The sequence below is a fragment of the Pontibacter chinhatensis genome (assembly GCF_900113285.1).
In the GTDB taxonomy this organism is placed as follows: Bacteria; Bacteroidota; Bacteroidia; order Cytophagales; family Hymenobacteraceae; genus Pontibacter; species Pontibacter chinhatensis.
The window spans coordinates 1-57,671 of record NZ_FOOT01000002.1 but is presented as its reverse complement, the minus strand read 5'-3'; the positions used below and the strand labels follow the sequence as shown (position 1 = coordinate 57,671).

The window sequence follows — 57,671 nt, the reverse complement described above, 5'->3', positions numbered from 1 at the left end:
CTATGCACTGCAAAACCGTTTTTTACCCACCTAGCTATTAAGTGTGGGTGTCTGACTTTGCACAGGCATATCAGAATGTGACAGGCTTGTGTACTCAGGTATGCTGAAGGGGAAAAGCTGAAACCAGTATTTGAAAGTATCAAAGGCCGGTTAGTAACAAATGTAGAAATAATATATATTACCTATAATATTCAAGTATTATTTTTTCATCCCTCGGCTTTTGCTAAATTCATATCTGTATTTTTCAGTTTAAGCTATGAGCAAACTTCTAGTATCCTGGGTAGCCAAGAATCATGATTTTATACGGAATGAAAAAGGTGGATTTAAGGAAGTGGCAAATCACGGCCCCCACTACCAGTTCTATCAACACTTTTACAACTCTCGCGGCTATGATAAACATATTTTATTGTACTCATCTGCCGATCAGGAGCTTTGGGTTGAGCATCTAAAAAGTGTTGTATACCAGCTAAACTCAAAAGCAAATATTGAGATCAGGTTCCTGGAGCTTAAGAATGTAATTAGTTTAGAAGAGATAAAACCGAAAGTAGAGAGCCTGCTGGTTAGCTTAGCTGAGAATGAGATTGATATTTTTTTCTCGCCGGGTACTTCTATCATGCAGCTTAGTTGGTTCATGTGTCATCAGTCACTTGGCCTTAACACGCATTTGATTCAAACTAGCGAAGGTAAGTTTCATGCTGATAAGAAGCCCAAGCTCGAAGAATTAAGCCTTGAAAGTGGATATGCCCCACTCGCTGCTACCATTAAGCAGGTGCATGCAACAAGAGCAAAAGCAGACAGCCATTTTAAATTAACACCAAGTATAGAGTCTGTTTATAAACGGGCTGAACAGGTAGCACACACCGACCGCGTAACAGTACTTATACGCGGGGAGAGCGGTACAGGCAAGGAGCATCTGGCAAGGCATATTCATAACCAATCTGCTCGCCGCAATGCCCCATTTCTGGCTATAAACTGCTCTGCACTTTCCGATACTCTGCTGGAGTCTCGGCTGTTTGGCCATAAAAAAGGTATGTTTACCGGTGCTGATAAGGACAGTACCGGCTTGTTTGAGCAGGCAGATGGGGGAACGATCTTCCTAGATGAGATTGGTGATATAAGTCCGCAAATGCAGCAGACGCTTTTGCGTGTGTTGCAGGAACGAGAGATTCAGCCAATAGGCGGCGATCTGAAGAAAATAAATGTACGTGTAGTGGCTGCTACTAACGCACCCCTGGAGCAGATGTGTATGGAAGGACGCTTCCGTTGGGACCTGTATTACCGCCTGGCCGTAGCCGAGCTGGAGCTGCCAAGCCTGTGTGATCGAGGACTGTCAGAAGTAAAGCTCTATCTTGAGCACTTTGTGAAAGTAAAGCGTGCAGAGTTTGCTAAACCTAAAGAGCTGAAGTTTACAAAAGAAGCATTGGCAGCAGTCTTAAACTATACCTTCCCCGGCAATGTGCGTGAGCTTGAGAACATGGTAGAGTCGCTGTATGTATTCTGTGATGAGGACGTAAACTACAATGATCTGCCTAAACGCCTGCGGTACCCGGAAGCGGAGCATTCTTTACTACTTGATGATGTGGAGAAGGCTCATGTCATCAGGGTGTATCATTTAAAGAATCGTAATCTTACCCATACAGAACAGGCACTAGGCATTTCTAAAAATACTTTAAAGAAAAAGCTGCGCCTCTATGGCGTGCAAAAAGAAGAAACAGAATTAGAAGAAGGATAAGCAAGTCAGGAGTTGACACATCATTGCTGATGTTGATAGGTTTTACTGGTTTAATTAAGCTGTTTCAGAGCTTTTTTTTGGTAGCAGGTTTGCAGCTGTCGGGCAAAACAATCTTGATGATGGTGCCTGATAAAGAAAGCCTGCTACATCAGGTTCGTTTTATACTTTACGATGCGGGAACGCCGCTCTCACCCTACGAGATAGCTTACCGTCTTCTTACCACCAAGATGCAAAGCTCCGGGTCCGTGGAATTGCTCAGGCAGCAGGTCTGCCGGGTAGTAGCTGCGTCACCGCTACACCTGCTGCAACACCGTGGCCTGATCAGGATCGCAAGTTGGTCCGATAGTATGAAGCAAACGGTAGTGACGGTCCAACGTGCTTATACTGCTGCTCTTACTCCTGATCAAGAAGATCTGCCTGAGTGGTATCAGCCAGTATTGTTAAGCCTGTTATGTTATTAATTCTCTTCAGATATTGACGAAGCAGGTATCGAAGGGCAATGCGGTTTTGAGTTTGTGTTGTTACACAATAGACCGTCTCAATGGCCATTGCGGTTGGCCGAAGCCATACAGCTCATATTGCCTGATCCAAAAGTGCAGGAGCTGTTTATGTGTGCTTCCAGGGTAATGGAAAGTATAAACCCCACTACATTGTGCCATATCGTACAGCAGGTTCAGGCAGCAGCCTAATCATGGCTGAGCCGCTTACTTTTATACCTATTAGCTCAAAGCTGTTTAGTGATCAGATACGTGCTGCAAGACAATGGCTTCGGCATAATACCATACCCAAACAGGAACATAATTGAGAATAATTGTTTTTGTTTGTATATCAATAGTTTATATCTCCCAATGCAATCTATGTTATGTAGTGGTTTTGAATACTCATTAATAATTCACACATTGTAATATCCTAATATTAGGATGAAATTTAACAACAACCACATCAAGCCAACCGAAAACAAATGAGCATACTTTCTCCTGATTCCGCACAGTATTACTACGATAAGATTCTGGCTATTGACGCCGCCGAGGGGCCGAAGAAAACAGATAAGTTCAAAGATCTCCGCGCTGTGTTGGACTCGCTTTTTAAAGAGCTTACCAGCCAGGAAAGCCAGTACTTTAAAAGCACCTTCAGCCGTTCTAACTATATCTTTGATAAATACGATGTGTCGCCTGTGGTGCGCGATGAGGTACATGGCCTGCGGGTACGAGCGAATCATGTGGTGCACAATGCGGGGGCCGACGTATCGGATGATGACCTGCTGACGGGTATGAAAGCTCTGGCGCTGGCTATCAGTCATTTCGGAAACACACCGGAACCAGTTGAGCTGAGTACAAAGTATAGCAACCGGCCTGAGCTTACTTTCAAGCAAAAGCAAAAGCGAAACCACACCCACGTTAGCGAAATGCAGCTGACGGTGGTAGAGGTGCTGCACGAGGAGGCTACTTCTTTTCGCACCACCCTGCGTGGCGATGCCGAAGAATTGGGCGATATAATTATTAACCTGTTTAACCCAAAAGAGCAGAAAGATTTCTGGCGCAGCTGCTTTGCCGAAGTGGGCAAGCGACTGAGTAAGTATGCGCATGTGTCTTTCTACAATATTCAGTTAAACGAAGGCACAGAGAATGTCTACAGCACCACACCGCACACCATCATGGTGGTGGAGCCGGACTACCTGATTGAGGCCTCCAAGCTGGCAGAGTGTTTCGATCGCAACGGGATCAACCCGAACATCTATCTGCTGGGCAAATTCAAGCAGTCGGAGACAAGCTACAAGATGATGCTCGGTAACGTGGCCAACAATATCCTGGATACGCTGGCGCTTAGCCCTGGCTCTGTGCATAAAGACGTGCGACATGAGCCCATGGGGGAGCAGGCTTTTGGTCTGCTGTGTGTGGCGCAGCAGGGTGGGAAGTTTGTGCCAGGTATTTTGAACGACATGTACCAGGATGCGGCTCCTCATGTCGCGGTGATCAACGAGGTGCTGGCGCGTTACAAGCACCACAAGCTGTTGATAGAACCAACCTACTTCTCGACCAGGTTTGGCCTGCACGGCCGCCTGGATATGCTGGCTCAGGACCCTGCCGAAGACAGGCGCAAGAACATTGTGGAATTGAAGAGCGGTAGCGTGCCGGGGCTCAACTATAATGACGGGCTTTGGCAAAACAACAAAGCGCAGATCCAGTGCTACAACATGCTGCTCGAGTCCACTTTCCCGGGCCGCTCCGGCGACAGTGCCATTCTTTACTCCAATGGGAGTAAGAATGATGGCAAGCCCCTGCGTAACCATGCCGAGTCGGTGCAGTTGCGCCAGGAGCTGATGACGCTCCGCAACCTGATCGTGCTGAATGATTTCCTGCTGGCAGAATGCCCGGAGAAAGTGCTGGGGCGTTTTAATCCGGAGAAATTCGGTGCCCGTGCCCAGTTTGACGAAGAGGCCCTGCAGGGGATCTGGAACGGTATGAGAAACTCCGCTCCGCATGAGCTGAAGTACTTTCGCGACTTTGTGGGCTTTGTGGCCAGGGAGCAGCGCACGGCCAAGATCGGGAGCGATGAGGTAGAAGGCACCCCTGGCTTTGCCGCCTTATGGCGATCAGCGCGTGCCGATAAGCGCAGCACCTTCTCTATTCTGGATTACCTGCGGTTCTCAAGGCTCACAGAGAGCAGCGAGGTGCACCTGACAAGAGACCTGCTTTCGGATAAAATGAGCAACCTGCGCGAAGGGGATATCACCATCCTTTATCCTTTTGTGGAGGGAGACGAGTTGGCCGCGGTCAAAAACCAGATCCTGAAGTGCAACATCAAGCGCATCACGGATACGGAGGTGGTTGTGGCGTTGCGCTCTAAGACCATGGATGCGGATTATTTTAAAAAGCACCCGTATTGGGCCCTGGAGCGCGACCTGATGGAGAAAGGCTTTGATGATATGTATAAGTCGCTGGCCTGTTTCCTGCAAACACCTAAACCAAAGCGCGACCTGTTGTTTGGTCTTAAAGCGCCAGTGTTCGAGTCATTGAAGTATAAAGTGTCCGGAGAGCTTTCTGATGAGCAGCGCGAACTGATGGAAAGGGCACTTGGCGCGAAAGACTACTTTTTGCTGCAGGGCCCTCCGGGTACCGGTAAAACATCCTACATGCTGCGCAACATGGTGCAGAGCCTGCATGATAGCACCGATGAGAATATCATGGTGATGGCCTTCACTAACAGTGCAGTAGAGGAGATCTGCCGCCATTTGGATAAGGCGGGACTGCCGCACCTGCGCCTGTCGCGCAGCGGCTCTGCAGCCAACTGCTTTAATAAACTGGCCGAGGAGAAAACGGTAAGTGAGCTGAACGAGTCGGTTGTGAATACGCGCATCTTTGTCAGTACCCAGGCCTCTTTGGGTGGCTTCAGCCAGCTGGCTAAGTTCAAGAAGTTCCATACCGTTATTGTGGACGAGGCTTCTCAGTTGCTGGAGCCGCACCTGGTGGGCATACTTCCGCTGTTTGAGCGCTTCATCCTGATCGGCGACGAAAAGCAGTTGCCAGCCGTGGTCACGCAGGCAGATAAGTATACCAAAGTAGAAGACGAGGTGTTGTTAGCGCTGCATCTAAAGTCGCTGAAGAACTCCCTGTTCTCGCGTCTGCAGGCCACCTGCCAAGCAAATGGCTGGCACCAGGCCTATGGCATGCTTACCAGGCAAGGGCGCATGCACCACGATATTTGCGCTTATGTAAGCAGCGAGTACTACGGCAATAAACTGCAGCCGATCCGGGAGGATCAGTTTGAGGAGCAGCATACGTTTAAGATAGACTCTGAGAACAAGTACGAGCGGGCGTTGGCTAAGTCGAGGCTGATCTTCGTGCCGGCGGCACGGGAGGCCGTGTCCAAGGTGAGCCAGGGTGAAGCAGCCATCGTTGCCGGTTTTATCAAAACGGTCCACAAAGTGTATGGCAGCAGCTTTACGCAGCATAGTGTGGGCGTCGTAACCCCATACCGTTCACAGATCGCCACTATCAAGCGCAGCGGACATGTGGAGCCGGCCATTATGCAGCAGGTTGATGTGGACACGGTGGAGCGCTTCCAGGGCAGCGAACGTGACGTGATCATTATTTCCCTGGCTGTTAACCACCACAAGCAGATGCAGTTCCTGGAGTCCCTGACGGATGATGGCATGGTAGACCGTAAATTAAATGTCTCCTTGACCCGCGCCAAAAAGCAGGTGGTGCTGGTAGGCTGTGAAAGCGTGCTGCGTTCCAGTGCGAGTTACCGTAAACTTCTGGAGTATATCTCGGATAAGGGCGGGTACATCAACCTGAGCCAAATCTAACCCACAGGAAGGCCACTATCAGGTAATGGCCTTTTTACATAAGATTGTCTCGGTAAACTCATCAGCTTTTGATAGGCACGTGCAGAAGTTGATCATGAACTGGTGCGTCAAGGTCATTTATCAGGCTTTTGGGCGTTGGCATGAAATTTTATATTAAGCATAGCAGATATCACTTACCTACAATCATCACTATGAGCCTCTTCTTCAGAAAGACAATTAAAATCGGGCCATTACGCCTAAACTTCTCCAGGAGTGGTGTAGGGATAAGTATAGGCGTGCCGGGTGCGCGCATCGGTAAAACGGCTACAGGCAAAACCTATGTGAGTGGCGGTGCACCGGGCACGGGTATCGGCTTCAGGAAGTACATCGGAGGCAACAAAAACAGCAAATAGGAAATGATCTCTATAAAAGAAAGATTTCAAGGCAGCCTGTTAGGGCTTGCCGTTGGGGATGCACTGGGTACTACCCTGGAGTTTTCCCAGCCAGGCAGTTTCGATCCGGTTACCGATATCGTGGGCGGTGGACCTTTTGACCTGGAGCCTGGCCAGTGGACGGACGACACGTCGATGGCTCTGTGCCTGGCCGACAGCCTGATCCACTGCAATGGCTTTGACCCGAAAGACCAGATGGAGCGCTATGTACGCTGGCTGAGAGAGGGATACAGAAGCAGCACCGGAAGATGCTTTGACATCGGCAACGCGACCTACAGTGCCTTGTCAAATTTTGAGAAAACAGGAGAAGCCTACAGCGGGTCCACCAACCCCAACTCTGCCGGTAATGGCTCTATTATGCGATTGGCTCCAGTACCTATTTACTATCATCAGCAGCCGGAGCTCGCCTTGAAATATGCCGCCGACAGTTCGCGCACCACCCATGACGCCCTTACAACGGTAGACGCCTGTATCTATATGGCAGGCATCATAGTAGGAGCCTTGCAAGGCCGCAGCAAAGAAGAGCTGCTGCAGCCCCTGTTTACCCCTGTGCCAGGTTACTTTGAAAAATACAGGCTCACACCCGCGATAGAAGAGGTTGCCAAAGGCTCTTTCAAGGTGCTTAACCCACCGCTCATAAAAGGTAGCGGCTATGTGGTAAGGTCTCTTGAGGCGGCGCTGTGGGCTTTCTATAACAGCGATACCTTTGAAGAAGGATGCTTGCTGGCCGTGAACCTAGGTGACGATGCCGATACCACGGGAGCAGTGTATGGTCAAATGACGGGAGCTTACTACGGGGTGGAGGGGATACCGGCGCATTGGCGGGATGTGGTGTATGATGGGAAGGGGATTTGTGAATTGGCTGAAGGGCTGCTTAAAAAGCAATGACAGAATCAGGTTTTGCAGGAGGGAACGATTGGCAGGGTTAGGCTGCTAGTCTGATGGTGTGCCTTGTTTATCTTCACTGTTTTCCTGCTTGAGAAACTTACAAGATTTTAGTAGAAACTATTTCTTAACATCTAAGAACAACTCAATGGATCTAATGCCAATTTCTCTGGGACTCTTGTTTGGGTCAATTTTATCCTTCATCATAGCCAATTTGCTGATGAAGGCAAAGCATGTTTCTAAAGCAGACCATGAAGTATTGAATTCTACATTCAATGAAACAGTCACAAAGCTGAAAATAGCGGAGGATAGGGTTTCCGTGCAGCAGCAGGAGTTAACAAGAACATATTCAAAATTAGAATCTATGGAGTCTGGGTTTAATGAGTTAAAATCTACAACCGCTTCCCTTAAAACTACTGTTGCCAATAAGGAGCAGAAAATCTCTGAACTAACAGCTTCTCTGGCAGAGCAGACAAGCCTGGTCTCAAAACAGCAAAGTGAAATCAATGCACTGAACCAAAGGTGTGCACAGGAAAATGCTACAAACAGGTCTTTAGCAGAAAGCCTTGAGCAGCAGAAGACTTCATCTAAAAACAAAGATGGCCAAATAGCAGAACTGACTGAACGTCAGCATCAGCTTATAGCCGAGAACAGTACTTTGACTGCCAATAACCATGCCCTGAATGAAAAAATAACTACGCAGAAGGATGAGTTAGCGAAGATCCAGGAAACTGCGCTTTTGCAATTCGAAAAAGTTGCCAATTAGATCCTGGAGGAGAAAACAGGTAAATTCACAGATGTGAATAAGTCTAATATAGAAGCTCTGTTGAAGCCCCTCGGCGACAACATTGACAACTTTAAAAAGAAAGTCGAAGAGACGTACGATAAGGAGTCTAAGGAAAGGTTTTCTCTTGAAGCGAAAGTGAAAGAGTTAGTAGAGCAAACCAACAGGGTAAGTAGTGAGGCTAATAACCTTGCCACTGCACTTAAGGGGCAATCAAAGAAGCAGGGCGACTGGGGTGAAATGATTCTGGAAAGTATTCTGCAGCAGTCAGGGCTGGAGAAAGAAAGAGAGTACTTTTTACAGCAGACGATAAAGGATGAAGAGGGGAATAGCCTAAGGCCGGATGTGCTGGTCAAGCTGCCAGATGAGCGTGTCATCATCATCGACTCTAAAGTATCCTTGGTTTCTTACGACAGATACTTTTCAGCGGAAACAGCCGAGGCTCAGGAAGCACATTTACAGGAACATATAAAAAGTATCCGAAAGCACATCGACGACCTGCACGGTAAAAAGTATGATAACCTGGAGTCCTCTCTTGACTTCACCATGATGTTTGTCCCGATAGAGCCTGCCTATATGATAGCTATTCAAAATGATCGGGAATTATGGGCACATGCTTATTCAAAGAGAATCCTGCTTATCAGCCCAACCAACTTAATTGCCTGTCTTAAATTAATGGCTGACCTGTGGAAGCGGGAAATGCAGAGTAAGAATGCCATGGAGATCGTGAGGCGGGGAGAGCTGCTTTTTGATAAGTTTGTAGGTTTTGTCTCAACACTAGAGGAAGTTGGCAAGCATATTAAGAAGTCTAAAACGGCCTATGATTCTGCTATAGGCCAACTTAAGACTGGTAGTGGAAACCTGATTGGGCAGGCAATTAAACTAAAAGATTTAGGCCTAAAATCTAGTAAGAGTATATCTAAGGCTATGTTACCCACAGAAGATGAGCCTGACCAAGTGATAATCGATCCTAGATTACTTGATGGCGATAGTGACTTTGAACCTATCATGGCTAATTAAGCAAGGGCGCTGTATCCTTTATGAAATAGCCCGGCAAGGCAAGCACCATCCTTGCCTTGCCGGGCTATTCTTTATCTCACATAAGGCAGCACATAGCGTGGCCTGCGGGGCAGCACCGTTACCAGGCCGTTCCAGATATAGGTAGAGGCTACACCATCGCTGTACCTGACACGGCGTTCGGTTGGCTCCTGACGCACCAGGCGAATAGCCTCCCGCGGAATGTCATCCAATGTGAAGATGTGTTTGTTGTCTTTGAACAGGCCAGGGTCTCTGTACCAGGTGGTGTCGGCAATGCGCGTGTCTATTTCCCAGATGTCGTACTCGAAGTACATCTGGTCCGGATCAATGCCTATCGCGGGATACTCAAACATGAGCTCCATGAAGGGCCACCAGTAAAAGCTATCAAAGACGTCAGTGTTGTTTGCAAAGACAGCCGGCGGGTAGTTAAACTTAAGCCCGAAGCAGATGTCATTGCGGGAGAGGATGCCGAGGCGGTCGATGGAGTCGCGGTTTTCGGTGGGGGAGATGTGGTAGACGTAACGGATGGGCTCCACAGCCGGTGAGTTGAGGTACTTTTCTCTGCACATAACAAAAAATTTAATATTTTGAACATGCCACTCCCGTTGACCCCTTTGATCAACTTATAAGGTATTGGCTAAATATCAACTCTTGTGTGCAGGAGCACCTTAAGCAAAGGCTACATCATATAAAATAGGTCTTCTATGTTTAGAATTTCTGGAGTAAATATATTTATTTTTTAATATATATAATAAGTTTTTGAAAAGACAACAATATTAAAAAGCCTACAATTAGCAGCATATTAGTGTAATGTGTGCTGTTTTACTTATCATTATAGCAATTGATACTGGCTTTTATAGCTATTATAAAAATCAAGTACCCGCTGCAGACAGAACAGACATACTTCCAGATCTTTGGCAGTCATATTTTCGGGGTTCCGTTTTTCGGCTGTGGCGCTATGAGCTTCTGCGTTACCAAATTCACGCAATACATGCATATAACTTTGCACCCATTTAGCTATACCCAGTTTGTCTAATAAGCGGATATTATGAAGCAAACTATAACTTTGACCATATTCAGGTGATATGTCAGATAGTATAAATTCCACCATTTTACGGGAATTTACTCCCAAATCAAAGGACCTACACTCGCCTGATATGATGCGTTTCAACTCTTTAACATGATGATCCGCCACTCCCAATACTTCTATCTTATCCAGCTCCCGAAGTATCTCTGACTTTAGACCATCTATCATTGGGCCATGTGGCACACGCACATTGCTGCGGCCTAATACCATATCCATCACTTCATTCAGCTCTTCTGCCTGCTGCTCGTCTCGTACTACAAAAATAACCTTCTTCAGGTAGCGGGCGTGCATCAAAAAGTCTAATGCTTGGTTTACCAGTATAGGCACAATTTCTTTGGGGCTGATGCGCTGGTTACCGGTTCCTAGCATGGGCAAAGCAATGGTTTTGTTGCGGTAACCTTTTATCTCCAGCACAGACAGAACAGAAAACAAATTACGAATAGCTTCTTCAAACGTAAAACCCGTACCCCCTATCTCCAGACATATCAGGTTTTTGAAGTTCTTCTTGTTAAAAGGCTCTGATACCCAGGTGCCAAAGCTATCTCGTAAGTCGAGCAAAGGTTCTTTTGCCAGAGCTTCCACTTTAACACCTTGTTCGTAAAACGATTGGATAACTGAACCAGGGGTTGGAACATAACTACCCTTATAAGCTGAAATAGCAATTAGATCTACATCAAAACCTAATTTGGTAATGTCGGCGGCATGTAGTTCAAATTCGCTGTAGCCGGATTTTGTCTTTATTTCTATGAAGTTAATAAGGGGCATTAGTACTGATATTCTTACTTTCTCAATATACACTAAAACTAATCGAAATACTTACATGCTGCTTTACAATAAAATTCTCTGTCAGGTTGTATAGCTTTCAATATGGAGGCGCAGTTAGTATATTATAGGCTATATATTTTAACGTAAGTCTCAAATGAACATCACCTACCTCCAAAGCATACAAACAAGCTTTACACCCGATTACATCCTGAAGAAATTTGAAGCTAAGATGCCAGCAAGGGATGAGTATGACCGCACTCATTTAAGGCCATCTATTACCCTGTATTACCCAAGAGAAATTGAAGGCTACACTTATGCAGATTACTTAACTGATGTAGAGCAATTCTATCTAAGAGCCGGACATGAGTTTAGTGAAGAGCTGGCGCAGGTTTATACTTTTCTTTTCCTGAGCATTTATAAAGTAACTGGCAAGGCACGCACAGCCATCGATAAGTTAGAAAAATGCTTTACTAAGGCTAATTTACAAATGGTGTTTCCGATGAAAGTAAATTATGGCGAAGAGAAGTATCTGAAGCTGGAGCGTTTTCTATTCGGAAAATTTAAGGTGCAGGATGTAAAGAAGATTACAAAGCGTAACATACCTACCACCGATTACTGGGAACGCTACATCAGGTACAACAAGCTAAATGAACTGGTGATGGAAGACTTTCTGGCTATACAACGCGATAAACAGGAAGTAAAGGTGTTTAACCTATTAGAGCTGTATAAATACTTGCCGGATGGATATCGTGATTTTGTATTTGATGTATACTTTGAAGCGCTAAGCGAACTGAAGTGGAAGCACTTTTGGGATGAGTTTAGCCAGGATTTGGCAGACGCTGTGGCATTTGGTATGGCCTTCTATGACAAGCGCATATTTTATGAAATGGGTTTAGGTGAAGGTACACAGTTTACCATGTATACGCATATAGCAGGCAACGCACAACAAGGTTGGATGATACCAATCAGAACAGCTGGTCATCAGATACATTACGGTTGGCGCCATAGCATTGAGCATGTAAACCAGGCTGTAGAAGCTTACCAGGGAATGAAGCAAAAGGGAGAGAGCGAATTTTTGCACCTGCACGATGTGCTGATATCTTTTGCTACCACGGCCGCCATACATTTGCAAGATGATCGGATTTCTGATGCCTTTATAAACCTGACGGCTGGCCTAGATGCGGTGCTTAATTCAGATACAGAAGAAGCACGGTCTAACACATTGAAGAATCGTATGGCTATACTTACCTTTAAGCGCTTAGGAGTAGACATTAAACACCATTACTTTACCATGTCAGAAATGTACAAGCTGCGGAGCGAATTTGTGCATGCTGGCAAGGCTATTGAACGCGAGAAGGTAACAGAGTTATTTAAAGTGGTTGACCAGGTTAATGTTGCCTTACAGCAAATGCACCACTTGCAGCTTGAAGGAGAAGACTTTACTAAGAAATGCTGGTATGCTGATATGGATAGCCTGATAAATGATGCTCATAGGCGAGTACCTTTGGATTCTAAGCGGCTTGAAGAAATTGGTACTTTGACTATTACAATTTAATTAAAGTAAATTGGGCATCCGAATGCTAATTTCAGATGCCCAATTTTCAAATTAATGACTCATAAGTGATTATTTGCAAAATTAATCTGGAAGCCCTTAATCTACTTCTTCCTCCTCTAACTCCTCATCCAATACATCTACTAATTCTTCATCAAATTCTTCATCTGCTGTAATGGCTGCGGATACAGTAATACCGTACAGATTGTTCACCATTTCATCTATCTCACGCTCAATCGGTTTAAGTAAATCATTTGCATCTCTTCTTTCCAACTTACCTCCAAAATATTGCTTTTTAATTTCTAGACACTCATTAAACTTATCTCTGAAAGCAGCTAACTGTTGATCAGTTGGTATTTTAATAGGCAGTTTACGAATGTCGTTCATCTGAATTTTAACTGTGTTGTTATAAAATTCACGAACTAACTTAAAGCTTAAAAAGGAATTGAGGACGAGAACGATGTACTCGTCACCTAAGCCTGATTCTTCAAACAATGACATTGAAGAAACATCATGAACAGTTTTAGATTTTAGCCTGCATTTGATATACGAGCTATTTGGGTTAAGACTTTCATTCCAACAAAAACCATTTCTGAAGTAAAACTGCGGGTTTCTTACAACAGGCATGCCCGTACCTTTTTTGCCAGAGTTTCTAGCTAAATATGATACTGTGTCTTGTCCCCAATCAACTAAAAATGGTGTCTCAAGGTACCAACGATTACCTTCTCTATCTCCTTTATCGTATGGCACCCAACTTTTGATGTTTTTTATGCCACGAGACTTTTGCTCATCTGTTAAACTACTTAAGTCAAATTCAAACTCAGGGGGAATTATTCTGTAAATAAATCCTTTGCCAAAAACTCGCAGCCCATAAGCTTCTTTAATTTCATCGAAAATTTGCCAAATTTTAGTTTCTGATAATCCTTTAAGTACTTCTTCTAGATCTTGTCTTGAACTGACGTTTTTTAGTATCTTCCATTCTTCAGTAATAGAAGGATTTTTTTCTATAACTTCAAATAACTTATTGACTCTTGCTTCGCGACTCCTGTCCGCGAAACGAGATGTTGATTTATAACCAATGAATCGACTATTATCTCCAGTTTGTAGACCAACTCCACCATCAGTAATCAATCCAAGTATAGTAAAATCTCCTACATTTAATTTGTCAGTATATGCTTTTATGCTTGTGCGATTTTTCTTGATTTTCTTTGAGTCCTCAATTTTACTCCACCAGGTATCAAAAACAGGGCGAGCTGGCTTTATTATTTTCTCTAGTATCTGGCAATTGTATGGAGTAGGCGAGAAGATAGCAAAATTAATAGCCTTACGATATGGCTCTAATAATAGTCTGAATTTAAGTAGAGGAGAGTATTCATCCTTAAACACCTGTATACTATCACAAGTATGAGATAGAACCCATAAAGGTTCTTTATATCCTAATGTACTAAAGGTATAACTTAACACACGCTCCCAACCTGCGATATTGTCTCTAGTACTCTTTATTTGCTGCCATTCCTCTTCAGATATTTCAAATGAAGTTGCATTTGGCTTTCTTAAGTCAACATAAGTGACCATAGCATCTTCTGGAGCCTGTTCTTTCTTTATAGTGAATATGGCTGTATCTACCAAAGCAGAGAAAGCTTTCGGAGTATTGATGATCTCAGTTACCCTGCATTCAGTTTCTTTCATGAATAAACCTTCACCTTCCTTAGGGACTTTAGGAATACCTAAGAATTCAAGCCGAAGGTTCTTTTTAGTCTGCAGTGTAAGGAAAGTATCAGATGTTATATAGCTCAGTAACCCTCCCTTCTTCAATAATTCTAAACCGCGTATTGTAAAGTGATTGTACAAATCATCACAATAACCATATTCTTGTGTCAGTTTTGCAGTAAGCCCCATCTTGCTTATCTGCTTAGTGTTTACATAAGGTGGATTACCGATAACTACATCAAATCCAGGATTAGGTTTACTAATGTTAAAGATGCCAGGAAAAACTACTCTCTCAATGAAATAATCTTTTATCGTATCTCTGAAGATTTCTAACTCACCGAGTTCTTTAGCTAAGGTTTCCTTTTTCTTTATTAGCTTATCAATTTCTCTGGATGATGCACCACTTGAAGTAAGTTTGTTGATTCCTGTTAAAGTAGCGTTAAACTCTTTAGTGACAGCCTCAGTTTTGCTGTCTACTATTTTCTCTAGCAATGAGATTATTTTTTCTTTGATCTCCTCTTTATTACCATGCTGACTAGATTTCGCGATGAAATACTCATTCTCAAGATTAACAAGTGTTTCAAGTAGCTGATCATTATCAACCGAATCTATTAACTGGTTAAGGTTTTGATCTTGGTAATATCTTAACAAAGAGTTCTTTTTATAAAATTTAAACTCTAAGTTAGGAAGTGGTTTTAGGTTATAATTAGGTTTAGTACGATCAACCTTTTGCTCTACGATCAGAGAAAGCCAGCAACGAAGTTTTGTTATTTCTACAGCATACTCTAGAATATCAATTCCAAATAAACAGCTGCGTAATAAACCAAGCTTCTTTACGTAGCGAATTTGACCATCAGCAATAAAATCAGAAATATGTTCTTTGAATTCCTGATCATTTGATTTTAGCATTTCTGCTGTCCAAAGATTTCCTCTTGGGTCAATAGCTTCTAAAACCTGCATCATTTCTTCTAACATACCCATCGGGAATGCACCAGAACCACAAGCAGGATCGAGAATTGTAGTGTTTAATAACTTATTGACAATCTGTTTGCCATTTTCAGGCTTCACTTCAATATCAAGATGTTTTAAAAGGGTGCTGCGGCACATGTAAGACACTACAGGTCTAGGAGTATAAAATGCTCCTGTATTTCTACGGGCAGCTTCTTTCGTATCATCGCTCTGTTCAGCTAGTAAGTTTTCAAAAATTCTTCCTAGCATTTCTGGGTCCACGGCAATTTCTTCCTCTAAAGGAGTATTTTCCGCAATGGTAAACTTATATTTAGACAATATGCTATTTAAGCCCTTATCAGTATCTAGAAATAAATGATCAGGTACAGAGAATGCGTTGTTTATTTTATTGCCCTCACAGAAATCATTCTTATGAATATCAAACAAACCTCCGTTCAGGAAAGGAGCATAAAAAATTAGCTGTTTGATTTCTTCAATTTGTGAATAATCTCCAGCGAAAACATCAAATATTGTAGTATCTCTTTCTTGCTGTTCGCAGTTTAAAGCATTGAAGAATAAGTTTTGAAGTATAAATTTATAATAGGCAGTACCTTTTGCTTTCGGTTTGATAAGATTGTTTAAGTCACCATTATTGAATTTAGGTAGAAGCAACTCCTCTTTGACTACACCAAGCTCTTTAAGGAACCAAATAAAAATCAGTCGGGCTATTAACCTTACTGTAAAATCTTTGTGTTTCTCAGAGCCAGGCTTCTCACTTGGTATTTTAATGTCTCTTATTGCTGTATTGAACCAGGAAATTATTTCTTGATAAAATGCCTTATTAAGAACACTAATTGAGAATACAGACTGCCAGTAGAAGTATAATTGAGAAAAAGTATTGACAGCATTACTGCCAGAAGTCTCAATTTTCAACTGATTTATAATTGCAATATGCCCCCTATGTGGGTTTAGAACATTAATGTCCTTTAACAAAGATACTTTACCAATCTTTTCTCCTTCACGGTAATCTCTGTTTCCTCGTCTAACTCTTTCACTATTAGCTAAGGCAACATATTCACCATACTTAAATACTATAGTTACAGGAGTGTATGGAAATGAACTGTTAAATACTCTTGTAATTTCAGCTAGTTGAGAGCGAGTAGGTGAGCTATTTTGATTGTTTAGAGTAATACCTAAAATCAAAATGCCATCATAATCAGCATTCTTAACATCGTCGACTGATGGTGCAGAGATTTTACCTGTAAATATTGCATCATCTACTAGACCCAACACATATACATCATCAATTAATTGATGAGCTGGATTTGCCTCGCTGTATTTATTGCCTAGTATTGATTCAGCATCAGTAGGAGCCTCTGCAATGTAATTTATTGGTACATTTAGCCCTTTGAAAAACTCTCGGAGAGCTTGTAAGTAATTAGGTTGCTTAAATATTTCTACCATTTTATTTTTATTTAGCTAACAACAAACCATGTAATGAGATCGAAGTTTTCCCTTGTGAACTTTTGAGTAATGCCTCCGTCTTTTTTTACTTCTAGAATTACTTCTCTCTTACCAGCTTTCAATTTATCTAATACATCTAACCCAGCGCTTCCCATTTTTTCCTTAACAGTACCATCAGCCTGTAGCTCTTCTTCAATTAATTGCTTCTTTAACCAAATGTCTAATGCGTTCGAAAGATTGAGTATGCTATTAGGTTCTCCAGAGTCGATTGACTTGTCTACCAATCTTGGTAATTCTTTATGTTTAGCGAGTGCATCTAGAACTTCCCTTTGATTAAGAACTACAGGTTTACCTTCATAATTTATGTAAATTAACTCATAGCCCCTATAAACAAAGTCTACAGCTTTAGCGGGCTTAGTAGGATAACCTAATAGAGCTATAATGCCATCTTCAGGACATATTTCTCTTGCTCCTTTGAAGCCAGTATAAATACCCTTAGGCATGCTTTGATAGTAATCTTTCGTTTTGTTAATTTCTTCTAACAAATCTTGTCTAAAACTCTCCAATGATAAATTGTCAAAGCCTAAACTTTTATCACTTACTTCTATCTCATCCCATGAAATCTGCATCTGCTCAAGCATCTTAGCTTTTTGCTTTTCCTCTAGCGCCTCATCCTGGGCTATCTGCTGGAATCTTTCGGTAAAATCTTTAGGCATTTCAGAACCAGCAATTGTCATGGCTGCCATCTTTTGCTCTATCCTGATCTGTAGATTTAGGTAGGAGTTTATGTTATCTGAAGGCCAAAAATTTATACCATAAATTTTGTCATTAGGAGATCCTAAACGATCGATACGGCCCATGCGCTGTATTACTCTTACAGGATTCCAATGTATATCATAATTCACGACTAGATCACAATCTTGTAAGTTTTGCCCTTCACTTAAGGTATCAGTTGCTATAAGAATATCAATTGGGTTCATTACCTTTTCCCAAGTTTGGGGATGTGTCTTTGTAACCCAAGTTTGCCATTCTTTATACTGTTCGCCCAGGCTTAATTTATCATCCGAAGGTTGAAATAGCCACTCCTTTTCACGGAACAGCTTCGTATAGGGAGCAAACCTCTCTAGTAATGGCTCGAAGTTTCGTGTTTCCCCCTCTCTATCTGATACTTTAGATGCATCTCCACTAACTACAGCTAATCTGTCAAAACCTCTCTTTTTAAGCTGATCGTATAAATAAAATGCTGTGTCTTTATAAACAGTAAAAATTAATATTTTGCTGTTATTAGAGCTGTATTTACCTTTTCTCTTATTATCAATAATTTTAATCAGAGCAGCTAACTTGTCATCTTTGCTAGTGTAATTTCTAGAAGACTGTGTTTCTTTAGTTATATTTCTTTCAAACCTTGTTAGGTTATTTTGTAAGAGCTCTAGCGACTCTATATCCTCTTTTAAATCTTTTTTGAATTCTTCAAGATTACCTGAAGCATCAATCTCAGCTAAAGTAATTTTTCGCTTTTTACCAAGAGTTAGTTCCTCTTCATATGGAAGAGAATCTTCTTCATCAAATAAGCTGAATTGGGTATTTCCAACTTCTTCATTCTCTTTTTTGCTTTGATAGGTGTTTATTTTATCCAAAGCATTTTGGTGATGATCTAAAATCTTATTAACTGTTGATTGGAACGAACACCAGGAAGATTCGAGTCTCTTGACCATTAAAATGTACATCATTTTAACTAAGAAGAAGTCCCTTTGCTGTTCATCAAAAAGCTTGTCTACATCTTCAGGTTGCTTAATATATCTAGAAGGCTGATATGCAGACAGCTTATCAGGGAAGTGGTTAAATAATTCTTCAAAGGTCTCAAAGTTGCCTATTCTTTTAGGTGTAATAAATAGGTTCTCCGGTCTCGTTTTTTTAGGGAAGTACAATCCATCTTGCTGATCTTTAACCATGGCTCTGGTTCTGGCAACTGTTAAAGAATCTGTAAGCTTAAAGAAGTTGGGATGTATCCTTTTAACAAAGTCACCTATCCTAGGGTTTGGTTCGTTCGTCCACTCATTGAAGGCAGCTTGTGCTGCTCTAAATGTACCGTCAATGCTTTTTATATCTAATGATTTTTCAAATCCATCAGATTTGCCAGAAACGATAAGCTTAAACTGATTTCTAATGTCAAGTAAGCTGTTATTGATCGGTGTAGCAGAAAGCATAAGGACTTTTGCATCCTCATTTTGAGCTAATATACTTTCTAATAAAAAGCTGTATCTACTAGATTTGTCGTTTCTTAAGTTGTGGCTCTCGTCAATCACAAATAATCTCGGCTTTGATTTAGGATTATTGAATAGCTTATCATCTCTGTCAGTATACCTAATCATTAAGCCTTCAGTCAAGTCAGTATGGTAGCGTATGAAAAACTCCAACTGATCCCTTTCAAAGCGAGAATTTTGATGACGTAAGTATTTGTGCCAATTACTATGAAGCTTCTTAGGGCATAACAGTATAACTTCTCTACCTTGTAGTTGGTAAAATTTCATAACAGCTAACGCGCTCCACGTTTTACCTAAACCTACTGCATCTGCCAGAATTGCCCCATTGTAATTCTGGAGCATTTTTATCAGACTGAGTACTCCTTTTTGTTGGAATTCATACAGAGAATTGTAAATGATAGTATTTTCTAACCTACCAAGCTGTTTATTCCACTCTGGGTTATCTGTTCCTGCTAAAACATCTTGGCCAAAAAGCTCAAATAAAACTTTGTAATAAAGTTGCTTTGGAGTGTATTCAATGAATATTTTTTGAATTTGTTCAATCAGATACTCTTTAAAATCTGTCTTTGTCTTTTTTCCTTCACTATCAATAATCGTTTTTTTTGTATGTGCTTCAGGTTTGGTCCACAATTTATTGAACCACTCAACTAGTTGATCGTATTGATTGTCTGCACCAAAGTTCCCAATGTTCAGTTCAATATTATTAGTAACTTTTAATCCAATGCCGGCTTCGGTAAGATTTGAGCTTCCCGAGACATAGTAGTCTTTCTGTGCGTCATTATCCTTACTGCTGTGCAGGTAAACTTTTGCATGACAGAAATTTGGCTCCAAAGTCTTAGCTTCTACTTTATCTAGCTTAAGAAATTTAACAGCCTCTTTGGCTAAACTATTTAATTTTAAAGAAGCGTCAATACTAATATTTTCATTTAAAAGGTCTAAGGTTCTGTCTTTGCTAGCGTCAAAATTTACTATGTCGCCAAGTATAAATTTGTATTGATCAATTTTGGCATTAGTTTCTTTAGATAAATATGCTAAAGCACCAACCGTAAAATACCCAGTAACAATAGACATACTGCCTTCTGTGGTATATTTAGTAATCCACTCGTGTACTTTGGGATTTTTATTTTCGTTATCTAGAATCATGAAAGTTTAAAAGAGAAGTCGTATCAATCTACTTTCCCATCTATAGTTGAGAAAGTTTATATGGAATATAAGACTTGCTAATGAGAGTATAATTTATCTTATCTTATAAAGATGAATCTGCTAAATAGTCTTCAGCAGCCATACCAGGTGGTAGATCTGTAAATCGATAGTCAGAATATTGAATTTCCTGATTAAAATCATCCTTTAAAACTTGAGAGACTTGGACATAGACTGACCTTACGAAATGCTTTATAGCCAATTCTCTGGACGGGCTCCTATCGATCAAATTCTTAATAGTGATTTTCCCTTGGTAATATTCATGCAGAAGCTCTTTGTTAGTTGCATAATATACCTTGCCAGAACCATCCTTCAAATGTGAGCTTAGGTATAAATTGTGATTGTATTCGTGAAGTGAAAGTATAGGACCTTCTGAGTTGATTAGCGCTTTCCCTCTTCCTAAGCGAATAGGATTGATTTCCAAATTGTCTAAATAATGGGTATGCCTTTTTTTGCGTCCTTCAACTACAAGCCTCCCATTGCTAAAGATGTACCTAAAGCTATCGAAGAGCATTATTAGATTAGCCTTCCCATCAGAGCCTCCTACTAGTATAGCATTTAGCCCAAACTCCTGACCAAGCGCTATTGCTTCCTCTCTGTTTATGTCAGCTACGAAATAACTTTCTTCCGGCGTCCAGCAGCCATCCCGGCCACGCTCTTCACCTTTCCACTTTTTACAACCTTCTAATTTAGGAAGCATTAGTTGCTGTTGTTCTGTGTTGTATGTAATGGGCATTGATACAGAGTAGGGGTTCCAAGCGGTTATGAAAGCCCACTTTTCAATTCGATTAGCTTCTAAGAAGAAAGTGAAGGCTACGTTTTCATCATCAAATCTGATTGTATACTCTTGATTATTTACAGTAAAGCAGTAGTCAGTAATGTGGTAAGCTTCCATGAGTTCAGAAGCAGGCATAAAAGTTTGTCTTGTATTGCAATATATGAATTAGTAGATTCTTCTGAATAAATAATCTTTAGGATCCTTTGTCTTAACATAGCTATCAAAGTCCATATAGGCATAGCAGTCTCTCATTATCTTTCAATTAATAGTTTCTCTGTTACCTCCCACAAATCCCAGCATACCCGCAATACTCACAGCCTGTAGTATCCTTACGCTGATCCAAAGCACCATCTGCAGACAATACTTCTCCCAACAGGTTTTTAAGTTGCTGCTCTATTTCTTCTGATTGCGCCTCTGTCAAAGAGAGAAGCTTATCATCTCCCTCACTCAGTTTCGCATCAAACCCCTTGCTATAAAGCTCTTTGCTATTGTATAGCGTAGGCACCACATTTTTGCCATCGACCATTTCTTTGTTATTTTGAGCATAGAGCAAAGAGTAGAGCAGTACCTGCATAGCCGCTTTATTCCGGTCTTTTGTTTCACGGTCAAATAGCTCAGGTATGGTTTTGAAGGCGCGGGTGTCTTTGCCGGTCTTGTAGTCCAATACCCTTATTTCTCCGTTCTTCTCGTCGATCCTGTCGATGTGGCCTTTTAGGCGCATGGTTCTGGTAGTATCTCCATAAGGTACATCTATGACCATGTCATATGTCTTTTCCAGCCCCACGATACGGAAGGGAGAATAGGCCTTGTCCACTTCCAGTGCCTGTTTCACCATTTCGGCCACCATGTGCAAAGGCAAGCTATTCCGCCCCAGGAAAGGCACTACACCAGACTTTTTCTGATGAGCTGCAATAACTCTTTGTAGAAGTGGTAGCTCATCTAATTTCTGTTCTATACTTTCTTTGGTTACCTCGGCGCCTTCTCCATACTCTTCATAAAAACTCTGAAGTACCTGGTGCATGAGCAGGCCGAACACAGAGCTGTCTACATCTTCCTGTACCTCGTCAGGTTCTTTGATTCCGATAAGGTATCGGAAAGCAAATTGGGTACGGCAATGCAACCAGGTATTCAGCGCACTAGGGGAGAGGGTTATAGCTTGCTCACCGTTATCGGTATACTTTAACAGGGCAGGCAACACTTCTTCTTTTTTAAGGTCAAGTGCAGCAGTTGTGGCTAGTTTGGCGTTAAGGTGAATCTGCCGTGGTTTTACATCTGGCCAAAGTTCGTATAGTAACTGCCTTACAAAGCGGCTTAACTCACCTTGTTTACCACCCGTGCGGTTAGTGCTGTAGAACAGGTGCACCTTTTTAGCGCGTTGCAGGAGCCTGTAGAAGTGGTAGGCGTATATGGCATCATGCTCGTCAGTAGTTGGGAGGCCGTATGCGCTGCGAATAAAGTAGGGGATAAGCGATGGCTCATCAGAGGCAGCTGGCAATACGCCCTCGTTCAGACTCAGGATGTACAGGTTATCGAAATCAAGACAGCGGGTTTCCAACATGCCCATCACCTGAAGGCCCTGCAAAGGCTCTCCTGTAAACGGAATGGTAAGCTGTTGCAGCAGGTGACGCATCAGTTTTTCCAGCAGATCTGTACTTATTTCAATGTCAGCTTCTGCTGCTGTTCCCAGCATATTTTCCAGTTGGGTTCGGGTGCGGGAGATATACTCTTCTTCCAAGGTTTGCTGTGCCGTTTGTCCGCTTCGAAACTGCCTGTTAACCAGCTCCAGGACTTCCAATAAATACCTCCCTAGTCCAGTTCCGGAAGCGGAACACTGAAAGATGACCGCCAGCTGCGCGTCTTCCTGCAGTTCGGCTTTGCTCACATAGCTTTTGCTGTTCTGCTCGATCTCCTGAAGGACACGATAGGTAAGCTCCGGATTCAGGCCACGCACATAGGGGTGGCGGAGCAGGTTGGTGACCGGCTTATAATGGAACAGGGTGGCCTCCAATTTGTCGCAGGTCTTCTGGAGTTCCAGCAAAGCATCCAACATGCTGTACACAGGAGTTACCCGCAGGGGAATGCCCATGGTCACATTCACAGTAGAATCTTCGAGTGCTGCGGGCAACTGGTACAGAAAGGGGAACAGTTGACTTTCGTCCGGAAGTACCACAGCCGTGCGCGTAAGCTCCTGATCATCGGACACACCCTTTTCTGCGAAGTGCTCTTGCAGTTGCCGGCCGGCCTCGCGCGCCTGTACATGCTCCAGGGGCAGCTCGGTGAGCTGTATGTTTTCCTGCAACTTTTGGGACAGCAGGTCAGGTATCTGCTGCGGGAAAGTCGGGCCCAGTACCTCATCTTTTAGCCACCGGCGCATGTACACACCGGCTTCTTGTTCTGGTTTGAGCAGATGGACATCCACATCCCAGAAGACACGGGCTTTTCCTTTCCGGACCAACTGCTTTATGACCTTCTCTTCCACCTTGCTCAGGTCGTTAAACCCGCAGAACAGTACCGTTTTATCCTCCGGCACATCCAGGTACCGGCCTTCTTCGGCCACGCTTCTGGCGATAAGTCCGGTATACCCTACTTTTTCCTGTAGCAGCTTTTCCCGAAACGCCTTGTACAGCTGAGGCAACACTTCCCAAAAAGACAAGAACCGCTCTTTATGTCCGGATAAGGCTTTGTGCTCGTGAAAGCTGCCATAGAACTCCTGGATGACTGACTTCTGCTTGTCGCTTAGCAGGTCATCGTTTTCCAGCGCTTTGATATCCTTTAGGTGGTAAAACACCTTTTCGGCATCAGCGCAGGCTTGGTCCAGGTTGTTAAAATCCCTCAGGATGATCTCCGCCCAGGCATAGAACTGGTCGAACGTCTCATGCCCCGGCATCAGCTCTTTATAGATAGGATAGAGCTTGAAGCAGAGCAGGAGGTTGTCCGCCCGCTTCAGGTCGGAGAACTGCTCCAGGAATTCGGACATGCTGAGTACCTGCGGTGCCCATGCAGGTGTTTGCGTACCATTGGCCAGGTGCCTTAGCAGAAACAGGCCGGCTCTGCGGTTAGGGAACACAATCTGTAACTGGTGGAAACGTCCGCTATATTCCCTGTAAAGGGTGTTGGCTAGTTCTTGTAGAAAATCTATGGTCATAAAAAGGTGTCGTTAGAGGATAAATGATGTTCTAGCTACAGGTTATTTAGGCAGGGGTGGCTTCCAATTCTACTTTCACCACAGGGCTTTCATCGTTGATATAGAGCAGGTATGCTTCCGCTTCCAGGCCCATTTGCTCCAGCTGGCGCATGTAGCGCCTTAGCTGTGCATGATGTGAACTATGGCGACCTCCGGTCTTATAATCTATCACCACCGCTTTTTCCCCTTTTAGCAGGATCCTGTCCGGACGGTGAATTTCGCCGCCTGCACCCAGGATTGGCTGCTCGTTGAGTACCTGCCACTCGGCGCTGAACCAGGAGGCTACCTGTGGGTCCTGCAGCAAAGCGTCCATTTTCTCTTTGAGAACTTCCGCATCTTTCTGTGTGATCTCTGACGCCAGCTGCATACTTTCCAGTACTGCCGGCAACGCATCCAGGTACTTTACCTTCGCCAGTACATCATGCACCAGGGTGCCATAGTCTATGCTTTGCTCGATGTGCTCATTGGCCTCCATGTAAACAGGTTTGGCATGGCGACGCAGGCGCAGCACATGTTCCCAGTGTTTGAGTGGCGTGTGGTAAGGCTTTTCTTCCTGGGCTGCCGCTGCTTTCTGCTCAGTCTTTGGTGTAAGCCCGCCAAATACAGCCTGGGTGTACAGGAACTCCTGCTCGCCCGTAGAGCAGCTTAGCCCTTCCAGGGGGGCATGCATAGCTTGGAGGCACTCTTTGATCACCCAGCCAACATGACGGCTTTCGCTCTTGTCCTTCAGGTCCTGGGCTGTAAGGAGCAGGGCATCTTCTGCACGGGTGAGGGCCACGTATAACAGGTTTAGGTTGTCAAGGTAAGCCTGTAGTTTTTCCTGTAGGTGCTCAAAGCTGAAATAGGTAGAAGCCAGCTCATTCTTATAGGTGATAGGCACGCCGGCGAGCGGCAAGCCATAGAAAAGACTGCTATGCGCCGCAGGAACACCTTCCGGCTTACAGTCGGCCCAGATGATGTTCGTCTTGCCCTGTGTGTCCACATCCAGGTTCCAGTTGCAGTAGGGGATGATGACAACCGGGTACTGCAGCCCCTTGCTTTTGTGGACGGTCAGGATGCGGATTGCATTCGGCGCCTGATCCCGTTTTAGGCTTTGTCTAGTGCCTTCCTCCTGCCACCAGTCCAGGAAGCCGCCCAGGTCACCGTTTTCCTCGTGGCTGTAACGGTGCACTTCGTTCAGGAAGGCCTCCAGGTAATGCTCCTCCTCCTGCAACTGGTCGAGCCCGAAGATGCGGGTCAGGCGGCTGCACAGGTCATAGAGCGCCATGCGGCTCAGGCTCACGTGCTCCTGTATGAACTCATTGGGCAGGAGGCCAGCCATGTCATTTATACTCGCTGTAGCTGCTTTTTTCAGCGTAGCTGCATCGGGGCAATTAACATTACGAATAGCGGCATATAACTTAACAGCGGCAGCAACAGCGGGTTTGTTTCGGATGTTGTGCAGCAAATGCATCAGGTTGACCAGCAGCTGCACCGAATGCGCAGCATTTAGCCGCAGTGCTTCTTCGCTTAAAACGTCCAGCCCGTGTGCGGCCAGGTAAGCGGCCAGTTCCCTCGCTTCTCCGTTGCTCCGCACAAGTAGTGCGATATCCTGGAGGGTATAGCCTGCACGACAGGTTTTATGGATATTTTTAATCAGCAGCTCTTTTGCCTGGTCTTTGAAAGAGAGCCCCAGGGCGTCCCTCCCTCTGCTCTGGTCCAGCACCAGTTGGACCTGCACAAAGCCGCTTTTGTCTCCCGAAGCCGTCTTCTCATGCGGGAACAGCTGTTCACTTCCTTCATAAACTGCCTCTATGTTACATAGCAGATCCTGTATAATGTTGCTCCTGTTGCCTGAAAAAGACTTGCCTCTTGCCGCTTTTCCAGCTTCCTCAGCCACCACTTCTGCAGCATGGGTAAATAGGCAGTTGTTGAAGTCGATCACTTCTTTGCAGCTTCGCCAGTTATGCTGTAGCTGTGCCTGGGAGGCATTAGGCAGTTGCTGCCCTACATCCTGTAGCATCAGGCGTAGGTCGCCGCCGCGCCAGCGGTAAATGCTCTGCTTGGGGTCCCCAACAATTAGATTCTTGTTGCCGGAGGCGATGCTGTTATCTAGCAGCGGCCGGAAGTTGTTCCAGTGCATGCGGCTGGTGTCCTGAAACTCATCAATGAGAAAATGGTTGTAGCGGTTACCGGTTTTCTCATACACAAAAGGGGCATCGTCTTCTCCGATGATCTTGTTGAGCAGTTCCGCCACATCTGAAATGAGCAACAGGTTGTTTTCCGCTCGGTATTTCTCCAGTAACTGTAAGTACTCCCCTAACAGGGCACAGGTAGTGAAATGCTCGAGTACGGCGCAGGCTGAGCTGTATTCTTCATAGGTGGTGTCATATAAACCAACAGCCTTCTCCAGGTACTCATCCAGGCACTGGGCTGCCACTGCATCGATAAGCGCTTTGGTCCCTTTGTTAAGGCTCTTGGAGTACCAACCCTTTTCTTTGGATACAACTTCCCGTACCCTTGCTCCGGGTGCATATGCATCTCCTGAGGCTATTTTATTGAAATAACCGGCCACACCGGACTTGCCATAGCTAAAGTCTGTTATGGAAAGGCCGGCGTTGTTAATTGCTTCCAGGGCTTCCTCTCCAAAAGACCTCATGGCATTTTCAAAGTTCCGCTTGATCGTACTTAGGTTGTCCAGGAAGTTCTGTGAAACAGTTCTGTCGCTTGACAGGTGTTTCAAGCCCTCCGACTGCGCCACAAAACCCTCTTTCACGACTTCTCCGATGAGCTTGTGCAGGTTTTTGCGGATGTCCCAGGACTTTCCCTGGCTGATCTGCTCAGCTGAGAACCGTATAAGCCAGTTCCGCAGGAAGGCATCATCCTCCGCCTTGTCCATCAGCTGGTCTGTCAGCTCTTCCAGCACCCTGGCAGTATTTAGTTCGATTGTATAACCAGCCGGTAATTCTGTTTCGCGCGCAAAAGAGCGAAGCACTTTCTGAAAAAAGCTGTCGATGGTGCTCACGCTAAAATGGCTGTAATTGTGCAGGATACTTACCAGAGCACTGTGCGCGCGTTTCTGCAGTTCATCAGGTGTAACAGGTATGAGCTCCAACAAGGCTTTGCCCATGCCTTTGTGTGTTTCGGCGGAAGCGATCTTCTCCAGTTCTTTCAGGATGCGGGCCTTCATTTCCTGGGTAGCTTTATTGGTGAAGGTTACGGCGAGTATACTTCTGAAATAGGAAGGCGTGTCCTGTTGCAGGAGCAGTTGCAGGTAGTTCATGGTCAGGGCATAGGTCTTGCCGCTGCCAGCCGAAGCACGGAGGATGGTTAAGCTCATCAGACAGGTTTTAAGATCAAGTTTGTTTTCTATTGAATTATAAATATAAATACTATATAAAGCAATATCTATATTAAATAATCCAATAGCCATTTCAGCTTAGATCATGCCTGAACTGAGATCAGCGCAGCCTTAGATCTGCCTTATCAACTAAATTCGCATGAGTTATATTGATTCACTGTAGTTTGTCGTGTGCCTTTGTTTTGTTTTACCAGCGTAAGGTCCAGGTGCAAAGCTTTTATGATTTCAAAAAAGGTGTCATATTCTGCTTATGAGTGTCAGAGTATGACCGGTTATAAAAAGAAGCTACTGTTGTAACAAACAGCCTTCTTGGGGCAGCTCTTAAATTTTAAGAGATCAGACGAAAGCGGTTACAGAACAGAGCACCTTGGCCACCGTCCGTCATCATCTGAAAGCAACTCTTCTTTTGCTGGAAGTGACATCAGATTATGTATAGGCGCGGGAATTATTCCCGTTCCGCATTATAAAAGCGCATCTGTGATGCGCGAATGAAAGCCTAAGGTCTAAATAATTTGAGGTAATAGGAGTAACGGAGTTCTATTGTGGCAGGAGTTTTTGTTCGGCTTCAGCATTATAGGAGTTTAACGACTCCGCATAACTCGTTCTCATACTCTCCTTTAAATGCTCCGGCTCTAGTACCACTAGCTCACTGCCAAAGCTCATCAGCCTTGCCTTTAACTCTACATTCACGCCTATCTTCAGTTCAAAAATGCAGTTGGCATCATCTAGCAGCCTCTGAGAACTGTGCAGCGGTTTTGTTTCGATATACTTTCTGCGTGACGGGGTGATGCGGAATATAACTGTTTCTATACCTGTAGCAGGTACACTAACCCCAATGAGGTGCTTAAACTGGCTTAACAGTTCTTCTGCATGCTCAGGAGCCACTAACGCATTGTTTTGTTTAATAGCTATAATTCGATCCAAGGCAAAGTTCTGCTGAGAGTTATAGGTATGATTGTAGCCGATCAGGAACCAGCGGCCGTTGTACTCTTTCAGCAACAGCGGAAAGGTTGGGAAATCAGCCGGTGCCTCATAGCTATAAGGTTGATAGGAGAGGGTAAGTCCTTGTTGTGCTCTGGTATGACCAAGTAACCTGCTTAACCATTTCTCAGCTGCCGGGTACTCGGTCTTTTCGAACTGGATATAGGAGCGTGCATCACCCTTCTTTGTAGATAATACACGCTGCAGCTTTTCTTCCACCTGGCGCAGCGCCTCCAGCTGGCCCAGCTCGCTGAATTGCTCCAGCACGGCAAGTGAACTACGGATAGCCTCGTAATCTTCTTTCGTAAGAGGCGTATTGGTGATGGAGAAACTTCTGTCGCTGTAGAAATAGTAGCCTTCTTCACAGACAATAGGCGCTTCATAGCCAAACTTGCCGCTGCGCATGTCTTTCATGTCTTCCTGCACGCTGCGCTTGCTGATGCCTTTATATACTCCCTCGTACTCCTCAAGTGCTTCAGAACATTCGTTGATTAAATCTTCTAGAGTATATCTGCGAAATTTATTTCGGAAACAGCCATCCAGCACCTTTAAGCGAACCAGTTTATTCTTATTAGCCATATATTTTTTAATATATTTGAGAAATGCAGAAAGGCTGCATTTTAGAAGGGTACTTTTGTAGCATGAACAGCATAGCAATAATGAACTTTAGAGTATTCGAGGGCGAAGCGGCCTTTGAGTGTTCTACTCTCACTATCTTGCCTGAAGATAATTCAGGTAATCCCTCTCTGAACAAATAAGTTATTTAGCTTATTTAGTTTCTGCCATCAGGAAGATCATACTGTACCAGAATTAATGCCTCAAACAAAGTAAGGATAAAAATTTACAATTTCGTGAATTTAACAACTGAAGGCACATCAAAGGGTGGCGGAGGCGGTTCTTACGCGTAGTACGATCCACTTTCCAAAAATACCTGCGACTTGAAGTTGGTTGTGGAGGATAAGGTAGACTTCGAGCAGATCCGTAAGCGCTTGGAAAGTGACCAGGAACTGCTGGGTATCTTCAATCCGAATAACTCACGCGAGGACATTATAGATAAATTCAACGATGTGCTAGATCAGGCTCTGCTTGACTTCATTGATACGAAGCTGGACCTGTATAATAAGCTGTCGGAAGATAAAGCCAATGCTACGTTAAAACGCTTGTGGTTTAACTCGCTTTATGATGCTAGAATCAGGGGTTTAGGGAGTAGACAGTAAGTACATCAGCCATGAAATTAAAGTATGCAGACTTTGAAGAAGGTAGTCCGTACCTTGTGGAGCTAAGACATGGCTGCCTTACCCATTGCCACCAATTGATTCTACCAGGTTCTAGAATAATGTTTTAACAGATATTGTTTACCGCTCTACCAAATACATTTATGGCGATAAGAAGCTGATGATACACCATGAGCCCAGAGGTTTGCCAGGCTATTACATAAAACTGGACAAAGGCTGGGATGGAAAAGAGCAGCGTTGGTCTAGAGGAACTCCATACAGATTCATCGTTCAAAACATTACTGAGAACATAATAGGGTATATCTATCTGGAAGAAATCCAATGTTATACAAGGGATGACGATTTGGAAGAAACCGGTATAGTGCCTTACGAAAAAAGCATTTATGCTGGCTTTATGGTACAGGAAGTGAGCAAGGAAGAGTTCAGGAAACTACAAAAACAGAAGCGGGACGCAGAGAAGAAGTGAACCGCTCTCAGCTAAAAGAATCAAAATTATATCATAAGCAAAAATATGGAGATCCTCAAGTTTTATGGAATACTAGGTGGAGACGCTGTAGCAGAAGATTACAGCAATAAGAAGCTTCACATTGTTTGTGCTGCTATGAACGGCTTAACGTTTTACAATGTCTTTGCTGACAGAGCAGGATTAGGGCCAGTGGCAGACGAAATGACAAAAAAAGTCAACCAAAATAATGAAACAGGTACTTTCTGGCCTAAGGCAGCCCTTAGTATAATTCCTCTGTCAGTATATAACGACAGAAACGATGTTGGTAATAGAGAAGTCATGCGTAAGCATATCAAAGATGTTTTTCTTGCGCAGAACAAGTACGTGAAAAGTCCTAACTTACTTTTTGCCTTCGAAGCCAGAAGCGACTTTGACAATGATTTAGCTATGGAGGTTTTAGAGGAAGAGGCCGCACAGTTAGACTGCCCCCATACCCAGGCTATTTATTTTATACCAGGTTAGTTAAGAACATCTCCATCTCTGCATTCTGTGTTGAAAAAACGCTCTTCAAAAGCTTCTTGAATACGGAAGGCAATATCAGTAAAAGTATCATAAGCACGCATGACAAACTCATAGTCAGGCTTCTCAAACTTTTCAGCTTGGCTATGTACTAGCTTTTCAATTTCCTGCCGCATAAATTCAGGAAGATCCTTACTAAGCGCATGCACAAATTTATTGCGGATCTTTCTGTATAGGTCCAGCTGATCTATCTTTTCCTTATCCAGTGCTGTTTCTAAGCCGCAACTGTACTTTAAGAACAGCAAGTGTTTGTGTATGTCAGACATTTTATGGTTGAACGGTTTCAATTCAACAGTTGTGCCGCTAAGCTCTGCGCCGTATGCAGTTATCTCCTTCAGGAAATCTTCAAAAGTGCTGTACAGCAGCATAAAAAGCGACTTGTACAGGTACTCGTTAAAGTGCTCCTGGTCAGCCAGGAGGTTCTCTTTCTGAGCTAGTGTCAGTTCCCACAGCGAGTATTCTTCCTCTTGTCCGGTAAAAGGGGGCTTAAAAACGCGATCTTCGGGAGCTTCAGATTGTGCCTCATAAGCATCAAACTCATTTTGCCTGTGCCCCAGGTAAGCCTTATTAGCTAGGTGCGTATAGTTAATATACCTCCTCAGACTTAAAAAACGATATTCGAACCCGACAAAAATGCCTCTTCCTGACTGGCTAAAGTAAGGCATGTCGTTATTGTTCAGTTCATCCAGTTCTTTTTCGTCGATTTTCATAAGAAGAGTAATTATATGCTGAAGCAATATAGCTGTTTATGCTCATTCTGAATTGAACAGGGGATATGTTTTAAAAAAGTCCTAAAAAGTTTTCCTGGTGCAGAAAGGCTGCACTGGCCCTCCGTATCATTGCAGTATACTTCAATATCTACCTAAAACCTCATGGAAAACACTCCTGTATTTGTCGAATTCAAGTATGATTCCATCCCATCTTCGGTTATCCAGAAATGTAAGCAGCATTTAAATGAATACTATGTCATTGAAGAAGCTTCAGAAGAACTTACAAGGAACCTGATCTATCTGTCATGGCTTTATGCCAACGGGTATGTATTTCGGTTCGAAGATGGTATAGACTTTCCAGATCCACACTATGAGTATGAAGATCCGGATGGTGAAGGACATATACTGAATAGTGTCTGGATGCAGTACGACCTCTACGAGATCATTCCCTACTTAAAGCTAATCGACAAAAGAGCCGAGTCCTCCTATGTGTTGCCACATTTAAATTAAGAGGCATTTCAGAGGGTAAAGCTTGTATTCGCTCATGCAAAGAACCATTCTGCTACTGGCTGTAGTTGCTGCTGTTTTGGCAGCTCCAGAGCAAACTGTGCCTTAAAAGTATAAACCGATGATCCCCCTAGAAGAATTGACTGTACTTCCCGGCCGTGGTGCGGCTATCCTTTGCCACGTGACGGGTGAAGGTATGGAGCCACTGCATACACTACCCTTCAGGTTCAAGAACCGGCATGCCCTGGGTGGTAACCGCTGGCTTATCGCTTTTATCGAAGAAAAAAGCACCCCTAGGTCTGATCTCATGAAGCAGAAGCCGTCCGGAGCAGAAGCCTACCTCTACCGGGCAAAGATCGAGCAGGATGGCACGCTCACCAGGATGCCGGACATACAGCTGCCCGCTTATATCCTGAACCAGACCTTAGCTGTCAAAGACGACATTCTATACTTAGGCGGGTATGAAGTGGAACGGGAGGGCAAGAAGACCTATAGCAAGGTAAATGAAGGGGAAATGGCAGGCTATTTTGACCTGCGGCTGGATAAACCTGTATGGCACCCGCTGCCATTGCCAGTCGAGATGCAGGCGGGTAAAAGTATAGACGATGTGCTGGTGTATGACGATAAGCTGGTGCTGGTAGACAACATCATGTACCCGAAGTACCTGTTTGAGTATGATGTGAGCGAGCCTTTACAGCCGGTTTCCACGAAAACAATAGAACTGCCCAACAACGGCACTTATGAGCACATTCACCGGGGCAGCATCAACAGCCGCTGGATGGCCTTGCTCTCCAGCGGGGTAGGGCGGTCGGGCTCCAGCAGCTATGTGTCGGTGTTCAGCCTGCCCGGCTATGAGCAGGTTTTGACGGTGCATCTGCGAAACCAAGCCCGCGACTTCCTTGAACGGGACAGGTTCACCACCCTGGAGCAGGAGCTGGAACAGGCCCGAAAGACGGTAGAGTTGCACGACTTTGCCGTAGCCGGCGATACCCTGCTCATGGCCTGCGGCCACCACGGATTGGGGGTGTTCCCTCTGCAGGAGCTGCTGGAGCGCTATCAGGCCCGGTCTGAGGAGGAGACGCGGCCGAGTTGGGTGAGTAGCGGCAGGCATTACGACCTGGCAGGTATATACGATGATGCCAGGCACCTGCGAAAAGTAGAAGGCCTGGAGGAAGTGCACCGCTTGGTGCAACAGCCGGGCGGGGGCATTGTTGCCGTCAGCTTTGGCGAGACAAACCTGAAGCTGGAGTACAAGGTGCTGGAGGTGTAGCCGAATTGTCCTTCGCTAGTGCTGCGCCAAATTAAAAATTAGAAATGCTGTTTAGGGAGAACATTCTTCCTCTTCAAAGATGAGCTCTTTTAAAATCATTTTGGAGAAATTTTGGAGAAGCATCAGCTTATTTCTGTCAACCATACTTTTATGAACCACCTGTCCTTACTGCAAGAGAACCTGGAGCTGTTGCTGCAGCACACCGAAGAAGTGCTCCGGCATCCGTCCTATTACTACAGCCGCTTTTTGTACGATGAGAAACAGGCCGGAAGTCGCGACGTGACGGCCGTCACGCTTGGGCCATACCTGGAGTTCTGGTAGCAGGTGCCGGTGAACACAGCCGGCAAGCTGCTCCTGACCTACAACCTGGTGGGGCACTCGGCAGAGAACCCGTATTGGCTCAGGCGCATGTTCCCCGACGCCACAAAGCTGCCGCAGGAGGACCTGGAAGAGGAGAGCGGGTTTCTTTACAGGAAGCCGCTGCCCGGTATCTCCCGCTATCAGCTATATGATATCCTGCGCCGCTTCATGCTGCAGTTCCAGAAACCAGGCCTGCCCGTTGGCGCACCCTTTGAGCTGGTGATACAGGAGCTCAGGGAAGCCACACCCTTAAAGGAGCGGGAGAGCTACCTGTACGGCTTGCTCAAAGAAGAGCTCCGCAGCGCAGTGGCGGACCTGACAGGGACAGACTGCTATTATGTTCCCAGGGAGGAAGAGGGAGATAAGGGGCGTGTGTATCAGCCAAACTACAAAACAAAAAAGGGGCCTGTTACTTTCCGGGTAGTACAGGAGGAAGACACGCAGCTGAAGCTACTGGTAGAGCTGGCCGTGCCGGTGAAGCACCTGTTCGGGCAAAGCGGCCTGAGCTTCAGTTGTTCGGCAGTCGCGCTCAACGACAAGCTGATAGACTGCCTGGTCCTGATGGCCCCGATGCTGGAGGAAGGCGGTTTCACAAAGCTGAGGTTCTATACCTCTGTAAGTGGGGGCGGCCTGGAGGCGCATTTCATGCGTGTTATACCGTCCCCGAGACAAAGCTTACAGCCGGACGCGCTTGCCAGGTTTGCTCGGCTGCTTCAGGGGCTGCAGCAAATCCTTGCAGCGCAGTGACTAGGGTCTGTTGAAGGTGTCAAACATTGATAGTTTATCCTGGTCATTGACAGGTGTGGGACATTGATGGAGGGATTTAAAGCCTTTTTAGCGCTGGCACCTCCCTTGCAAACTCTTTTCTGTAACGAACCATAAAAAGCCATGCCTAAAGTAAGAGTAAGGGTCAAGGTCAGCAGGCCAAAGCGCTAGCCGCTGTAACCCCATCTTTTAGTTGTTAAACTTAACCATCCTACATGCAAGAAAAAGCTACAGCACAACCTACGGCAAACAGTTTCCTGGAAATGTGGAAACACTTCAACCAGATGGCGCACGACAGCGGCATTGTGAGAACAGCCTTGACCAAGCATAGCCCCAAGGACAGTACCTGGCTAAACTATTACCTCTATTTTAACCATTATCAGGTACTGGGGCAAACGCTGCTGGTATACTGCCTGCGCGAGGAGCTGGACATCGCAGCCACCTATGAGTTTTCGGAGTTCGACCTGACCGGCTACTCCCTGGAGCCGGAGCAGGAGCACCACGATGAGGAGGCCGGCAACCTTCGGCAGGCCCTGGACGACGTGGACGTGCTGCAGTTTGCCAGTGTGCGGGATGTGCCCGAGTTAAAGCGAACCCTGCCAAAGCTCCTCAAAACCGAGGGAATGCTGAAGGTGCTGGTGCTGCCCGAGCTGGAGGGGCAGGAGCTGGAGGAGTACCGGTGCCTCTTTGAGCCGAAGTTTAGCAATCACGCTAACTTGGGAAAGACGGAGTACGTGGTGCTGGCGCCGCAGGTGCAGGAGGACCGGGAGGTAAGCTGGCAGTACCTGGTGTATGGCAGAAGCACGGCGGCCTCTCTTACAAACCTGTAGGGAGACGCTTCCTTTTCATTCTTAACTGTGAAATCGCTAAACAAAACAGCATATGTGGATAGCATCGAAATTCGGTTTTTTTCTCTATTGTCGCAAAGGCAGATGGCGTGCATCTCAGGGCCAGGGTGGAGAAAGACCTGGAAGAACTTCTGGCGCAAACGGAGCTCACAGCGCCAGTACAGACCTGGCCCGGGGCGGACTACCGCTACAGGGTTATTGTGGGAGCCGATAAGTTACCTGTTGTTTTTCAGAAGCTGGCGGAGTCCATCGACTACGACAACTTCAAGAACATGATCCATGCTTCCCCTACGCAGCAGGGCAAGTATTACGCTTATTCCCCTGTTTGGGAGATCATGTATCAGCAGCAACAGGAGCCTGAGGAAGAGTAACAAGCACTCGATTTAACTCCCAGAGGCGCGGGGCACCAGCCCCGTGCCTGCTGTTGCGCAGCCTCCGGCCTCTTTTCTTGCACCCTAAGCCAACAGTTTATTTTGCCTGATCGCATTCCGTCTTTCCCCTAACATACTAACTGCATGTACAAAACCACTTTCCTGACCATCTTCCTTTTCATCAGCATGAACGCCATGCCGGGGTTTAAGTTTCCCGGTGTGACGTCGGTTGATGCGCCGCCTTTGCCCCTAAGCCACCACAGGCGTATTCCTGTTTCTTGGGCTGCGGAAGGGGAACTGTACCATACAGATAAAGAGAAGGTGCTGAAACTGGTGAACGGGCTGCGAGGCAGTGGCTGCTACTGCGGAGACAGTCACCAAGAGTCTGCCAGGCCGTTGACCTGGAACAGCAAGTTGGAAAAGGCTGCCCGCCTGCATAGCATGGATATGTACCGGAACAACTACTACAGCCATGTGTCGCGGGACGGGACACCTTTTTACGTGAGGATAAGGCGGCAATCCTATAACTACTGGAGCTGTGCAGAGAACATTGGCCTGGGGTACGAAAGCGAGGAAGCGGTAATGGAGGGGTGGAGAGACAGTGCCGGGCACTGCGTGAATATCATGAACCCTGCTTACACGGACATTGCCGTAGCCAGGGCAGGCAATTACTGGGTCATGGTGCTGGCTGAACCGGAATAACGCTGTATTCTGCTTAGGCCGTTGTGCTTTTTAGGACGGGCTGCAGCGGTCGCTGCTTCTCTTTAAAACAGTTACGCTTATGAACAATGTCGCGAAGGCAGTAAGGTACTCGCTGCTCCTGCTCTTGATTGCAGGCATACTGGCTGCATGCTCCTGGCGCTTTACCGAAAGCTACAACAAGCATTTAGCCTTAGAAATAGAAAAGCTGGATCAGGAGCTGAAAGCCGCCGCAGACAGCATTCCGGTCAGGGAGGTAAAGTATAAGGAGCTCAAGCGGATACAGGAGCTAAGCTTTACCCAGCCTGTCACGCCGGAGCACGTGCGCGGTGAGGAGCTGCGGGCCGTCATAGAAGGAATGTATAGCCACGAAGTGTGGCTGATAAACAAACGCAGGGAAATCAAAAGACTGGAAAAGTATAGGCAGAAACTGCATGAAAACCACATTACTTTATGGGATTAGCAGCCTGCTCCTGTGCCTGCTGCTGGGTAGCTGCGGAAAAAAGGAGCTGACAGAGGACGAGCACTTCAACCTCTACCTCAGGACCCTGTCAAACGACAGCACCGGCTACCGGATCGTCTATGGAACGGCCAGAAACATTGACACCCTGTACGGCGTGTTCAGCATGTCGCTGTAGTACGTCCCGCTGAAGCGGCAGCTTGATCATTATGATTCCCTGATAATACTTTACCTGGCAAAACGTGATAGTACCTTTGAGCGGAAGTATGTCCCATCCAGAGATAAAGAAAAGTCTACCTACATTAACTGGAATAGCTTTAACGACAGCGCAAGAGCTGCCTAAACAAAGGCGATGCTGTCCGCGCCAGCATCCGGCGCAAGGCTGTCAGGCATTAGAAAAAGATAAAAGGCTATGTGATCGACTGCAGTGTTTCCCTGGTGAGAGAAGAGGATACTGTCTTAGTAGGGCAGTTCGACATCTGGTTCAAGGAAGATTTCCCTATGTCTCATATGAAATACGAAAAGGTTGAGGTGGCGCGCTAGACATCTACTTTTAACCTATCTTAAAATGCTTATATTTGAAGAGCTGTAACTTAGTCGCTTAAAATTCCTTGTCGGCAAAACAGGAGCATGGGCAGTTCCAACTAGGACGTAAGGGAGAGTAACCTACAGCCTGCTACGACATGAAAACATTCTCATCCATAAAAGAGCTGTTAGCCATTCTCAGCCGTGAGCAGAAACTGCTCACTGAAATATTCGAGAAGCGGAAACAGCTGTCCTATAAGTATGACTATGCCCTGGAGGTGGTGGATTATAATGCAGACAAAATCCAGGCGTTGGTTGAATATGCTGTTCTCAGGGAGAACGGCCCTTATCTGGAGTTGGATGACCAGTACCTGCAGTTTTTTGAGCAGATACTGGAAGTGAACGAAGAAATCAATGTCTCCTATATCAGTGAAAACCTGCAAGCCATCCGGCAGAACATTACCTATTACCTGAAAGAGCACAGTGAAAGCCGTAAGTACGGTTACCTGCGCACCATTAAAAGTGCCCTTCGCAAGACGGGTATCATCGCCATCAGAAACGTGGTGGATCTGAAAAGGAACATCGACAACACCTTTAAAAATGAGCCTAATTACAAAATAAAGAAGATTAAGCTGGAGCACCTTGACCTTAAGCGTGGCGATATTACCATGCTGGTGGATTCCACGGAGAGGCTTGTGTCAGGCGAGGAGGAGCAAACTTTCTTTACAGTTGCTGCAGATGAAGAACTCAATAAGATCATCGTGAAGCTCAAGCTTCAGCTAAATGACTGCCGTCACAACCTGATCGAAATCCAAAACCAGGTAATAGAGTTTATCAACCAGATACGGTACCAAAGTGGATTAGTGGAGAAACTACGCCAGCTGAAGTACCTGAAAGATCAGTTTGAGCTGAAAAGCAAAACCAATATTCTTGAGGTATTGGAGGAAAGTAATGCCGTGGTCTTTGAGCCTAATCCCATGTACCCCTTAAAGCTTTCGCTTGAACAACTTCAGAACGACAGCCAGGTGCTGGATGTCGTGCGTAAAGTGGCAATCCGGATGAAAACTGGTGCCAAGGTGAAACAGCAGCTAGCGGAACATAACCTAGAGGCCTACCTGGAATCTGACACAGAAGAGATGAAGCAGGTAAACTTGGATGAGGTCAAGAATAGCTTTTTGGCTGGAAGCAACAATCTTTTCGACTTTCTGCAAACTTATGATTTTGGCACATACCTAACATTTGAGGAACGCCTGACTGTGTATTGTCAGCTTATCTCCCAGTTTGACACGCAGTTTGATTTAACAGACCAATACCAGCGCTGCCTGGATACGGAATACCTGCTAATTTACCCAAAAGCAACATGATAGAAATCCCAAAGCAATCGGCTGAGGTCTTTGACATATTGAGCAGAGGCCAGTTTATCTGCTCCAACAGCAGCAAGCTCTCCATCAGAATTTTATATAATGTTATTCATCAGGATCTTGATGCCTATCGAGCCTATTTTAGGGGAATTAATCTGGTATTGGAGGAAGGCAATGAATACTACTATTTTTCCCGGCCGGATAGTAAGGCTGAGCTAGATCGGAAGCTGGAAATAGCCATGAAATGGATAGACATTATCGATTTCCTGAAAACATATGAGCCAGCCTTTGGGTCCGGGTTTCGCTTCACGCCCTCGGATATACTGGTCAGGGTGTCCGTGGACGCAGACCTGAAGAACAAGCTGGATGGTTTGAAGAAATATGCTGGTGGAAAGGAAAAGCAGACTGACATTGTCTCTAAAATCCTGGATCAACTGGAGAAGGATAACTTTATTGAGGTGGAGAATGATGTCACGGAGGAGTACAAAACGTTGGCTTCCTTTGATTACCTGGAGCAGCTGATTTTAAGCATTAACATACCTGAGGAAGTGCAGCATGAGATACCTGAATAAAATCGTTTTTATCAACAGCGCTTCTGTCCGTTATGCGGAGATAAATATTGATGGCAACGTACATTTTATAGGCACGCAAGGGGTGGGGAAAAGCACCACGCTACGTGCCATTCTGTTTTTCTACAATGCAGACAAGCTCAGGCTCGGTATTGAAAAAGGCAAGAGATCTTTTGATGAGTACTATTTCCCCTTTGGCAATTCTTACATCATCTATGAGGTGGTCCGGGAGACGGGGCCTTTTTGTGTTATGGCCTTCAAATCCCAGGGACGAGTTGCCTTCCGGTTTATTGATGGAGCCTATGATAAGCAACACTTCATTGGGGAGGACAGCAAGGCCCTGCCCTGGGAGCAGGTCAGAGGTATCCTCCCGAAGCATAGTGCCTATACCAGGAAAGTTGACCGATATGATGAGTTCCGTGACATTCTGTATGGCAACAATAAGGGCTTGCCAGCCGAGTTTCGTAAGTATGCCCTGCTGGAGAGCCGCCAGTACAAGAACTTGCCACGGACCATTCAGAATGTATTTCTGAATTCAAAGCTGGAGGCGGAGTTCATCAAACAAACCATCATCATGTCGCTCAATGAAGAAGACGTAAAGATAGACCTGAACCAGTACGCCCTGCACCTGCGAAATTTTGAGGAGCGCTTGGCTGACATCAGCAAGTGGAGCACGAAAAACAGGGCCGGTGAGATCGTGGTGCGCGTAGTGGCAGAAAAGATCTCTGGCTACTATACCAAGGTCCGGTATCTTAAAATGGAAAGAGAAAGGATCGGAGGGGAGCTAGTAGCGATGCAGAAGTACTTTCAGGAAACCTACCCGCAAGTGCTGAAGTCTGTGGAGGAGGAGCAGGACAACCTTGATGCGGCGCAGCGAAAGGTGAAGGAAGCTGATGCCGCTTTCGAAGAAATTAAAACCGGTATCACTGCCAACATTACTGTGCTGGAGGAAAAGTTAAAGGAGTCCGGTAGGAAGCGGGAGGAATATACAAAAGCCAATATTGGTGACATCATCCAGCGGGTGAGCAAAAGACAGGAGTGGGGGCATCGGCAGAAGAACCTGGAGGAAGAACATAACTTGCTTTCGGCCCAGTTTCAGGATATCTCAAGCCAATATGAGGTTTTGATGAGGCAGGTACGACAGCAGCTGGAGGAGTTCCTCAATAGCAGGAATAAGGAAAAGAACTCGTGCCAGGGCAGCTTCTATGATCGCAAAGAGCAACTCAGCAAGCAATATGATCGCATTCTTCAAGAGATTGAAGCGGAGGGTAAAGAAAGCTTTCGTCATGCCTGCAAGGTCTTAGAAGAGAGAAAAGACCGCGTGCACGCCCTAATTTTTAGCCGTAAAGAAATTGAGCTAAAGAAGTATTTTGAAGCTGAAATCAGCCGGACCAAAGAGGAGATTAGGGAGGCTGATGTGACTATGCAGGGTGCCAAAGTTGACATTGCAAATTGGGAAAGTCAAATTTCTGCAACGCTAAAGCAGTGGGAGTTAGAGAAAAAGAGTCTGGATTCGGAGACAGCCAGCAAGGTGGCAAAGCTAAATGACGCCATTGAGGTTTGTGATAAAGAAATACAGAAAATTGATGCGCTCTTGAGCAACAGCCGTGACTCGCTTTATGCGTGGCTGCATGATAACAAACCAGGTTGGGAGCATACGATAGGGAAGGTCATCGATGAAGAACAGGTCTTGTTTCAGGCAGGGCTTTCGCCCAGGATCTCCAGCCTGGAATCAGATGCTTTTTACGGTGTGGAGTTGGAGCTGTCTGAAATCAACACAAAGGTAAAAAGCGTGGCGGATTATGAGGCGGAGAAAGAACGCTTTATTGCTGAGTGTGAGGTGCTGCATGTAAAAATTTCGGCGCTGGATCAGAAAGCCGCACAGGAGAAGGAGCAACTAAAGGTAAAGTATCAACCTATACTCGCTCATTTAAAAAAGCAAATTGAAGAACAAAGATATGCTGCCCAAAAGGCCTTATCCGATAAGGAGCAGGCAGAGGTTAAGTTTATAGAATGGGAGAGAAAGGCTGTAGATAAACGGCAGAACGACCTTCTTACCATTCAATCAGACATAGAAAGTGCTCAGAGTGCAAAACTGGAAGCTGAGGAGCAGGTAGAAGCCTTGGAGGAAAGCCTTCAAAAGCAGCTTAGCGCCAAAAGAAGAGAAAGAGAGGAAAAGATCAGCAAGGAGCAGGCTGAGCTTCAGGAGAGGCTTCAGGAGCTGGACGGAGAAATAGAAGCAAAAAAGCAGGATGCGACAGAGCGGGAGGCAGCGCTAAAAGCGCAAAGCCTGAAGGCACTTGAAGAGAAAGGTGCTGATACCGGGCGCCTGTCGGCCATTGAACAGGAGCTGCAAAAAATTGAGGCAGAGCTCTCCTTTATCGAAGAGAAACGGGATCTGGTAGCTGATTATAGAAAAGATAAGCGGGAGCTCTTTGATCTGGAAGACGAGTTTAAAGCGGATAAAGAACTGTACCAAGTTCGCCTGCATACTGAAAAGCAAAAGCATCAGTCGTGTAAAAAGGAACTGCTGGAGAAGGTTCAAGAGGTGAACGTAAAATTTTCCGAGTTGAAGGCTTCTGCCAGTCAAATAGAAGACGACCTGCAGGAGTTCGAAAGTTTCGCTCAGACAAGCGTTTTCCGTAGCCTTTCCCTTGCATCCATAGCCGTACCCGGCGTTCCCAGACACCCGGTTAGGCTCACTGAATTGATCAGACACCTTACTGATAAGCACTTGGGCCTAACTGACAGCCTGACTAGCCTAAGAACAGAGGTTAACAGGTTTCTGAGCCATTTTTCTGTTCACAATATCTTCGGTTTCAAAACAAGCATGAGTGCGGAAAGTGACTACCTCGACTTTGCTGAAAACCTGAAGGAATTCCTGGATGAGGACAAAATCGCGGAGTTTGAAAGACGCACCAATGAACACTTCGCCACCTTGATCCGACAGATAGGAAAGGAGACGACCGACTTGGTCTCAAAGGAGGCGGAGATACAGAAAGTCATTCTCCATATAAACAGGGACTTTGAGGAACGCAACTTTGCCGGTGTGATCAAAAGCATTCAGCTGCGCCTTTCTGACAGTGCCCATAAAATTGTTGTGCTGTTACAGGAGATTCGCACGTTCAATAACGAGTATTCTGCCACTCTGGGTACGGCGAACTTATTCAGTACCGAAGACAGTGAAGCCCAGAACAGGAAAGCCGTTAGCCTGCTTAAGCGGTTCGCCACCGAGATTTCCAGCTCCAAACAACATGAAATAAATCTGTCCGACACTTTTGAACTGGAGTTCCGCATCATAGAAAACGATAATGACAGCGGTTGGGTGGAAAAGCTTGCCAACGTCGGTTCTGAAGGCACGGACATTCTGGTCAAAGCCATGATTAACATCATGCTGCTAAATGTCTTCAAGGAAAGTGCCTCGAAGCGTTTCAAAGATTTCCGTCTGCACTGCATGATGGACGAGATAGGGAAGCTGCACCCAAACAATGTTAAGGGTATTTTAAAGTTTGCCAATGACCGTAATATCCTACTTGTAAATAGTTCTCCGACCACCTATAATGCTATGGACTACCGTTATACTTACCTGTTGGCAAAGGACAGCCGCCATGTGACAACAGTGAAGAAGCTTATTAAAAATAATGTAATCCATGAAGCTGCTGTCTAAAGGCCTCGTTACTAAGCTGTTGCAGTTGAGTAAGGGTGCGAAGCTCCCGGCAAGCAAGTTGCAACACCCGCTCGTAGCAGAACTACTGGAGGAGGGTATACTTGCCGACAGCAGGCTGGGGCGGTCTAAGAGTACTTTGTACCTCCCGCAGCCGGAGTCGCTGAAGGCTTTTTTGTTTAACCGGTTCTCCATTAACGATCTAGAGGTATATCTGGAAACTTTACAGGAAGAGGGAGTTTCCAGAGCGCAACTGGTACAGGGAAGCACTAACTCTAAACTAAAAAAGGTTAGGACGTTTGAGGGTTTTCTGGTGAACTGCTATGAGCCCATAAAGGCGAGGCTCCATGGAAATGAGATTATTATAAACCCGCCTGAAGGCATATTCCACTTTATACATGCTTTTGAGCAATTTGAACCGCACCCGGACGTCACGATCGTGGGTGTTGAGAATGCTGAGAACTTTAGCCGGGTAGAAAACCAGCGGCATTTATTTAAGGGGCTGCATCCGCTGTTCGTGAGCCGTTACCCGCAGAGCCAGAGCAAAGATATGATCAGATGGCTGCAGGCCATATCCAATCCTTATCTCCATTTTGGCGACTTTGATTTTGCAGGCATAGGCATTTACCTGCATGAATACAAGCGTTACCTGGGGACGCGTGCCACATGGTTCGTCCCGGCTGGCCTGGAGGCTATGCTCCTAAAGTGGGGTAATAAAAACTTATATAATGCACAAAAGGTCAATTTTGATTCAAGCAAAATTGAAGAGCCCAGAATCCTTGAGGTGATTGAGTTGATGCATCAATATAAGAGAGGATTAGAGCAGGAGGCATTTATAATCAACAGTACGAGTTTTGATGATTCTCTCTAAGTTTTTGGTGTAAGAGTTTAGCTGTTATTGACATAGGACCACAGATGGATTGTAGTTATATCAGCCTAGCATTGGGAGTTATTTTCCTGTTTCGGCAGCTATACTGGAACACATAGATGATTACGAGAAAGCACTGGAAGCTTACTCGCATCTGTTGCTGGATTTTATATAATTGCTTAAGATGGCTGGCCACATCGTTGAAGTGCTGAACGAGACAGCAGACTAATACCGCTCTACTCCGACGCCACCTTACAGACTGAGTTTTGTTCTATTGTAAGACTTATACCATTGATAAGATTATACCGAAGGAAGTCCCCTTCTGCAAAGAACCTATGCAATGTAAACCTGGATATAAAATAAATTCCAAATGCCAGATAAAATAGTTGCCCTGCTGATAGGGTCTTGTATCAGTTAGGAGGCATACTTTCGAAGTGGGTAAGAGAAAAAAAGTATTGTATTGAAAGTAAATCGATTAGAGGAAATCGAGATAAAGTATAATCTTTATTTTGATGAGTAATGTTAATATTAGACTTATACACGCAGTCCAATTATTTATTATACTGCGGGCATGTCCAATTTGAAAAAGAGTTAAATGCCTCTATATTTATGAAATTGACATAACGCCTAAAATCACGTATGTCGTTGTTGAAAAGAATATCATTAAAATTGTAATATACAAGGGATTTTTCTTGCTTTTATGCTATTAAATTAGTATATTATTTTATGGAAACAGCAGAAAGAAAACGACCCATTCACTTGGGTGACCATGTAAGGAGAATGCGGACAGCTTTGGGCGTGAAGCAATCCGCCTTAGCCAGTGAACTTGGCACTACACAGCAGAACATCTCCCGCATTGAGCAAGAGGAGGATGTAGATGATATGACATTGGATAAAATCGCAAGAGCGCTTGGTGTGCCTGCAGAGGCTATAAAAAACCTTCCAGAAGATGGGCATGTATTTATTCAGACTCTACATGATAACTCCGTAGGTAATGCAGCGAATTCAGGTAGTGGCCCTGCTGGAAGCTTCTCTCAGTGTACTTTCAATCCCTTAGACAAGATAATGGAGCTGATGGATGAGAACAGGAAGCTATACGAGCGTCTGCTGGCCAGTGAGCGGGAGAAGGTGGAAATCCTCCGGCAACAACAGAAGGCGTAACTGTCCGGGAGAATCTTGAACGAATCAGGTAACCTTTCTACAGGTTACCTTACTTTTGTTTGCTGCCCTCCGTATCCTCCAACAGCTCTACGTACTTTTCAGCCCCTTCAGGATCACTGCGATAGGTGGAGTCCGCCCAAAGTGTCGCCTCAGGATATGCCTGCTTTAGCAGCTCATACTTGATGCTGTTTGCCTGCAGCTCACCGTTCTCCTGGGACAGACTAAAACAAAGCCCCACGGAAACAGTAACTGTCAGCAGGCACATTATTCCACCTATAATAAATCCCTTTGATTTGTCATCGAAATGATGATAGTGCCGGACAGGCAGCACCTTGGGTAGCTTGGTGATTGTCTCCTGGAAGGAAGTAATCAAAGCGTAAATTTGTAGAGCCCTCAGACCCAAGTCATGCTTTTTCAGAAGCTCCTTCAACTCTTTAAAGTGGGAGGTATAGTCAATAGCTGCCTCCGGGGGTATTAGTTTCGACGCCTGTGGAATCTCCCGTTCCTCCAGTGCTTGCAGCCTTTTGGCGTGCAGTCCCAACACACGTTCAGTGTCTGAGAGCCGCTCTTCCATTTCTTCTGGTCTCATAGATGCCTCCTTTTTCTTTTCTTGCGTTTTGTCTTTTTGAATTGATAGTCACTTAGGTGCTGAGCCCCATCTGCCTGCACTGCTGCAGGTGAGAGTAGGGTGTCAGCCAAAGCGTGCAGCGCGCCCCTTTCTCCTGACGAAGGAACAATGGCAGATGACTGCTGGCGCACAAAGCTTCCCTGTCTAAGTTGTGGCCCGGATGCCGCCTTTTGGCTAAGTTGCCTGTTCTGTTCCAGCAGCCTGGTGATGTTGCCATAGCTCAGGCTCCTGTCCACGGCAGAGCCCTTGAAGCTCAACTTGCCCAGCCGAAAGCTCACGCCCTGCACCTGGTCGGTGCCCCGCCTGTATTTGTAGTCGATACTAATGCCTTTGCCTTGGATCAGGTGCTCCAGCTCCTGCCAGCTTCTGGCCTTACCCAGCGCCTCTTTCACGGCGTCATGCAGCTCGTACCTGACCTTATCGGCTCCTTTCAGTCGTTCCTGGTTCACCTGCCCCTTTCCAGGTGCCAGATAGTAGCCGTGTTGTACGGTCATTTCCCGGCAGACTTTAGCGTTGCGCCGGTGCTGGAATTTGTCTGAAATAGTTTTCCCTTCATAATCCACCCGGTTATAGACAATGTGCAGGTGCGGGTGCATGCGGTCTTGGTGCTGCACGATGAGGTACTGTGTATTTCTTATCTGCATCCGCTCCAGGTATTCCTTTGCCCGCTCCGCCATGATTGTAGGGGAAAGCTTAGCCATGTCCTGTGCGCTCCAGTTCAGGGCGATGTGGCCCACGGCTTTTTCCAACTCAGGCCGAAGCCTGCGCTGCAAATTGAAGTCAGCCACCATGGCCGAAACGGTTTCGGTGCGAATACCTTCAGCTACCAACACTTCAGCCCCGGGTTTCTGCACCACGTAGCGTACGCAGCCACTAAAGCTCTTGCCTACTATCACCTTTCCTATCATCTCTGCTTACTTGCTGAAGTATGTGATGGATGTCCTGCAGGAGCAGGCGGCACTTACCCTGTACTGTAAGCAGCCCCTCCCGGTGAGCCAGCCGGGTGAGCTGGTTGAGGTTGTTCGAGAGACCAGAGAGCATGCGCAGAAGTGCTGCCTCCTCAGGGCGGAGGCGCGCCACGACCACTGCTTTCTTGGCGGCTGCCCTGAACCAAGCCGAGAGATTCATTCCCGCCTCCCGGGCCTTGCCTGCTACCAGGAGCCGTTCGGTCTCGGTCAGGCGCACGACCAGTACCTGCGTCCGCTTGACCCGTTTGGTAGGGCGGCCCCCTTTATTTTTCTCGAGGTGCTGATGCTGTGCTTTTACCGTTTCCATACTGTTCTTACATTGATGTGCCTTGAAAATCCCCCTGCTGCGACCACCGGGAGCAGAGGGAAAGCCTGAGGGCTGGGAGAGGTTTTTGTATGACAAAAACACAAACTTGCTCCCTGCGCTTAAAAGCCTTACCCTATGGCTTCTTTACCGATGGCCAAGGCCCAGGCGGAGCTGCTTTGCCCGCCCCTTACGGGCCATCAGGTACGCATTCACATCCTTGTGACTCCTGTAGAAGGAGGAGACATCCCTGCTGTTCGGTTCCGATCGCAGGAGCCGCTCCGTCGCGCGTCTTCCCGGCTGGTCCTGGTCGAGGAAGAGGAGTACTTTCTTGTGTTGGGCAAGCACTTCCAGGCTCTTGCCCAACTGAGACAGGGAGTTGAGGACAAGGAAGCTGGAGGTGTGGCTGAGGTGGGGGCGCAGTTCAAGGAGGGAGAGGAAGTCCATGAAGCCCTCCAGCAGGCAAATGGTGTCAGTCCCCTTATCTATGAAGGTGATGTCCTTGGGAGAAGAAGAGCCCTTGAACCAGCTGTTGCGCAGCTCATAGCCACCGGACCGGTTGGCAAAGCCGACAGCCTCATACTGTCTCTCCCCAATGGAGAAGCTTACCTCATGACAGTAAGAGTTAGCGGTCTCTATCGAGATGCCGCGGTGCTGCAGGTAAGCTGCCAGTGGACTCCCTGCCTCCAGTGGCTTTGCCTCCAGCACCCGGATAGTAGTGGGAGAGTCGGTTTCTCTGGCCGGGCTTTTGCTGTGGCCGAAGCTTTCTTGGGCACGAACGGAATGGAAGGCAGTTGAGGGTGAAGAGAAGGAATATGATGCAAGCAACTGAATGATCTCCCGGATAGAGGCCGTGCGGTGTAGGCGCATGGCCAGGTCGAACACCTTACCGCCCTCGCCCGTGCCGTGGTCGTACCAGCGATTAAGCCGGATGTTGACTTTAAAGGAGGGCGTGCGCTCTGGGGCACGAATCGGAGAGACGTACCACCAGTCCAGGCCGTTTTTCCTGGCGGGCTGAAATCCCTGTCCTGCGAGGAAGTCGGTGATGGCTAATTCATCGTTGATTTGCCGGATGTTCATCTTGTCTTCTTGTTTGCAAGCGTGAAAACACTTCATTTTAAAAGCAGTCCCACCCAGCAAGAAGGAATTGCTGAAAGGAGCTGTGGGGAGGCTGGGAAAATCGTTCTTTGGAAGGGAGTGGCCTTTGGGTACGAGTCAAATCTAGCCTTGTAGCATAGGCGCCAGGTCATGTGGCGCGGGCAGAGAGCAGCCTGTCTCGGAGGCTGCCACTTCCACCCGCGCGGCAGCATGTGTAGAGCCGAATGCGGGAAAAGGCCAGTTAGGCTTTTCCTTTTCCGATGAGCAGGTGCTGCCCCGCCTCCTCCTGTAATTCGGAGACAGTTTTCCTGCGGCCTTTGCGCACCCACTCATCCAGCTCTGTTTTGTAGAAGTAGAGGCGCTTGCCCCGTTTGTTGAAAGGAACCTCCCGGTGGCAGACCTTCACGTAGAGGGAGGAGACAGAAAGGTGAAGGAAGGCAGCGGCCTGCTTGACGTTGAGCACGGCATCTGTTTCCTGTGGTGCCCGGAGCTCGGTGAGCAGCAACTCTAGGCGGTCCATTTTGTCGTGCAGCAGGCGCATGGCCTGGGGCAGTTGGTCGAAGGTGAGGTTTTCCATGACAGCGTTTGTTTTGGTTTACACTGCAATGGTAAAGAGTTTGTTTACAGGGTTACAAGCAGGTAAACCTGTATCCTACCTGTTTCCTACTAATAGCTATAGTTTTTCTGCGTGCGCAAAATGGGGAAGATGGCATAAGTGCCGTCCCTTTGTTTCCGTACGTCCAGGATGGGCGATTGGCAGGGCTTGGCGTTGGAGGAGATAATGGCTGCCAGGTAGTTGGGGGTTAGTGTTTTCTGCTGCTTGCGGAGCACGTAAGCGAAGTGTTTGGATATCCATTCCTCCAGGTCTGCCTTGAGGCAGCCCACAATCAGGTTGGCTTCGTAGAGCTGCTTAAAGGCGTCTGCCAGTTGGTTGCCATTCCCATGGAAAACGAGAGGGGAGGAGGGAAGAGTATTCTCCTGCAAGAGAGATAATAGCTGCTCCTGGTCCTCAGGTGTAAAATAACTCTTGAGGACTTCATAAAAACTCCAGGCAATTCCTTCCAAGAAGCGCGGGTAACTTTGAACTGGTGTTGGGGCGACTTGGGGCCAAAAGGTGGTGTCAGGCGGAGTTAATTCCTTCTCTATAGGAATCATGATCCCAATAGCCTTGTTGAGCTGCTGCAGGAAAGTCTCCCGCAGCTTCACCGAGTCAGCCAGATCCTCTACAAACTGCTCCACGACCAGATTTTCCGATGAGTCGGGCTTCAGGTTCCTGACGAGGAAGAGTTTATTAAGGTTAATCTGAAATATGTAGCCTTTAGAGTAAGACATCTTATAGCCTTCATAGTGATAGTGGTAGTTGACCCAGAACTGCTTAAAGCGCTTCTCTACCGAGCCGATTAGCTCGGCCACGAGACGGAGTCGGTCTAAAGGGAGGGGGAGAAGGTCCAGGGTTGCTTGCTCACACAGCAGTCTGAGCTCACTTTCAAATGTGAAGGCGTCGTAGTATTTTGTCTCATGCCCAATGTCATAGACTGGTATCTCTTCTGCAGGACCAAAACGTTGTTTGTAGACTTTTTTTTTGAGGACCCTGAGTTCAAAAGTCTGCAGTCGGATCAGGAACTTCTTCAGGTGTTTCATAGCGCATCTGGCGTGTTAGATTCACTATTTGCCTGCTCCCTCCAGGATTGGAGCCTTGAACAGGCAAGGATTCAGGAGCCTCCGGCGGTGCAGTTCTGGTGCCGGTGATGCTTTGTATACGAAGATTAATAAATTAGTATATAAAAATTAAAAAGAAGTATGGAATAACCTCTCTATAGTGCTAAATAGCCTTATCAGAAGCAGGTAAACATTTGCTGGACAGGTGTAACGACTGTGTTTGGTAGGAGCGTGCTGCTTCGTTCATTCCTGAAAAAAGCAGCACGCCCCGGTTTTGAGAATTGATTACAGCCTTGGGTCCACCGCCTCGCTCTCCAGCGCCAGGACTCCAAACACGCACTCGTGCACCCAGCGCAGTGGATCCCGCCTTACTACCTGGAGCACTTCCTCTGCGATGGGGCAAATACTAAGATTCCCTGCTCCAGGGCACACCCGTTCTACCAAGGGACATGTCATATCTGCGCTTTCTGCTGCTAGTTCCTATTGCAACCTTTGCAGAGAGGCGGCATTAGTAGCAATTAGAATCCAAGAATGTTGGGGCGGGAGCCGGTATAAACCTTACTTGTCCCTTGTGGCTGGTAGGAAGATCTTTTGCAGTTCTCTCCACGAAAAATATTGCTCAGGATAGTATGATACTTGTCGTAGAAAAGCTCATAGCACCAGTCCTCGAGGAGCACTAACTCCTCTGTTTCCAGTTGGGCCATTCCCTTCCTCAGCTCTTTCTCAAACAAGGCCTTGTCGAAGCTTACTTTCCACAAGACCATTTTTATGTATTCCAGCATATGGTTCCTTTGTTGGTGTATTAAATATACAGCAAAGCTATAGAACTCATGTTACCATAAAGAGATGGGGCTGTTATGTTAGCGTCAAGGATGTTGTATCAGAAAGGGAGGCACAGTTAGCTTCTCATCAGTAGTCTGGTGGATAGGCGCCAGCAACTATCCCAATAGTTATGCCGCTAACATTCCTAGGAACGCTAGCGGCATGAATATTTTTTAAGCAAGGCCTTGCAACCGAAGCTGAACTATACCCTGTGCTGAAAACGTTCGAGTGCAGGCCCGGAAATGGTTACAATGGCAGATTTAGGTACGGCGGAGCCCCCCTCAGGCCAATGGCTGGTCAGCTCTGTCAGGCTGCGGGAGGTTTCGCCCGGGTGCTGCACGCACAGGAACAAGGTACGTCCATCCGGCGAAAAGTATGGCCCTGTCAGTTCGGCATCCATGGGGGCGCTGGCAATTTGCAGCACCTGCCCTGCCTGCGGCCCCTGCCTGGGCACCAGAAACAGCCCGTTGTTCCCGAAGGAAGTATAAGGGCCTTTGTTGATGCTGCGGCCGGAAATATCAGAGGTAAACCACAGGTTGCCCGCCGGGTCGAAGGCCATGTTGTCCGGACAGGCAAATCCGGTTTCAGGTCCTCCGGCCAAAAAGGTGTCGTGGCTGAAACGCAGGGCGTCGTACTGCCCGTTCTCCTCCACAATCTTCAGGATGGATCCATGGTAGTTTCCCTTTGGTGTGTTGTTCGTGAGGGCCACCAGCACATGACCGGTAACCGGATCTATCTCTATGTCCTCGGGCCGGTCCAGGAGAGAGCCGCCAACCAGTTTGGAAGCCTCCCGCAACCTAATCAGCACCTCTTCCTGTGTTTTAAAGGCTTTGCGCAGCGCCTTCTGTTTCCGCCTGTCCAGGGACTCCCAACGGCCTTTCTCCAGGTTGGCTACATACAGGGTGCCCTCCAGCAGTGAGCCGGGTTTAGAGGAGATAAACTTGTAAAGGCACTCATCATTCGCATCGTCGCCGGTGTACACCACCAAGCGCCCATCCGGTAATTCCTTTACTGTAGCACACTCATGCGCACAACGGCCCAGCGCCACCAGCTTCTTCGAGTCCCCGGTTCTGGGGTCCACTTCTACGACCCAGCCATAATGCTCAGGCGGATAGTCGTAAAACTTCTCCCAACCGTAATGGCTGGGCCCTGTAAGGCCGCCGGTTTTCCAGTCGCGCTCCCCGTAAAAGCTGTCGTAGTTTTCCTCGCAGGTCAGGATAGTGCCCCACGGGGTAACGCCCCCGGCACAATTGGCCAGCGTACCAATGGCACGGTCGGCGCCGGCAATAGGTTTGGGATAGTGAAAAGGCATGGGAGTCTTGGCTGTTATTCTTCGGTTGAGCGGGTCGTTATACACCACCGCCCATTTGCCGTCGCTGCCCTTCCGCACCCGCACAATGGTGCCGCCCACTTCGTACATTTCCTTGTCTACCTGCTCTTTTGTTCGCTCGCTTGTACCAGTGTAACCTGAAACAAACATGGGGCTGATGTACTCATGGTTTATCCAGAGCAGGCCTTCTTCGCTATCCTGCCCACTGAGCGGCACAAAGGCCACATAATCGTTATTAAACCCGTAGTGGTCCTGCTCTGAAATCGGGTCTCCCCACTTCAGCAGCACCTCGTACTGCAATCCTTCTATCAGCGTGAGTTCGTCAGTTGAGGTGGGGCCTAGGCCCTGAATGGTAGCAGCAGCCGTTGGGCGAGTTGTGTTAGCAAGGGCCTGAAAAACGGGCGCCTGCACCAGTAAAGCCAGAGAACCTTTTCCCAGAAACTCCAGAAATGCTCTCCTTTTCAAGGAATTATCCATAGTACGCGTCTTTGTTTTGCAGCGTAAAGTAAGCGCATTCAAAAGTCATCCTCCCATAAAGCGCTGTTAAGAAATGGTTAAGGAGCCATACTTATACTTATACTTATACTTCGGCAAAAGCTGCTATAACTCCATCCGCTCCGCCCGCACACAGCCTGCCTTTCATAGTGATTCCTTAATATTAGCTCAACATTGAAGTAACATCGCTTCTCTAGTTTTGCCGCACTTACAAGGCACGGAGAACGAGAAAAACATCAGAGAACCTGAAGCAACCGCCCGTCCGGTTTGCTAAGGCTCATACATTCGGGAGACTCCTCCTGCCTTTTCCACAGTCGACAAGCATTTTATACTTCTCACCCGGCTTGTTCATAATTCGGTTGCTTTAACTCTATTAAGAAAATAACCATTACACTTACAACCAATTAACATGATTAAACAACTACCAGGAGAAGGTAAAAAGGGCCGCTGTCGAAAGTACCCGCTGCTGCTCATGGCCATGCTCGGCCTGGCTCCCTTAGCGGCTAGTGCAGGTGAAACGCTGGCGGGTACTTCTGAAAGAACAGCGGTCTCTGAACCATGGGCCGGGGAAAGGCAAACCGGGACTGTGCAAGGGCAGGTAACGGATGCTGCCGGCCAACCGCTGCCCGGCGTGTCGGTATCACTGAAAGGGACCCCCACAGGAACTGTTACCGACCTGAACGGCCGCTTCACGCTTAACAGTGGCAATGCGGAGAAGCCTGTGCTGGTCCTGTCCTATATCGGGTATATAACACAGGAGGTATCAGTCGGCGGAAGGACGTTTGTTGAAGTTGCACTGCAGGAAGACACCAAGGCCCTGTCTGAGGTGGTGGTAACAGCGCTGGGAATCAAAAAAGAGAAGAAAGCACTGGGTTACGCCGTGCAGGAGGTGCAGGGAGGTGATTTGGTAAAAGCCCGGGAGGGAAACGCCATCAACAACCTGGTCGGGAAAGTGGCGGGACTCAGCATTAAAAGCTCCACCGATTTGTTTCAGGATCCTGCCATCAGCCTGAGAGGCCGTAAACCCCTTGTGGTGATTGACGGGGTGCCGGATCAAACAGCCGACATCTGGAAGATCAACTCTGACGATATTGAAAGTATAAACGTGCTTAAAGGCTCCACGGCTTCCGCCCTGTACGGCTCTATCGGCCGTAACGGCGCCATCATGATCACGACCAAGCGTGGCGGGAAACAATCGCTAAGCGTGGAGCTAAACTCCTCCACCATGTTCCAGCCGAGCTTTATCCGCATTCCCGAAGTACAGACCACCTATGGCAGTGGCAATAACGGAAAGTATGCTTATGTGGACGGGTCCGGCGGCGGAATCGAGGGTGCGGGCTGGATTTGGGGCCCTAAACTGGACCAGCCTAGCGCCGGCACCCCAAGTGGTTTCTGGGAAACACCGCAGTACAACAGCCCGGTGGATCCTGTGACCGGCGTGCGCCAGCCCCTGCCCTGGATCTCGCGCGGCAAGGACAACGTGGAGAATTTCTTTCAGACCGGGTTGATGTCCACCAACAGCCTGAGCGTCACCAGCGGCGGGGAAAAAGGCAGCTTCCGGGCAGCGGCGTCCCATATCTACCAGAAGGGCATCGTGCCGAACACCAGCCTGAACAACTCTTCCTTCAGCGTGGCGGGCAACTACAGCCTGTCCCCCAAGTTAAAGGCCGATGCCCGCCTCAGCTATAACAGGCAGTACACGGATAACTTCCCCGAAACCGGGTATGGCCCTACCAACTACCTTTACAACCTCGTGCTCTGGACAGGCGCCGATGTGGACGTAAGGGACCTCCGGAACTACTGGGCCGAAGGCAGAGAGGGAGAACAGCAGCGGCATTACAACCAGTCCTGGTACAACAACCCCTATTTTCAGGCCTACGAGTTCCAGCGGGGGTATTTTAAAGACAACACCTTCGGGGCCGTTACTTTCGACTATGAGTTGAGCCCCTCTTTCAGCGCCATTTACCGGACGGGCGTTAACCTCTATGGGCTGACCAGAAGTACAAAAGAGCCGAAAAGCTATGTTGGCTACAGCAACAAGTCCAGGGGCAATTATGATGTGAGCAACCAGCACTACTTCGACATCGTTTCGGACCTGATTGTGCAGTACGAGCGTGACCTGAGCAAAGACTTCGCACTCAAAGTGCAGGTTGGCGGATCTAATAATTACCAGAACCTCAAGCGTAACTCCCTGGCTACCGATGGCCTGACCATCCCCGGCTTCTATAACATAAGCAACTCTGCCAATCCGGTGCAGGGCTCCAACGCGATAGAGGATCAAAAGAAAAACAGCGTTTACGGGGTTGTGGACCTGGAAGCCTTCGGGGCGTTTTACCTGAGCGTTACCGGGCGAAACGACTGGGTATCGACCTTGCCGGTTAGCAACAACTCCTTCTTCTATCCTTCTGTGGCGGGCTCTCTGGTGGTATCAGACCTGGTGACCATGCCTTCTGTTATCTCCTATCTGAAGTTGCGCAGTTCCTGGTCGCGCGTTTCAGAAGGCCGCATCGGTGTTTATCCTTACAGCCACATCGCCGCCTATGAAAATGGTGTTAAATGGAACGGCGCACCGTCGCTATACTATGGCAGCAGCAACCTGAACCCGGACCTGAAGCCCGAAACATCCGATACCTGGGAGGCAGGTGTCGAATTGAACCTGGTGCAGAACAGGCTCGGGTTTGACCTGACCTACTACCAGTCACGCGACTATAATAACATCACCAACATCCCTGTCTCCTTGACCAGTGGCTATGCCTCCAGGCTGGAGAACGGGAATGTATACCAGCGAAAAGGAGTTGAGCTCATCGCGCGGGCCACACCGGTGCAACGCAACGGGCTGAGATGGGACATTACCGCCAACGCCAGCCAGTACCGCCGTTACCTGAAAGAGATTTTTGGAGGGGCCGAGGAACTGAACCGCCTCAAGGTAGGCGACCGCACAGACAAAATATTTGCCTGGGTATACGAAAAGGCACCGGACGGCAGCATTGTACATAACAGCAACGGTTACCCAAAATCAGACCCGTTCTCCCGCTTTGTGGGCTATGATGAGCCGGACTGGACGTACGGAGTTGAAAACGCAGTCACTTACAAAAATGTGAGCCTGAAGTTTCTCTTCGACGGTCGCCTGGGCGGAAAAATCTACTCGACTACCAACCAGAAAATGTGGTGGGGTGGCTCGCATCCGGGTACCGTAAATCGTTTCAGGGATGAGGCAAACAACGGGGAGGCAACCTTTGTGGGCGAAGGGGTTATCGTAACAGGTGGCGAAGTAAAGTATGACGGACAGGGCCGCATAACAGAAGATTCACGGGAATTCGCCCCGAATACCAAAGCTGTGAGCTACATCAACTACATGATCAATACCAGCAACGGGCACAACCATAACTACCACTACTACGATGAGACCTTTCTGAAACTGCGCGAGGTGACGCTGACCTACCAACTTCCAGCTAACCTGCTCCAAAAGACGCCTTTGCAGGCAGCCTCTGTATCGCTTGTGGGGCGCAACCTGCTGCTGTGGTCTAAGCTGCCGAACGTAGACCCGGACACCGGGGCAGACAACCTGCAGACCCCGGCCACCCGAAGCATGGGCATCAACGTGGACCTTAAATTTTAATCCGAACAGAAATGAAAAATATACGAATACTCCTGTTTACGCTCCTTGCAATATGCTTTTCTGCCTGTCAGGACTTCGAGGAGCTGCAACTGGACCCCAACCGCACGACGCAGGCAACACCTGACCTGCTGCTCACCAACATTGAGGTCAGCGCCTTTAACAGTGTACCCCTGTCAGCCGCGCTGGCCTCGCGGTACCTTGTCAACACCGATGGGGTTTCCCTGGAGCAGTACTATGGCTGGCAGCGGTCAGGGTATGGCAACTACAACCATTTAAGGCAGGTAGTACGGCTTGAAGAGGAAGCCGCGCGCCTGAATAAGCCGGTGTATGCGGCCATGGCCAAGTTCTTCAAATCATACTTTATCATCGGCCTTACGCAAACTTTTGGCGATGTTCCCTACTCCGAAGCGCTCAAGGGAGGGGAGGGTAATTTCTCCCCGGCCTATGACAGGCAGGAAGATATTTACCTGGGCGTATTGGAAGACCTGAAGGCAGCCAACGCGATCCTGGCAAGCACACAAGAGCCGGTCGCCGGCGATGTGCTTTACAAGGGAGACCTAAAGAAATGGCAAATGCTGGTCAACTCCTTTTCGTTGCGCGTGCTCATGAGCCTTTCGCTGAAAGAGAACAATTCCAAGCTCCAGGTAAAGCAACGCTTCCGGGAGATAATGGATAATCCGGCGCAGTATCCGATATTTGGCTCAAACAACGACAACGCTGCCCTGCCATACTATGACTTGGAGAGTAACCGCTACCCGCATTACAACAACAATAGCTTGCAGACTGCCTACTACATGGAAGAAACCTTCGTGACCTTGCTGCAGGAACTTGGGGACCCGCGTTTACCCAAGCTGGCCGCTCTGGCACCCAACATGGCCACGCGCCCGGCAGAAGACCTCTCGGCATATGGTGGTGTAAGGGGGAGCGATGCCCTGGACCAGAATAAAGCGAAAGTTGTGGGCGGCGCAGCTTCCAAAATCAATGCCCGGTACTACAACAATCCTGTCAATGAGCCGGCTTTGGCGTTGGGCTATGCGGAGGTGCAGTTTATACTGGCCGAAGCAGCTAGCAGGGGGTGGATCAGCGGCAATGCAGAAGATTACTACAAAAAGGGCATCGAGGCGAGCATGCAGTTTTACGGCATCCCCCAGAGCAGCATAAACGAGTACCTGGCAAACCCGGAGGTACAGTTGCAGGCAGCAGATCCCTTAGCCGCAATCCTGACCCAGAAGTATATCTCCTTTTTTATGAACTCGGGTTGGCAGCCCTTTTATGAGCAGCGTCGAACCGGTTTCCCGGGCTTTGATGTGAGCGGAAGCGGTATGCTGAACGAGAAAAGAATCCCAAAGCGCTGGATGTATCCTGAGAATGAGTTTCAGCTGAACAGAGCGCACGTGGAGGCAGCCATTGACAGGCAATATCCGGAGGGAGATGATATCAATGCCACCATGTGGCTTCTGCGCCAGGAATAACAGAAATTCACGTATAGCAAGAATTAAATATGAGCTCAACCAATAAGATAGTAAAAAGCCTGCTCTTGTTGCTTTGCCTGTTCTCTGTAGAATCGGCATGGGCCCAAGCAGGGCAAAAGAAAGCCCTGTTCATCATGGTGGATGGCATTGCGGCCGATGTGCTGGAGAAGCATCCTACCCCGAACATAGACCGGATTGCTGCCGTGGGCGGTTATGCCCGGGCCTATGTTGGAGGAGAAAAGGACGGTTACTCCCAGACGCCCACCATCTCGGCGGTAGGGTATAATAGCATGCTGACCGGCACCTGGGTGAACAAGCACAATGTCTGGGGTAATGCCATTAAGGCGCCCAACTATCACTACTGGACAATATTCAGGCACCTGAAAGCGCAGTATCCGGAGAAGAAAATCGGCGTTTTCTCCAGCTG

The 57,671-nt window shown here is 46.9% G+C and carries 45 protein-coding genes; 28 read left to right on the top strand and 17 right to left on the bottom strand.

The features are described from left to right. Positions 1-256 precede the first annotated feature (256 nt). From BM040_RS05580 to BM040_RS05550, 7 genes are all read left to right on the top strand, one after another. Positions 257-1,732: a sigma 54-interacting transcriptional regulator gene (locus BM040_RS05580; RefSeq protein WP_092099536.1), complete on the top strand. Its 1,476-nt coding sequence runs from the start codon at positions 257-259 to the stop codon at positions 1,730-1,732. A 29-nt stretch (positions 1,733-1,761) separates the two neighbouring features. Next, the gene (locus tag BM040_RS05575; protein ID WP_092099535.1) at positions 1,762-2,193 is read left to right on the top strand and encodes a hypothetical protein; all 432 of its coding nucleotides are present in this window, start codon (positions 1,762-1,764) and stop codon (positions 2,191-2,193) included. A gap of 500 nt (positions 2,194-2,693) precedes the next feature. Continuing rightward, positions 2,694-6,041 (top strand): DEAD/DEAH box helicase, encoded by a 3,348-nt coding sequence (locus BM040_RS05570; protein WP_092099534.1) that lies wholly within the window; start codon positions 2,694-2,696, stop codon positions 6,039-6,041. A gap of 191 nt (positions 6,042-6,232) precedes the next feature. After that, complete coding sequence (locus BM040_RS05565; RefSeq protein WP_092099533.1) at positions 6,233-6,433, top strand: DUF4236 domain-containing protein; 201 nt, start codon at positions 6,233-6,235, stop codon at positions 6,431-6,433. Between the two features lie 3 nt (positions 6,434-6,436). Further along, a complete protein-coding gene (locus BM040_RS05560) occupies positions 6,437-7,360 on the top strand; it encodes an ADP-ribosylglycohydrolase family protein (protein WP_217646710.1) in 924 nt (307 codons plus the stop codon). Between the two features lie 217 nt (positions 7,361-7,577). Then, positions 7,578-8,123 carry a hypothetical protein gene (locus BM040_RS05555; protein ID WP_139217771.1) on the top strand — a complete coding sequence of 182 codons (546 nt, stop codon included), beginning with the start codon at positions 7,578-7,580 and terminating at the stop codon, positions 8,121-8,123. 33 nt (positions 8,124-8,156) lie between these two features. Then, positions 8,157-9,161 (top strand): DNA recombination protein RmuC, encoded by a 1,005-nt coding sequence (locus BM040_RS05550; RefSeq protein ID WP_175490989.1) that lies wholly within the window; start codon positions 8,157-8,159, stop codon positions 9,159-9,161. Between the two features lie 71 nt (positions 9,162-9,232). Here BM040_RS05550 and BM040_RS05545 read toward each other — a convergent pair whose 3' ends face one another. Both BM040_RS05545 and BM040_RS05540 read right to left on the bottom strand, forming a co-directional pair. Beyond that, positions 9,233-9,748: a hypothetical protein gene (locus BM040_RS05545; protein ID WP_092099530.1), complete on the bottom strand. Its 516-nt coding sequence runs from the start codon at positions 9,746-9,748 to the stop codon at positions 9,233-9,235. A 263-nt stretch (positions 9,749-10,011) separates the two neighbouring features. Further along, the gene (locus tag BM040_RS05540; RefSeq protein ID WP_092099529.1) at positions 10,012-11,031 is read right to left on the bottom strand and encodes a macro domain-containing protein; all 1,020 of its coding nucleotides are present in this window, start codon (positions 11,029-11,031) and stop codon (positions 10,012-10,014) included. Between the two features lie 154 nt (positions 11,032-11,185). On the opposite strand from BM040_RS05540, the gene BM040_RS05535 reads away from it, so the two are divergent. Then, positions 11,186-12,586 (top strand): HEPN domain-containing protein, encoded by a 1,401-nt coding sequence (locus BM040_RS05535; protein ID WP_092099528.1) that lies wholly within the window; start codon positions 11,186-11,188, stop codon positions 12,584-12,586. Between the two features lie 96 nt (positions 12,587-12,682). Here the strand turns inward: BM040_RS05535 and BM040_RS05530 are convergent, their stop codons facing one another. The 6 genes from BM040_RS05530 to BM040_RS05505 form a co-directional block, all read right to left on the bottom strand. After that, positions 12,683-16,705 carry an Eco57I restriction-modification methylase domain-containing protein gene (locus BM040_RS05530; RefSeq protein WP_092099527.1) on the bottom strand — a complete coding sequence of 1,341 codons (4,023 nt, stop codon included), beginning with the start codon at positions 16,703-16,705 and terminating at the stop codon, positions 12,683-12,685. An 11-nt stretch (positions 16,706-16,716) separates the two neighbouring features. Next, a complete protein-coding gene (locus BM040_RS05525; RefSeq protein WP_092099526.1) occupies positions 16,717-20,112 on the bottom strand; it encodes a helicase-related protein in 3,396 nt (1,131 codons plus the stop codon). 103 nt (positions 20,113-20,215) lie between these two features. Then, the gene (locus BM040_RS05520; protein ID WP_092099525.1) at positions 20,216-21,082 is read right to left on the bottom strand and encodes a DUF3293 domain-containing protein; all 867 of its coding nucleotides are present in this window, start codon (positions 21,080-21,082) and stop codon (positions 20,216-20,218) included. Between the two features lie 142 nt (positions 21,083-21,224). After that, a complete protein-coding gene (locus BM040_RS05515) occupies positions 21,225-24,092 on the bottom strand; it encodes a PD-(D/E)XK nuclease family protein (protein ID WP_092099524.1) in 2,868 nt (955 codons plus the stop codon). A gap of 46 nt (positions 24,093-24,138) precedes the next feature. Beyond that, the gene (locus tag BM040_RS05510; RefSeq protein WP_175490988.1) at positions 24,139-27,450 is read right to left on the bottom strand and encodes a UvrD-helicase domain-containing protein; all 3,312 of its coding nucleotides are present in this window, start codon (positions 27,448-27,450) and stop codon (positions 24,139-24,141) included. Positions 27,451-28,008: 558 nt separating this feature from the next. After that, positions 28,009-29,031, bottom strand: coding sequence for a helix-turn-helix transcriptional regulator (locus tag BM040_RS05505; protein ID WP_092099522.1), 1,023 nt, complete (start codon positions 29,029-29,031; stop codon positions 28,009-28,011). A 359-nt stretch (positions 29,032-29,390) separates the two neighbouring features. Here BM040_RS05505 and BM040_RS05500 point away from each other — a divergent pair, with 359 nt between their 5' ends. The 3 genes from BM040_RS05500 to BM040_RS05490 all read left to right on the top strand — a co-directional run bounded on the left by BM040_RS05500 (position 29,391) and on the right by BM040_RS05490 (position 30,654). Further along, positions 29,391-29,669 carry a hypothetical protein gene (locus BM040_RS05500; RefSeq protein WP_092099521.1) on the top strand — a complete coding sequence of 93 codons (279 nt, stop codon included), beginning with the start codon at positions 29,391-29,393 and terminating at the stop codon, positions 29,667-29,669. A gap of 178 nt (positions 29,670-29,847) precedes the next feature. Further along, positions 29,848-30,153: a hypothetical protein gene (locus BM040_RS05495; RefSeq protein ID WP_092099520.1), complete on the top strand. Its 306-nt coding sequence runs from the start codon at positions 29,848-29,850 to the stop codon at positions 30,151-30,153. A gap of 45 nt (positions 30,154-30,198) precedes the next feature. Then, entirely contained in the window at positions 30,199-30,654 is a 456-nt protein-coding gene (locus BM040_RS05490; RefSeq protein WP_092099519.1) for a hypothetical protein, read from the top strand. Here the strand turns inward: BM040_RS05490 and BM040_RS05485 are convergent. Continuing rightward, entirely contained in the window at positions 30,651-31,421 is a 771-nt protein-coding gene (locus BM040_RS05485; RefSeq protein WP_092099518.1) for a hypothetical protein, read from the bottom strand. The genes BM040_RS05490 and BM040_RS05485 overlap by 4 nt on opposite strands. 162 nt (positions 31,422-31,583) lie before the next feature. On the opposite strand from BM040_RS05485, the gene BM040_RS05480 reads away from it, so the two are divergent. The 14 genes from BM040_RS05480 (at position 31,584) to BM040_RS05415 (ending at position 44,849) form a co-directional block, all read left to right on the top strand. Then, positions 31,584-31,931 (top strand): hypothetical protein, encoded by a 348-nt coding sequence (locus BM040_RS05480; RefSeq protein ID WP_092099517.1) that lies wholly within the window; start codon positions 31,584-31,586, stop codon positions 31,929-31,931. Between the two features lie 118 nt (positions 31,932-32,049). Continuing rightward, a complete protein-coding gene (locus tag BM040_RS05475) occupies positions 32,050-33,198 on the top strand; it encodes a hypothetical protein (RefSeq protein ID WP_139217770.1) in 1,149 nt (382 codons plus the stop codon). Between the two features lie 150 nt (positions 33,199-33,348). Continuing rightward, positions 33,349-33,519 (top strand): hypothetical protein, encoded by a 171-nt coding sequence (locus BM040_RS21665; RefSeq protein WP_175490987.1) that lies wholly within the window; start codon positions 33,349-33,351, stop codon positions 33,517-33,519. A gap of 3 nt (positions 33,520-33,522) precedes the next feature. Further along, positions 33,523-34,305, top strand: a complete 783-nt coding sequence (locus tag BM040_RS05465; protein WP_092099514.1) for a hypothetical protein — start codon at positions 33,523-33,525, stop codon at positions 34,303-34,305. Positions 34,306-34,538: 233 nt separating this feature from the next. Further along, complete coding sequence (locus BM040_RS05460; protein ID WP_092099513.1) at positions 34,539-35,153, top strand: hypothetical protein; 615 nt, start codon at positions 34,539-34,541, stop codon at positions 35,151-35,153. Positions 35,154-35,260: 107 nt separating this feature from the next. Beyond that, the gene (locus BM040_RS05455) at positions 35,261-35,542 is read left to right on the top strand and encodes a hypothetical protein (protein ID WP_092099512.1); all 282 of its coding nucleotides are present in this window, start codon (positions 35,261-35,263) and stop codon (positions 35,540-35,542) included. 144 nt (positions 35,543-35,686) lie between these two features. Then, positions 35,687-36,244 (top strand): CAP domain-containing protein, encoded by a 558-nt coding sequence (locus BM040_RS05450; protein WP_092099511.1) that lies wholly within the window; start codon positions 35,687-35,689, stop codon positions 36,242-36,244. A gap of 79 nt (positions 36,245-36,323) precedes the next feature. After that, positions 36,324-36,704 (top strand): hypothetical protein, encoded by a 381-nt coding sequence (locus BM040_RS05445; protein ID WP_092099510.1) that lies wholly within the window; start codon positions 36,324-36,326, stop codon positions 36,702-36,704. Then, positions 36,676-36,879: a hypothetical protein gene (locus tag BM040_RS05440; protein WP_092099509.1), complete on the top strand. Its 204-nt coding sequence runs from the start codon at positions 36,676-36,678 to the stop codon at positions 36,877-36,879. Before BM040_RS05445 ends, BM040_RS05440 begins: the two co-directional genes overlap by 29 nt. Positions 36,880-37,384: 505 nt before the next feature. Continuing rightward, positions 37,385-38,590 (top strand): hypothetical protein, encoded by a 1,206-nt coding sequence (locus tag BM040_RS05435; protein WP_092099508.1) that lies wholly within the window; start codon positions 37,385-37,387, stop codon positions 38,588-38,590. Continuing rightward, positions 38,587-39,159 (top strand): condensin complex protein MksE, encoded by a 573-nt coding sequence (locus BM040_RS05430; RefSeq protein WP_245756108.1) that lies wholly within the window; start codon positions 38,587-38,589, stop codon positions 39,157-39,159. Before BM040_RS05435 ends, BM040_RS05430 begins: the two co-directional genes overlap by 4 nt. Further along, positions 39,143-42,823: an ATP-binding protein gene (locus BM040_RS05425; RefSeq protein ID WP_092099507.1), complete on the top strand. Its 3,681-nt coding sequence runs from the start codon at positions 39,143-39,145 to the stop codon at positions 42,821-42,823. Before BM040_RS05430 ends, BM040_RS05425 begins: the two co-directional genes overlap by 17 nt. Further along, the gene (locus BM040_RS05420) at positions 42,807-43,691 is read left to right on the top strand and encodes a DUF7281 domain-containing protein (protein WP_175490986.1); all 885 of its coding nucleotides are present in this window, start codon (positions 42,807-42,809) and stop codon (positions 43,689-43,691) included. Before BM040_RS05425 ends, BM040_RS05420 begins: the two co-directional genes overlap by 17 nt. Before the next feature lie 723 nt (positions 43,692-44,414). Further along, positions 44,415-44,849, top strand: coding sequence for a helix-turn-helix domain-containing protein (locus tag BM040_RS05415; protein WP_092099506.1), 435 nt, complete (start codon positions 44,415-44,417; stop codon positions 44,847-44,849). A 49-nt stretch (positions 44,850-44,898) separates the two neighbouring features. On the opposite strand, the gene BM040_RS05410 is transcribed toward BM040_RS05415, so the two are convergent. The 8 genes from BM040_RS05410 to BM040_RS05370 form a co-directional block, all read right to left on the bottom strand. Continuing rightward, the gene (locus BM040_RS05410; protein WP_139217769.1) at positions 44,899-45,438 is read right to left on the bottom strand and encodes a hypothetical protein; all 540 of its coding nucleotides are present in this window, start codon (positions 45,436-45,438) and stop codon (positions 44,899-44,901) included. Continuing rightward, positions 45,435-46,385, bottom strand: coding sequence for a relaxase/mobilization nuclease domain-containing protein (locus tag BM040_RS05405; RefSeq protein WP_092099504.1), 951 nt, complete (start codon positions 46,383-46,385; stop codon positions 45,435-45,437). The genes BM040_RS05410 and BM040_RS05405 overlap by 4 nt, the downstream gene beginning before the upstream one ends. Next, positions 46,351-46,752, bottom strand: a complete 402-nt coding sequence (locus BM040_RS05400) for a plasmid mobilization protein (RefSeq protein ID WP_139217768.1) — start codon at positions 46,750-46,752, stop codon at positions 46,351-46,353. The genes BM040_RS05405 and BM040_RS05400 overlap by 35 nt, the downstream gene beginning before the upstream one ends. A 144-nt stretch (positions 46,753-46,896) precedes the next feature. Next, a complete protein-coding gene (locus tag BM040_RS05395; protein ID WP_092099502.1) occupies positions 46,897-47,865 on the bottom strand; it encodes a toprim domain-containing protein in 969 nt (322 codons plus the stop codon). 223 nt (positions 47,866-48,088) lie between these two features. Beyond that, entirely contained in the window at positions 48,089-48,424 is a 336-nt protein-coding gene (locus BM040_RS05390; RefSeq protein WP_092099501.1) for a helix-turn-helix domain-containing protein, read from the bottom strand. An 89-nt stretch (positions 48,425-48,513) separates the two neighbouring features. Continuing rightward, on the bottom strand, positions 48,514-49,488 hold the full coding sequence (locus BM040_RS05385) for a hypothetical protein (RefSeq protein WP_139217767.1): 975 nt from the start codon (positions 49,486-49,488) through the stop codon (positions 48,514-48,516). 536 nt (positions 49,489-50,024) lie between these two features. After that, positions 50,025-50,288, bottom strand: coding sequence for a hypothetical protein (locus BM040_RS05375; RefSeq protein WP_092099498.1), 264 nt, complete (start codon positions 50,286-50,288; stop codon positions 50,025-50,027). Between the two features lie 242 nt (positions 50,289-50,530). Further along, positions 50,531-52,135, bottom strand: coding sequence for a PhoX family protein (locus tag BM040_RS05370; RefSeq protein WP_092099497.1), 1,605 nt, complete (start codon positions 52,133-52,135; stop codon positions 50,531-50,533). A gap of 427 nt (positions 52,136-52,562) precedes the next feature. Here BM040_RS05370 and BM040_RS05365 point away from each other — a divergent pair, with 427 nt between their 5' ends. The 3 genes from BM040_RS05365 to BM040_RS05355 all read left to right on the top strand — a co-directional run. After that, positions 52,563-55,772, top strand: coding sequence for a SusC/RagA family TonB-linked outer membrane protein (locus tag BM040_RS05365; RefSeq protein WP_217646709.1), 3,210 nt, complete (start codon positions 52,563-52,565; stop codon positions 55,770-55,772). 11 nt (positions 55,773-55,783) lie between these two features. Continuing rightward, positions 55,784-57,244, top strand: coding sequence for a SusD/RagB family nutrient-binding outer membrane lipoprotein (locus tag BM040_RS05360; protein ID WP_092099496.1), 1,461 nt, complete (start codon positions 55,784-55,786; stop codon positions 57,242-57,244). Between the two features lie 29 nt (positions 57,245-57,273). Beyond that, positions 57,274-57,671: alkaline phosphatase family protein (locus tag BM040_RS05355; protein ID WP_175490985.1), on the top strand; the 398-nt coding region annotated here is incomplete at its 3' end.

Bases quoted from the DNA above. Each gene is read 5' to 3' on its own strand.
- BM040_RS05580 (WP_092099536.1), top strand. From the start codon at position 257: ATGAGCAAACTTCTAGTATCCTGGGTAGCCAAGAATCATGATTTTATA.
- BM040_RS05575 (WP_092099535.1), top strand. From the start codon at position 1,762: ATGTTGATAGGTTTTACTGGTTTAATTAAGCTGTTTCAGAGCTTTTTT.
- BM040_RS05570 (WP_092099534.1), top strand. From the start codon at position 2,694: ATGAGCATACTTTCTCCTGATTCCGCACAGTATTACTACGATAAGATT.
- BM040_RS05565 (WP_092099533.1), top strand. From the start codon at position 6,233: ATGAGCCTCTTCTTCAGAAAGACAATTAAAATCGGGCCATTACGCCTA.
- BM040_RS05560 (WP_217646710.1), top strand. From the start codon at position 6,437: ATGATCTCTATAAAAGAAAGATTTCAAGGCAGCCTGTTAGGGCTTGCC.
- BM040_RS05555 (WP_139217771.1), top strand. From the start codon at position 7,578: ATGAAGGCAAAGCATGTTTCTAAAGCAGACCATGAAGTATTGAATTCT.
- BM040_RS05545 (WP_092099530.1), bottom strand. From the start codon at position 9,748: ATGTGCAGAGAAAAGTACCTCAACTCACCGGCTGTGGAGCCCATCCGT.
- BM040_RS05540 (WP_092099529.1), bottom strand. From the start codon at position 11,031: ATGCCCCTTATTAACTTCATAGAAATAAAGACAAAATCCGGCTACAGC.
- BM040_RS05535 (WP_092099528.1), top strand. From the start codon at position 11,186: ATGAACATCACCTACCTCCAAAGCATACAAACAAGCTTTACACCCGAT.
- BM040_RS05530 (WP_092099527.1), bottom strand. From the start codon at position 16,705: ATGGTAGAAATATTTAAGCAACCTAATTACTTACAAGCTCTCCGAGAG.
- BM040_RS05525 (WP_092099526.1), bottom strand. From the start codon at position 20,112: ATGATTCTAGATAACGAAAATAAAAATCCCAAAGTACACGAGTGGATT.
- BM040_RS05520 (WP_092099525.1), bottom strand. From the start codon at position 21,082: ATGCCTGCTTCTGAACTCATGGAAGCTTACCACATTACTGACTACTGC.
- BM040_RS05515 (WP_092099524.1), bottom strand. From the start codon at position 24,092: ATGACCATAGATTTTCTACAAGAACTAGCCAACACCCTTTACAGGGAA.
- BM040_RS05510 (WP_175490988.1), bottom strand. From the start codon at position 27,450: ATGAGCTTAACCATCCTCCGTGCTTCGGCTGGCAGCGGCAAGACCTAT.
- BM040_RS05505 (WP_092099522.1), bottom strand. From the start codon at position 29,031: ATGGCTAATAAGAATAAACTGGTTCGCTTAAAGGTGCTGGATGGCTGT.
- BM040_RS05495 (WP_092099520.1), top strand. From the start codon at position 29,848: ATGATACACCATGAGCCCAGAGGTTTGCCAGGCTATTACATAAAACTG.
- BM040_RS05490 (WP_092099519.1), top strand. From the start codon at position 30,199: ATGGAGATCCTCAAGTTTTATGGAATACTAGGTGGAGACGCTGTAGCA.
- BM040_RS05485 (WP_092099518.1), bottom strand. From the start codon at position 31,421: ATGAAAATCGACGAAAAAGAACTGGATGAACTGAACAATAACGACATG.
- BM040_RS05480 (WP_092099517.1), top strand. From the start codon at position 31,584: ATGGAAAACACTCCTGTATTTGTCGAATTCAAGTATGATTCCATCCCA.
- BM040_RS05475 (WP_139217770.1), top strand. From the start codon at position 32,050: ATGATCCCCCTAGAAGAATTGACTGTACTTCCCGGCCGTGGTGCGGCT.
- BM040_RS21665 (WP_175490987.1), top strand. From the start codon at position 33,349: ATGAACCACCTGTCCTTACTGCAAGAGAACCTGGAGCTGTTGCTGCAG.
- BM040_RS05460 (WP_092099513.1), top strand. From the start codon at position 34,539: ATGCAAGAAAAAGCTACAGCACAACCTACGGCAAACAGTTTCCTGGAA.
- BM040_RS05450 (WP_092099511.1), top strand. From the start codon at position 35,687: ATGTACAAAACCACTTTCCTGACCATCTTCCTTTTCATCAGCATGAAC.
- BM040_RS05445 (WP_092099510.1), top strand. From the start codon at position 36,324: ATGAACAATGTCGCGAAGGCAGTAAGGTACTCGCTGCTCCTGCTCTTG.
- BM040_RS05440 (WP_092099509.1), top strand. From the start codon at position 36,676: ATGAAAACCACATTACTTTATGGGATTAGCAGCCTGCTCCTGTGCCTG.
- BM040_RS05435 (WP_092099508.1), top strand. From the start codon at position 37,385: ATGAAAACATTCTCATCCATAAAAGAGCTGTTAGCCATTCTCAGCCGT.
- BM040_RS05430 (WP_245756108.1), top strand. From the start codon at position 38,587: ATGATAGAAATCCCAAAGCAATCGGCTGAGGTCTTTGACATATTGAGC.
- BM040_RS05425 (WP_092099507.1), top strand. From the start codon at position 39,143: ATGAGATACCTGAATAAAATCGTTTTTATCAACAGCGCTTCTGTCCGT.
- BM040_RS05420 (WP_175490986.1), top strand. From the start codon at position 42,807: ATGAAGCTGCTGTCTAAAGGCCTCGTTACTAAGCTGTTGCAGTTGAGT.
- BM040_RS05415 (WP_092099506.1), top strand. From the start codon at position 44,415: ATGGAAACAGCAGAAAGAAAACGACCCATTCACTTGGGTGACCATGTA.
- BM040_RS05410 (WP_139217769.1), bottom strand. From the start codon at position 45,438: ATGAGACCAGAAGAAATGGAAGAGCGGCTCTCAGACACTGAACGTGTG.
- BM040_RS05405 (WP_092099504.1), bottom strand. From the start codon at position 46,385: ATGATAGGAAAGGTGATAGTAGGCAAGAGCTTTAGTGGCTGCGTACGC.
- BM040_RS05400 (WP_139217768.1), bottom strand. From the start codon at position 46,752: ATGGAAACGGTAAAAGCACAGCATCAGCACCTCGAGAAAAATAAAGGG.
- BM040_RS05395 (WP_092099502.1), bottom strand. From the start codon at position 47,865: ATGAAGTGTTTTCACGCTTGCAAACAAGAAGACAAGATGAACATCCGG.
- BM040_RS05390 (WP_092099501.1), bottom strand. From the start codon at position 48,424: ATGGAAAACCTCACCTTCGACCAACTGCCCCAGGCCATGCGCCTGCTG.
- BM040_RS05385 (WP_139217767.1), bottom strand. From the start codon at position 49,488: ATGAAACACCTGAAGAAGTTCCTGATCCGACTGCAGACTTTTGAACTC.
- BM040_RS05375 (WP_092099498.1), bottom strand. From the start codon at position 50,288: ATGCTGGAATACATAAAAATGGTCTTGTGGAAAGTAAGCTTCGACAAG.
- BM040_RS05370 (WP_092099497.1), bottom strand. From the start codon at position 52,135: ATGGATAATTCCTTGAAAAGGAGAGCATTTCTGGAGTTTCTGGGAAAA.
- BM040_RS05365 (WP_217646709.1), top strand. From the start codon at position 52,563: ATGATTAAACAACTACCAGGAGAAGGTAAAAAGGGCCGCTGTCGAAAG.
- BM040_RS05360 (WP_092099496.1), top strand. From the start codon at position 55,784: ATGAAAAATATACGAATACTCCTGTTTACGCTCCTTGCAATATGCTTT.